The following is a 57,671-nucleotide window of genomic DNA, read 5'->3' on the forward strand; positions in this document are numbered from 1 at the left end:
CGATGTTTGACGCCGCGTCTATTGCTAAGCAATTCGGGGATATGAACATTAAGGCGGATCTTGTTGAGAGCAGAGGACAAATCTTTGTCGCATTCAATGGGACAGATCAGAACGGGAAAGTACTCAAACATGCGTTAGTGAATGGCTCTCGTATCAACATGAACGGAAAAAAATACCCGCTTAATTCATTTAAAGCAATGCAAACTGGTTTTAGCCCGAAATCTAGGGTTGCAAACTTTAAAGGTGCAGGAGTTTTAACGTTTGTTGTATCGGCGAGTATTGCTACTAGTGACCTAGTGTTCAAAGATGATTACCACCTAGTGGATTGGTTTGGGAATGTTGGCTCTGACATGTTCAAATTTATGCTCCAAAGCGCAGTTGGTGAAGCCGCATTGTTTGCTGCTGCTGTCTTAGGTCAACCGATAATTATCGGTGCAATTGCTGTAACAGCGACATATCTTCTAATTGAATGGGCTTGGGGCGAATACAAAATTTCTCAAACGATAGTTGAAAGGTTAGAAAGTGCGATATAAAACTAAAATCCGTTTGGCTGGCTTATTTTTTGTTTCACTAATGCTGTTGTGTTGGTTTTATCCTTCTTATGGCGTTTATTTGGATTACCTTGAGCTATTGAATCGAGCCGATACTGTGCAAGTTTCCGTTATTACCTTGTGGGTTCCTGTTGGTGTTTTTGGGGCTTTAGTGTGTGTGCTTTTTATGACACCTAAAGCATTGCTATATGGGAAGAAGATTAATGAACTTTATTCTCAAAGAGCTATGCAGTTAGCTAACAAAATTAGTATTTATTTTGCATTGGCAGGCGTGGCATTTGCTGCTGGCTGGACATATCACTCTATCGACTTGTTAGAAAAATATGGGTACGTATACAGCCGAGATTTAACAAAAGTCACTCCAACAGGAGTGCACTTGATGTACGTTAAAGCTCGATGATTGAACTTAACGGCACTAAATCCGAACCCAGCCAATACTTTTCTGGTGCGATGTTGCTCATCGCACTAGCCCTTCACAACAACTTTGCAATACCTGTGATTATTCGTAGCTTTCTAAATTAGAGAAGGCACTGACAAGGTTTTGTCCATCTTCGAGCCAGCTAGATCTGTGCTGGCTCATTTATGCCCCAAAGTTGTTTAGATTAAATACCCTACAAAATCTAGGGGCAGGCGTTTTCCCCTACCAAATCTAATCCGATTCATGAAGACTAGCATGTGTCTTTTTTGCGTGTGAATAGGCTAAAGTGTGTTCTTGGTGGAAAGTGAACCCTCCAGCTCCACCAACCGTTTGGAAGCAACATATTATCAATTAGTTAGTGCTTTTTTGAAAATGCTATATTTGTATAAGCGCTTCGTAAACGCCATGTGGGTTCATGGCGGCTCATAGTTGAAGTGCTCAGTTCTCTAATTTTAGTCAAACCATCCTCTCAATCTATCTTTACAGGGGACGGTCACTTGATGTACCCCATTAAGCATTCTCCCGCTTGCTGTTCTGAGAAATAGACTGCTAACGACTGTTTTTCATTTTTATTAGCCAAAATAGAATACTCAAAAGCTTTTTCAAGCACCACAAGCCCACGCATGTAATCAGAAATATTACTTGTTGTGGATTTCAATGTTTCTTTAGCTAAATCATAAGACATTCCCATTTGACGAAACGTCATAAAAGATTGAGCCACTTCTCCAACACCTCTACACTCTTCCAGAATATCACGGGATTCACTTACTTCTAGATTAACGCTAGACATAGCGTTCGCATTCAAAATCAAGGTACAGAATAAAAATATCGACTTTTGAGATTTCACAATATCACCACTTAATCGAAATTTATCACACCAACAACCGACCAACCTTCTTGACACCGCGGACACCTGAAATCACTCCTACCAGAAATCAAGCCATTAAGAGATTCGATTGGAATCAAATAATCACTAAATGGTAAAAATCTCACACTACTTTGTAATGTTACTAGCTCTAGGTTCTTATCTATTGTGATGTATTCAAACACTGTTTTCGGTAGCGCATCTGACTCTCGTAACCTCAAAAAAAGCTCAGCTTCCGAAAAACCAAGCGAGATGCTGCCATTGACACCACAAGCACAATTTATTCTGATAATTTCACCAGGCAAACTTATTTCCTTTATCATGAAGATAGATAGCTACATAGTAAATGCGACACTGTATTACTTTTAGTTAAATCATAATTGCCCCATTGTAAGGTAGGCCTTTTACTCATTCACATCCTGTTAATGTACATTTGCCCTACAAAAGGTTATCCGAACTTAGATGGAGAGAGCGTACGCCTCAAATCAAATTGACTTTAGTTATCTTGCATAGGTAAACCAACACAAACACGGTCACTATTTAGCTATCATTGACCGATATTTACCTGTACTGGTCGAGTTGATGAGATATCAAAGTAAACCCGTAGATTCAATGTCACTTATGGCACCTGAAGATACATATAAAAAGAAAACACAAACCAATACTAATCACAACCATACGTCAACGGATACACCTCAAGACGTTACCTTGGAATACAATGTGGCGTTAGCGTGTTCACTCGATGAGGTAAAAGCATTCAGTATTGATTCGTTTGTCGTAGCTGAAACTGACAAAGAAAAGACTCCCCTCAACTCTTGGGTTAAATCAAAAGATTCAGATAACATCAGTACTATTTTGAGTACTCCGATATTGGTTAATGAGCCTAAAACTCTGCTCTATCAGTTTGCTGGCTCTAAGAAAACAGCGTTGAGCTATGGAAATGTTCTTCCAGTCAAAAAAGGCAGTGCCATTTATCGTGATATTTTTATCCCAGTTAAGCCTTCTGTTCAGGTTGGGGAGCGCTTAGGTTGGCCTACAGAAGGTTACTTCTACCACTTTATTGATGATGAGTTTATCCACGAGTATAAAATCGCGGGCAATAACAAATGGGGCTTCAATGTCACTGAGTCCACTAAATGGCGGCTCAGCGAGGAGATCATCGTATCCAAACCACAATCTACGATTTTGCTGCCTTATAAAATCGACAATCAAGTGATTGCAAGGCAACACCTTTTGTATAGAAAAGAAAAACTCTCACAAGATTTACTTTTGGATGATATTACGGCTGAGTGGCTCGATGAACACGCTTGTCTTCTTGATATGGGTGCAGTGTTTTCCACTCGAACGGCATCGATTTTAGAAAAAGAGAAAGAGCAGGATGGCAAAATCGTTTACATCATTAAGAGTGGGGATAGTCTGTCTAAAATCGCGCATAGACAGGGAATAACACTCGAAGAATTACTGACTTTAAACCCTAAATACAAGGTCTCTCCAGACATGGTGAATGTCGGTGATGAAATCACCATTGAAGTGACTGAAACTTATGATGTTGAATCTGAGTTTCACACCTGTCAACTTGACTCTAAGACGAACCAACCTGAAACGTGGAGTAGTATCGCTGCATTATATAACCTTTCGGCTAAGTCCCTATTAGGAATGAATCCGAATTATGATGCGGATCCTTCGGTGTTATCACTTGGTGATAAGCTTCAAGTGACATTACCTAAAAAGACGAGTGGTCAATCTTCCGTTCGTTCTCCTTTGCCTGCTGAAGACGTAACAACATCAAAAACAGCCTTTGCTCATTCCAATATTCAGTGTGAAGTCAGCAGTAAATCCCACTGTCATGTGCATCCTATTGTTGGTAATGTGGGGGCAGATAAGAACACACCTGTAATTAAAGTTAAGCAACTCGTTCTGCGTTCAGAGCCGTTGTCAACATCTGATAAATTGGAGTTATTGGCTTCTGGTGGTGGGGAAGCCCTTAGTAAGGGAAGTAAAGGAGTTGAGGTCAAAGCCATTCTAGAGGCATTGATCTACTTAGGTTTCGATTTAGGGGCTGACGGTGATTTTGGCCGTGTGATAGAAGGTGCAGTTAAACAGTTTCAAACCCACTATAAGCCAACACATACCATACATAAAAGCTACCAATTTGGTGATGTGGATGGGATTGTCGGTAAAAATACCATTCTTGCTTTAGATGAGGCTGTTAAAGAAGGTTGGAAGTTTGTTGATGATGAGATGGACGAAAAGTGGCTAACAGTACCCAAGGGACAATTTACCTTTGACAGCGAAGGCGATGACAACCCATCATCTCCCTATTTTTCGAGACAAGCCCATGTTCCTAATAATAGTGGCGTGGTGGTCGGTCGATCTGGTGTTACAATTGGCCGAGGTTTAGATATGGGTAATCCACCAACGGGTGCAACAGGACAATCACCTTCTGCATTGAACTTAAGAGAGTTATTCCAAAAATCTGGATTGATGCCAGAGCTTTCAAACTGGTTACTAAGCGTCGAGGGTATACAAAAAGAAGCAGCCCTTGAATCGTTGAATAATTCAGGGTTGGACAACAAAACACTCACCCTAACCCGCAAACAACAACACCTAATGTTTAAACAAGTCTACGCGTATATGGAAGATAAGACCCGAATTTTGTTAACAAAACCTGATGTGAGAGAAAAATTTGGGGTAGTTGATTGGGATAACTTATCTCTCAATGTAAGGAATGTTTTAGTCGATTTAACTTATCGAGGAGACAATAGCCCTAGTACTAGAGAAGTGTTTGTTCCTGCATTAGTTAATTACAATGCCCAAACGTTTAAAGCAGTTATGTCGAATGTTAAAGCGTGGAGGAGATTTGATATTCCAAGTGGTAGGTTTATTGCAAGAAAGGAGCATTTAGAATGAAACTTAAACGTATTTTAACGGTATGCTTGGTGTTGGTATCAGCTTACACAAGTGCGTCTGAATATAGATTATATGCTTCGGATTATTCAGTTAGAACGAAGAAAGAAAATTTTGCTGCCTATGTTTTGAAAGATAATCCATGTATCACTGTGTATGAATTTAAAACAGGGAAGTCAGTCCAATATTGTGAATTGGGAAATAAAGAGAAAAAGGCAGGCTCTGTGCATGGTGATATATCATTAACCCACTTACAGCGAGACTATCCTACTGTTTATGTCATGGATTTAAGTATGTGGAGTGGTGACGTAACATTTACAGTAGCTACTCCTTGGTCTGATCTATCATGCACTATCGATGTTCAAACACAGGCAGTGAGTTGTGAGTAGCCAGAGTTAGCTATTTTACTCAAATTAGCTAACTCGCTTTTATCCTAGACCTTTTGGTAGATTTCACATCTAACCATAATCACGTTTTTTATGGTCCTAAAATAAAAGTGGTTTTTCATCTAAGCAGCCAGAAAAGGGCTGCTTTAGTCAATTCATTTAGATCTAGAAGTGAGCAAGGATAAACCCCTTGCATGCTGTTATCGGTTGCAATAAAGAAAGTCCTGTGCGAGTTAGTGAAAATGTTCGGGGTCAGGTCTTTCATTTTGCCCTAGCTAAATTTATCCGAACGTCCGATATTCATCAGAAATCGTAACGTGGAAATGAATGATATCTGAATAGAAGTTGACGAAAATCGTCGTGTTTTGGACAGAGGGGGTACATCATCGGTATGAGAAGAGGCACTTACCTGTTTATTTGCTAATAGTTTTTTGTTTACGGTGAGTACTTATAGCTAAGAAATGCCCCATTCTAAGCTAGAACTGAGCTGTACGTCATTTTTGTACGAGGTTATTTGACCTATTTCGTCTTATACTACAAAGTGTCTATCGATTGGATGGCTATTGTTACTGTGATAGATAGAAGGCTGTAGTAATCCAACCTTCTTATTGAAATAATACAACTAAGCCTCTGCTGTAGTCTTGGTTCCAGATGCAAAGATGAACTTTGACTTGTTTTGATCAAACACGTAAATAGCAACCAGTGGAACTGCTGTTACTACCAGCCCAGACAAAATCGCTGTAATTTGGCTATTGAATCGGTTCAACAATGGCACCGTCGCTAACCCTGTGCCGATCACACGACCAACGTACAAACCTACAACTGCTGAAGCCGTACTCGCCATTATGATACTAATAGATTGAAGCTTATTCTCATCATTACTCGACATAATTCGTACACATCGAACGCAGCTTAAAGTCCCTTCACGAATCAAGCCTAGTGTAAATGATGGAAGCTTAGTAACCATAGAAATTAAGATCTGAGGAATGACACTCAGCGCACCACTCACACCAGCTTCAATTCCAAGCGTTTTGGCTTTAGCCCAAATCTGACGTTCTTCAAATCGTTGATTCAAACGCTGAGTTAGCCGCTCCTTAAGTTCTTTCACATTTTGAATCATTCCCTTTTCATCAAAGAGCTTGAACTCTTTACTAAAGACTTTTATTTCATCCATGAAAATATCGATGGTTTCTACAACAATCATACCCACAACCTGCTGTACTGCCATTGTCGCGCCAGTCTTTACCGCAGTCATGCCTATTTCTAAAGCAGCACTAGACTTATGCTGTTTTAGAACCTTCTGAGCTTGTTCTAACGCAGCGTTGCAGTCTTCTTCGTTTAACTCATACTGTTCACCTTGTATGGTCATAACACGAACACCAGGTTTCTCTGGATGTGGAACAGATTTTTCTAAGAACTCACTAAGTGGCACATCCCTCTTTGAACGATTCACCGATGAATTTGTAAAGACTAAATTACCCGAGTCATTAATTGCATCTAGAAGTTGTTTATCAGTTGTCCCAGCCTTCAACAGCGTCGAACCATATATATCTTTAGCTGCAATTACGTGTTCGATATCAGAATCTTGCGCATAAAGAGTTGAATCTTTGTTATACCCGTCTTCTAAAGGTGAGAAAGAATCCTTAGCTGCATTTCTTGTGTCTTGCATAGCTGCAAAGTTTTCATGTGAATTTCTCAAGTTATGCTCACCAATGCGACCACCAAATTCTTTATAGTTCTCAGACAAATTCTCATACTTAGCTTGGGAATAATCATCGATGGAATTGGCTGTGTTGTTTAAAAAGAACGAAGCCATTGCTCTCTGGATTGCTACATTACGACATTGTTCAAAGATGTCCTCTGATGTTTTTGCTGGAACTGGTAAGTTACCCTGTAAATCAGAAACCATTTGGAAAGTATCTTTGTCTACTTCAAATGTACTTCTAGCCCATTGATTTATTTTTTCAGTTCCTGTTTCCCAATACCTGATAGTATTAGCTTTTTGAGCGTCCATATCTGTTAGCTCATCCCAATCGATATTATCGATCTTCTCTTTTGCTTGCTCATAAGCATCAGATGCTGCTGTCTGCCCGATTTGTGATATATCAGAGGCCTTAGTCTTAACACTTTCAGCAACCGCTGAAGAATCGAAATCAGATGCGGCTTGCTTTACACTTTGTACAGTTTGAGTGGACTTATCAGCGGCACTATCGTATGCATTTTTGCCATATTCTTTGGCTTTACTCGTAATATCGGAGACATCAATATTACTTACTTTATCTTTGGCTCCTACCGCTGCACTCTTAGCTTTATCTAGCCACCTCATTAGACGCACCTCTATCCTTAGTTTGAACTTATTTATTTTGAGTTTGCTCTTGTATTATTCAGGATTAACAATTGTCACTACTTTTTAGTAGAGCGAAAGAGTGACAAGTAATCCATATTACAGAAAAGTTATTGATAGTTAATATTTAAAACTTGCATCTGTGATATATGCGCGAGAATGCACTAACACTTTTTACATAGCGGTTATTTACGTAAAAAACCAATGAGATTTTCAAGGACATGAGCGAGCATGTTAGGTTTAGCTAGCCACTCTCTAGGGCTACTTGGTCTGCTAAAGATCTTCCCATCTCAGCTAACATATTCTTTGAGTTTGCCCACGGAGTTTAAAATAACTGAGTTCAATCCTCGTCGGGTGACAAAAGTTAGCAAACGACTAAGGCTAATTCCTAATGCTTAACATTTCATTTTGCTATGTCAGTAGTTATTCATTAGTTACTAAATTAGCAAATGTGCTAACACGAAAATGTCCAGAAACGTGTTTCATCGAGTGAGCAAGAAAAATTATAAATGCCTAGTGAGCAGTGCGAGCATAAGGAGTGGCTTTATTATTTTACTACCATTCCCCTTAAATACCCTTTTGGCAAGGTGATGGTTTCACGCAGTGAGGCCATCACCTTGCTAAGCCTTCAGGGATAAAAAAGCGTACACACCAATATACATAGTATGTACGCCTTTCATATTGAAAAGAAGCATTGCCAGCAAAGGGCTACCACTCACTCTTTCATAAATAGACATGGTTTTTACTGTATACTTAGCGCTGCACCCTTTTTTTGGTGTAGTTGAACCCAACTACACACGGTTTTGCGCGTAAGCGGCTAATTCATCCATTGACGTTTGTGCAGCAACTTCACCATCAATGTAGTAAGTGACAAACTCACCATCGCGTACACCCATGAGTGTCGCCTTTTCACCGTTACTGTAAGTAATATCCATTTGAACAGTGTTCTCATCGATTTGCTGCATTCGCCCCTGCTCAATGACACGGTTATCCGCTAATGGTGCGATTGGTGCCGTCGTTAACGACTTATCTAACTGGTGGTTGACATCAATGTAAGTATCTACCTTTGTATCGAAGATATGTGGCTTACCATTTAACGGGTTCTTACCCGTCCAAAATTCTAGAGAGTTAAACACGATATAATCCGCTGCGATCGCGACACCATAAACAGGCGCTAAAAGCATATTTAGGCCACCTCGAGCGTAACGGTTGTCAACAGCTTTCAAGTTAAATCCCATGACATAACCTGTCACGGCATTACTACCTACGCAACCTGAAAGTGAAACTGCTACCGCAGTCAATGCACCAATTTTAGCAATTACCTTTTTCATCAAAACCTCTAGTTAGAAAGTGTGAAACCTCAAATTCGGCGCGGATATTATCGGATAAAAAGTAGGGTTAAAAGTCCGTTTTTTTGTCCTCCATGAACAGTATTATTTTTAATACAGTCACATTTTTTAAGGCTATTATTGCGCTCTCATCTCTATGTCTTGTTATGTATTAAACTGATAGAAAAGATCATATTGAAAACAAAAACTTCACACACACCAAAATTTCACGCATGACGATTAAAGTAATTTGTCGTGTCCTTAATGAGAATGATTAGTGCGATTTTGCAGCAATTGTTACATTGCTGGTGACGCATTTGACAGAGATGGTTTATGGCCAGAAGTAAAAAAAGCAAAGTGTTTGAGCTCTTAGGACATCAAATACAACCAGGACAACGATTAGAGATCGAATTTGAAGCAGCGAAGCTATATACACATTCGCCTTTATCTATTCCTGTGGAAATCATCCATGGGAAACAAGAAGGACCAGTGTTAATGGTGAATGCTGCTATCCATGGTGATGAGCTTAATGGCGTAGAAATCGTTCGTCAGATCATTAACCAACTGGATCCACAAAAACTGAAAGGCACTGTCATTGCAGTACCTATCGTTAACGTTTTTGGTTTCATCCATAAATCTCGTTACTTGCCCGACCGACGAGATCTCAACCGTTGCTTTCCTGGCAGTGAAAAAGGCGCACTTGCATCTCGTATGGCACACGGGTTCTTTAACAACATTGCCAAGCGTTGTGACTACATTTTGGATCTACACACAGGGGCAATTCATCGCACGAACCTGCCACAGATTCGCGCAAACTTAAGCAACCCAGAAACTCTACGTATTGCTCAAGCATTTTCGACGCCAGTGATTGTTGATTCAGCATTGCGTGATGGCTCTTTACGCAGTGAAGCAGAAAAATGCGATATTCCAGTGCTCACCTACGAAGCTGGCGAAGCATTGCGTTTTGATCCACTTTCGATAAGCGCTGGTGTACTCGGGGTTCGGCGCGTAATGCAAGCCATTGGTATGTTGCGTGCGAGCAGGAAAAAGCTGCCTGAGCCTATCATAGCGAAGTCCACCAGCTGGGTTCGCGCGTCAGGTAACGGCATTTTGCGTACTGTCGTTAATCTGGGAGATAAAGTAGAACAGGGGGAAACGCTCGCTTATATTAGCTCTCCTCTTGGTCATGATGAGATAGAACTAAAAGCCCCGAAGCGTGGTTTGGTTATCGGTCAACAAACATTACCATTGGTGAACGAAGGCGATGCAATTTTCCACCTTGCCTATTTTAACCAAGGTGATAATGCTTTAGAGCAAGCAGTCGAAAGCTATATTGAAGGCCTCACTGAATTCGATGCCGAGCCGCTGACCACCGGACAGATACCGTTAGAAACTCAGTAATTCCTACCAAGTAGGCGCCTGATTAGCTCAAAAGGAGCAACAGTGCTCGCACTATCTTGTTTAAAGCCAATAAGCTCAGCGTCCATGATGCTGGGCTTTTTGTTTTATGTAAGCTAACGATACTCATCGCAGTTTCCACGAATGGATAAAAAACTTTACAAGCCATCGCAAAAACACATTTGATAATTAATCTCATTATCATTTATTAATCGTAATAATGTTCTTATAATCCGAGCTTCATAAAAACACTATAAATCATCAATATGAAACGATTAAAAAGTCATCCACTCAAAGTAAATCTCATTTCACTGGCTTTGCTCTTCCCTCTTTATTCATATGCCGAGACAGCGCCAAATGAAGAGCTTGAAGTCATAGGCGTTCGTTATGCCAAACCTATTACCATTGCTGAGCCTGCGCAAACCACCATTAATTGGTCAGAGATTGAAGAGCAACAGTACTCTAATTTTGCCTCAATGATCGATGCCGTTCCCGGTGCATCAATAGATGGTGGCGGTCGTTCTGGTGGCGAACGTATTAACATTCGTGGTTTTGATGATCCAAGCGATATCGCCGTGTTTGTCGATGGCGCTCCAATTGGCTTTCAACAATACCGCTACGGTACCTTCTTTTTTGATCCGTTCTTAATTGGCGAAGCAGAAATTATCAAGGGCGCGCACGACTATCGAGCACTCAACGGGAAGTTTGGTGGCTCCATTCGCATTAAAACCAAAAGTGTCGATGATCTCCTGTACGGCGAAAGAAACTTTGGTGCTCGCATCTCAAGTGCATACAACACCAACGGCGATGAGAACGCCTACACGCTAACACTCTATGGTAAAAACGATACTGGTTTTTATTTTCTAGCGAATGGCTCGGTAAAAGATTCTGATGACATTAAAGTCGGAGGTGGTGAAACGCTGGATTACTCAGGTTATGAGCAAGAAAACATGCTCGTAAAGGTCGGTTATGAAAACAACGATCACGAGTTTGAAATTAGCCACACTCGCTACAAAGATGAAGGTCGTAAACCTTGGGCTAACCGCCGCGGAAAAATGCCTAACATCACCGAATACAATATCAAGAAATACGGCTCATTAGAAAAAGCCCAATACGCTTACACCGTCGATAACAAATACACGGACAACACCACGACCATCTCTTACCACTACATGCCGACTAACCCGTATATTGATTTCAATATCAAAATGGCACGTTCCGAAAACGATCGTCATTGGGTTCGCCCTGACGTAGCATTCGAGAAAATGTTCGTTTCTGTTGGCAGTTACGGTCATGAGTCATGGCTGAGTTACGAGCGTGATTACGTTGATGTGTTTAACCAAGCGCAATTCGGAGATCACACTCTAGTCACTGGGCTTCAATATCAAAAAACCGATAGAGACTCGTTAGTATTCAACGCATCATACGACAGTAATGAAGCGAAAAACTACGGTTGGTACACCCCTTACTACGAACCATCTGGCACGCAGTCAATTTATGCCGCTTACATTGCTGATCACTATCAAGCAACAGACCGCCTAACAATCACACCTTCTCTGCGTTACGAATACATCAAGAGTGAAGGAAAAGGGAACGCTGCGCCGGATTATAATGATCCAGCTGCCGGACATAACTACGGTGAAACGACGCATAAAGGCTTTAGCCCACGTTTGGATATCGACTTTGATGCGAGCAATAATACGCGTTTAAACGCCTCCTACGCCTACGCTTTAAAAGCACCAACCGTTGATAACATCTACTCAGTGCAATATGCGCGAGCTACCGCTACGGCTACTGCTTTGAATCTGGACGTGTCTCGTATCCATGCTTATCAAGCAAGCGTTATCAACTTAACGGAAGGGCTGGTGAACTCTCGCGATAACCTCGCAACAGAGTTAACTATGTTCTATAACGATGTTAGCGACACAGTTGATATACGAACGGGCGATAACCTCGACAAAAATACTACTGAGTTACAAAGCTGGAATACAAACCTAGATGGCTTTAAAAACTATGGCTTTGAGCTAATTTCACAATACCGGATTGAAGATTTCTACAGTAATTTCTCAGCAAGTTACATTCGCGGCAAAAACAAAGGTAGCCTATCTGACTCTACAGGTTCAGATGATGATCATCCTGATGTACCGCCATTAAACATTAATCTGGGTTTAGGTTACGAATGGATTCCTGGTTTACGTACGGGCTGGGAAGTCCGTTGGTATGATGCGCAAACCAAAACCAAGGCAAGCGGTAATAATTTAAAAGTGAAATCGCCAAGTGAGCAATACACGCTACAAAACGCTTACGTGGTTTGGGAAATACAACAAGTCGAAGGCTTGAGCGTTGGCGCGGTTGTGAAAAACTTAACCGATCGTTACTACGAAGCATACCTATCTAATGGCGTGCCTTCGCCTGGTCGCGAAGTCAAACTGCACCTCACTTATCAATACTAACCATACCTAAAAGATGCAGGGCAGACATTAACTGCCCTGTTATATCGTATCCAATGGCCATAATTGCACGCCGTTTTATTTATCAGTATTATCATTTCCTTTTGCTTGCATGCACATTATGAACAATCTAAAAACACGGCTTCTTCTGATTTGCTTCTTCCCTGTAGGTAGCCTAGCGCAAGCTTCTGAGAACATTGCAGACTACTTACAAGAACAAAGCAAGCACCAAGTTTCAGAAGATTTTTACGCACAGCCAACAGCAAATAACCTGAATCTAGATGCAAAAACTAACTCTTTAACTTGGCACGAAGATGGTAAGCCGGATCACTGTCGTTACGCCAAGCAGCCCAAAGACGTCGCAACACATTTCGACTACGGTGAAGCAAACGATCTATCTGACGGCTTACAACACTTTGATTTACCGGAAAGACATTCTGCAAAGGTCAAATCGACACATCGCACTTATGCTAATAACCCTCACCTTCTTCCTGGCAATAAACAATTTGCAGCCCCTGAAGACGGCACGTTTAGCTTGTCCGTATCGTCGGATTGTTTTTAGCCGATATAAATAAAAAATGCCCTGAGACAAAACTCAGGGCATTTTCACTATTTGTTTGATGGGTAACGTCACCATCTCACCGATTTAAACTTATTCTTCGTCAGTGTCTACTTCGGTTTCACGTGCTTTGCGGGCTTCTTCTTTACGAACTTTTGCCGCTAGTTGTTCTGCTTCACGCTCTTGACGTTGCGCTGCTTTACGCTCGTTACGAACCACTTGGTTTTGGATAAATCCAGCCAGTTCTTGTTCAGCCCAAGCTTGTGCTTTCTCTTCGCTGTCAAAGCCTGTTTCACGCTTTGATACTACAGTCTTACGAGATGTCACTTGGCGAGTGATTTCTGCGCTCCAGCCGTTACGTTTTTCAGTGACGCGGATAGCAAATTTTGGATTCTTAGACATTTCTTTCATTTCCTAAGGGATTTAGGGATCAATCAGGGATTCGGTCAACTTGATAACTCCATCTAAGCTGAGCTGTTTAACACCATCCCTTGGTAAACGCGGTATTAGAGCATAAAAGTAATCTAAACGCTGCAAGTTTTTTACGCTAGATAATAGATGACAAAGAAGAGGCAGAACAAAGCAACGTTTCGCCAAGTCACTAGAAAGAGCGACGAAGAAAAAAGAGTGATAAGAAAAAAGAAAGCGCTGGTCTCTCAACCAGCGCTTTACTTAAGCTAGATTAACCTTTGGTTAATTAACCGATATTCTTACGGGCATTTTGGAACATACGCATCCAAGCGCCATTTTCACCCCAACCTTCCGGAGCCCAAGAATTTGCAACTGTGCGGAATACGCGCTCTGGGTGAGGCATCATGATAGTTACGCGACCGTCTGCTGTTGTTAAACCGGTAATCGCGTTTGGCGAACCATTCGGGTTGTTCGGGTATTGTTGTGTTGGGTTACCGAGGTTATCCACGTAACGAACCGCAACCGTACCTGATGCCTCGATCGCTGCTAGGTGCTCTGCATCACGTACTTCTACACGCCCTTCTCCGTGGGAAACCGCGATTGGCATACGCGAACCAGCCATGCCATCAAAGAATACAGAATCAGATTTCTGAACTTCAACTAGACTAAAGCGCGCTTCAAAACGCTCAGATTCGTTGCGCACAAAACGTGGCCACAAGTCTGCACCTGGGATCAGCTCTTTCAGGTTTGATAGCATCTGACAACCGTTACATACACCTAAAGAGAACGTCTCTTCACGGTTGAAGAAGGCTTGGAACTGTTCACGAGCTTGTGCGTTAAACAGGATAGACTTAGCCCAACCTTCACCCGCACCTAGTACGTCGCCGTAAGAGAAGCCACCACAAGCTACTAAGCCATGGTATTCATCCAGTACCGCTTGGCCCGTTAGGATATCGCTCATATGGATGTCGGTTGCTTCAAAACCTGCGCGGTCAAACGCTGCTGCTATTTCGACGTGGGAGTTAACGCCCTGCTCACGTAAGATTGCCATCTTAGGTTTAGCACCTTTCGCAATGTACGGTGCTGCAACGTCTTCATTTACGTCGAAGCTGAGCTTAACGTTTAGACCAGGGTCAGAGTTGTCTTTCTTAGCTTCGTGCTCTTGGTCTGCACACGCTGGGTTATCACGTAGACTTTGCATCTTATGCGTTGTTTCAGCCCAGATAACGCGTAGTTCGGTACGTGAACGTTCAAGCACAACTGCATCACCAGAAGTGATAACAAAGTCGTCTGAAGCTTCAACAGAACCAATCACATGTGAGCATGCCTCTAAGCCGTTTGCCGCCAGAGTAGATAGAACTGAATCTAGATCATCATTCTTAACTTGAACAACCGCACCTAGCTCTTCGTTAAATAGAACGGCTAGCGCATCATCACCCAGCTCTGCGATGTTCGCTTTTACGCCACAGTGACCCGCGAACGCCATCTCAGCCAGTGTAACAAAAAGACCGCCGTCGCCTTTATCGTGGTAAGCCACTAGCTTGTCATCACGTACTAACGCTTGCATTGCATCAAAGAAGCCTTTTAGCTGCTCTGCATTATCTACGTCAGCAGGTTTGTCACCCAGCTGTTTGTATACTTGTGCCAATGCTGTCGCACCTAAGCGGTTTTTTCCGTTACCCAAGTCAACAAGAACTAGAGAGGTATCTCCTTTGTCAGTGCGTAGTTGTGGAGTCACGGTCTTACGTACGTCTTCCACACGACCAAATGCCGTGATAACTAGCGACAGTGGAGAAGTGACTTCTTTGCTCTCGCCGTTTTCTTCCCACTTGGTTTTCATCGACATGGAGTCTTTACCAACTGGGATAGTCAAACCTAACGCAGGACACAATTCTTCACCAACCGCTTTCACTGCTTCGTAAAGACCCGCATCTTCACCTGGGTGACCCGCTGGAGACATCCAGTTCGCAGACAGTTTAATGTGTTTAATATCACCGATGTCTGTTGCCGCAATGTTCGTTAGTGACTCACCAACGGCTAGGCGAGCCGATGCTCCAAAGTCTAGTAATGCCACTGGCGTGCGCTCACCCATCGACATTGCTTCGCCATGGTAAGTGTCGTAGCTTGCCGCTGTTACTGCGCAGTTTGCTACTGGTACCTGCCAAGGACCAACCATTTGATCACGAGCAACCAGACCCGTTACTGTTCGGTCACCGATAGTAATTAGGAATGTTTTTTCTGCAACAGCAGGAAGACGAAGTACGCGATCCACCGCTTTATTAAGCTCAATACCATCACGAACAATGGCAGGGCTTTCCACTTTTAGTGTGGTTGCGTCGCGGTGCATCTTCGGTGGCTTACCAAGCAGGATATCCATTGGCATATCGATTGGCGTATTGTCGAAGTGAGAATCTTCTAGCGTTAGATGACGCTCTTCTGTCGCCACACCCACCACTGCATACGGTGCGCGTTCACGCTTACAGATGGCGTCGAATGCTTCCATGTTTTCTGGCGCTACCGCTAGAACGTAACGTTCCTGTGATTCGTTACACCAGATTTCCAGTGGGCTCATGCCCGGCTCATCGTTTGGTACATCGCGTAATTGGAACTTACCGCCACGCTCACCGTCGTCGACAAGTTCAGGCAATGCGTTAGAGATACCGCCTGCACCCACATCATGGATAAATGCGATTGGGTTGTCGTCGCCTAACTGCCAACAACGGTCGATCACTTCCTGACAGCGACGTTCCATCTCTGGGTTTTCACGCTGTACTGAAGCGAAGTCCAGATCTTCTGCTGACTGACCAGATGCCATGGAAGATGCCGCACCACCACCAAGACCGATGTTCATTGCCGGACCACCAAGTACGATTAGGCTCGCACCCACTGGAATCTCTTTCTTCTGTACGTGTTCATCGCGGATGTTACCCATACCACCAGCAATCATGATTGGTTTGTGGTAACCACGAATTTCTTCACCCGCATGAGAAGTGACTTTTTCTTCGTAAGTACGGAAGTAACCCAATAGATTTGGACGACCAAATTCGTTGTTGAATGCCGCGCCGCCAAGAGGGCCTTCAAGCATGATGTCTAACGCATTCACAATACGACCCGGCTTGCCGAAGTCGGTTTCCCATGGCTGTTCAAAACCAGGAATACGTAAGTTAGAGGTTGTAAAACCAACCAGACCCGCTTTTGGCTTACCGCCGATACCCGTCGCGCCTTCGTCACGGATTTCACCGCCTGAGCCAGTCGATGCGCCCGGCCATGGAGAGATTGCCGTTGGGTGGTTGTGCGTTTCTACCTTCATCAAGATGTGCGTATCTTCATGGTGGTACGTGTATTGACGAGATTTAGGGTCAGGGAAGAAACGCCCCGCTTTAGAACCTGTCATAACGGCTGCGTTGTCTTTGTATGCAGACAGCACATAGTCAGGTGTCGTTTCAAAAGTGTTTTTGATCATTTTGAACAAAGACTTAGGTTGATCTACCCCGTCGATAGTCCAATCTGCGTTAAAAATTTTGTGGCGACAATGCTCTGAGTTCGCCTGAGCAAACATCATCAATTCAATGTCGTTTGGGTTACGCCCAAGCTTAGTAAAGTTCTCTACCAAGTAATCAATTTCATCTTCTGCGAGTGCCAAGCCAAGGGAAACGTTTGCCTCTTCAAGCGCAAGACGACCGCCAGCTAAGATATCAACATGTGCGACAGGCTTAGGCTCTGCAACAGTAAATAATGCTGATGCGGCTTCAAATTCTGTGAATACTGTTTCCATCATGCGGTCGTGAATTAACGCTTTAACAGCGTCAGCTTGAGCTTCTGAGAGAACAACTGAAGATTCGACATAATAAGCCGTACCACGCTCTAGACGTTTCACTTTCTCCAGACCACAGTTAACAGCGATATCGGTAGATTTAGAAGACCAAGGCGAGATAGTGCCAGGACGAGGCGTGACAAGAAGTAGAAGACCTTCAGGCTCATGCTCTTCGATGGTTGGGCCGTAAGTTAGTAACTTTTCAAGTTTTTCTAACTCTTGGTCATCAAGGTCTGACTTTAGATCGGCAAAGTGCATAAACTCGGCATAAATGCCAGTTACAGGCAGATCTTGTTCACGACAAAGTTCCAGTAGTTTATTAACACGAAACTCAGAAAGAGCTGGGGAGCCACGCAAAATTCTCATGTGCTTAGGTCTCTTATGCAATTGATTAAGGTGATATTGGAATAAATTCAGACACTTAAAATAAGCCCTGTCGAACCTATGCCGATTCCACCTCGTCATTGCGAGCGCATTATATAGTAATTGTTTTTGTGATGTAACACCAAAAGCAACCGTTTGCGTCATTTTTTTTGTCAAATTTGAATTACAACTAAAATGTCGATAAAACACACAATGTCACGTTATAAGTGTGTGATTCACTTTGCCCCATGAGCTCGCTTTGATATAAAGGCAAATAGAAATTTTCCAAGATGTACCTATCAATGCAAATAAGTCACTTCAACCGGCTCAAGCGCAGTGCTCTAATTTTAGTTTCTGTTCTTTTACTCTCTGCTTGCCAGATTGAGTCGGAGCCCAAAAGTGAATTTGAAAAAATTCAAGAACGTGGTGTGCTTCGTGTTGGCACGCTAAACAATCAGCTTTCCTACTACATAGGTCCCGATGGTCCCGCAGGGTTGGATTACGAATTGGCGCGTCAGTTTGCGGAGCAGCTCGGCGTCAAACTCGAGATTAAACCAGCCTTTCGCCAAGCTGAGCTTTTTCCTGCTCTTAAGAAAGGAGATATCGATATCATCGCTACGGGTTTAAATCAAACGTCACAAGCAGTCAAACGATTTAGACCAGGCCCTGCCTATTATTATGTAAGCCAACAAGTGGTATATAAAAAAGGGCAACTTCGACCACGTGATATCGAACAACTCATTGAATACCAAGCCTCGAAAGACGACGAGTCAGACGAAGATACAAATGCAGGCGCTCAAACATTAAAGATCGTTGAACAATCGCAATATGTTCCGACCCTAACAGCGTTAAAGAAGCAGTATCCAGAACTTCAGTTTGAAATTGTTGGTGATGCTGACACGAGAGACTTACTCAAATACGTATCGAAGGGTGAGTTACGTTTTACTGTGACTGATTCGGTGGAACTTTCCCTAGCTCAACGCCTTTACCCCGATCTTGCGCTCGCGTTCGAACTTACAGAAGATCAACCTGTGTCTTGGTTTACTCGACGTTCTGAAGACGAAAGCTTGTATGCAATGCTGATAGAGTTTTTCGGTAACATCAAACAATCAGGAGAACTGTCCACCCTCGAAGAAAAGTACATTGGTCATATTGAAGCATTTGACTACGTTGATACTCGCGCATTCATTCGAGCTCTGGATGACAAATTGCCTAAATGGGCACCTTTATTCCAAAAATACAGCGAAGAGTTCGACTGGCGATTAATTGCAGCATTGGCTTATCAAGAGTCACATTGGAAACCAACAGCAAAATCGCCAACGGGTGTTAGGGGGATGATGATGCTTACTCTGCCAACAGCGAAAAGCGTCGGGGTAACAAACCGTTTAGACCCTGAGCAATCTGTTCGTGGTGGTGTCGAGTACTTACGTCGCATTGTAGGTCGCGTGCCTGATAGCATCAACGAGCATGAAAAAATATGGTTTGCGTTAGCTTCATACAATATTGGTTACGGCCACATGATGGACGCACGACGACTCACCAAAGCACAAGGTGGCGATCCGAACGCTTGGGCCGATGTAAAAGATAGGCTGCCTTTACTGCGTCAGAAGCGCTATTACAGCCAAACTCGCTATGGGTACGCCAGAGGCGATGAAGCGCGTAATTACGTAGAAAATATTCGACGTTACTACCAATCCATCATTGGTCATGTCAGCCAACAGCCAGCGATTGATGAGAATAGCGATGACTTGCAAGTGATTCCGCCGCTCAACCCCGACATTTTGATATCGGGCGCAGTAGAGACCGTCGTAGAACAAGTCTCTGGCGCTTCTGACGTCACGGTTGAAGAAGACACCGAACAAGAAAGCATTGAAGAATAAACCCGCGGTAAACTAGAAAATGACGAGCCTATGAAGCTCGTCATTTTTGTTGAGTCCTAACGAAAACTTATCTAGACTCCAATATTCTGAGTGACACCAACCACACTCAACCATTCCTTTGGTTGGTCGCCTTTTCTTCATCGTTAGTAAAACTGATTGCTTTGTAACAGATTACTTTACAACCACATGGTTTAGCTCACTTGATGAAGCGGCGCTTTCGGCTACACTCTGCCGAAATAACGTCACTCCTATTATTAAGCATCGTATTGAAATTGTTTGCTGGCTCTGTGCAATGCAGAAGTCAAATGAAGAACGTTTAAACCATACAATGTTTAGTGCGATTATCGAGCCTATTGCCAAGCATCGATGAGCCGCGCTTTACTGGTATAAGTCTTGTCTGCAGGAGGTTTTGAATATGAGAAGACGTAGAGTGCAGTCAAAGCGTTTAAATAACACAGTAGCTGCTATCCGACGTAAACGTAAACTGACATGTATGAAAAAGAAAGTAAGTTCACGTAATCGTGTTTTTGTACATTTAGTCAATCACTAGTGCGTCCAAACAAACATCTACCACGTTGTAGGTGTTTGCTAGCCCTCACTACTCCCACTACCTTGCTCGCTCTCTCGATTTTCTAATGCTTTTTGTGCTTGCTTCTTCGCTTTAATTTCCTTTCGGCGACGCTTAAAAAACGCTTGTAGCTGAGTGCGGCACTCATCTTCTAGCAGCCCCTTTTCAACTAAGGCGTAATGGTAAGCGGCTTGGCTTTCAAACAAATTAAGCACTGTTCCTGCAGCTCCAGCTTTTAAATCTGGCGCTCCAAAAACAACCCGCTTAACGCGGCTATGCAATAAGGCTCCGGCACACATTGGGCATGGCTCAAGTGTTACATATAACGTCGTATCCAGAAGGCGGTAATTTTCTAGCTTTTGGCCTGCTTTACGCAGCGTTTGGATCTCAGCATGTGCGGTAGCGTCATTAGTACCAATAGAGCGATTCCACCCCTCAGCGATAATTTCACCATCTTTGACAAGCACTGCGCCAACAGGTACTTCCCCCTCAGCTTCTGCTTGCTCAGCAAGCTCCATCGCTCTGCGCATAAACAATTCATCTTGAGGGGTAAACGGATGGTTAGACAAAGGAGGCTCCAAAGAAACAAAAATGATTGAAGTCGGGAATTTTATCACCAACTTCGGCTTCACTACAGCGACACATCACGGGACAAAGTCTGCAACTCCAAAAAACTAGTTACAAGACCTATCGATGTTCGTTTTACGAGAACAAAAAAGCGCAGATCGAAGACCTGCGCTTTTTGGCTGCCAATTAGCGGCTTTCACACCCTAAACGTTTTTACATTGTGTAAGTGTAAGGAGCTTGAATGCCTAGCGGGATACCTACCATCCAATAAGCAACTAGGAAGATAGACCAACCGATCAGCATTGCGATCGAGAATGGCATCATTAGTGACGCAAGCGTACCGATACCAGCCGACTTCACATAACGCTGACAGTAAACCACTACAAGAGGGAAAAATACCATTAGAGGCGAAATGATGTTCGATACAGAGTCACCCACACGGTAAGCCGCTTGAGACAGCTCAGGCGAGATACCAACCGCCATTAGCATTGGCACTAAGATTGGACCAATTAAAGCCCATTTTGCCGATGCCGAACCAATAAGTAGGTTTACAGACGCGGTTAGAAGGATCATACCGATGATGGTCACTTCACCTGGTAGGTTCATCGCTTTTAAGCCTTCTGCGCCATACAACGCTAGCATCGTACCGATGTTTGACTGAGCAAATGCAGATAGGAACTGAGCACAGAAGAACGACATAACAATGTATGCGCCCATGGTTGACATAGTATCAGCCATCGCTTTGATAATGTCGTTGCTGGTCTTGAACGTTCCAGACACTTTACCGTAAACGTAACCAGGAATGATAAACAGAATAAAGATCAACGGCACGATAGACTTCATTATCGGTGCTGAGAAGGCAGTAATTTCACCTTCAGGCGAGCGAAGTGCTGATGTTTCTGGAATTAACGCTGCAACAAGTAAAGCAATACCCGCCATCATTGCCCAACCTGCATAACGGAATGCTTTTGATTCCAGTTCAGTAAATGAACCTAGGTTTGGCGCGGTTTCCGCATCATCATCAATTGGCATTTTTGATAAACGAGGCTCGATGATTTTCTCTGTCACGTACCAACCAATCCCCACAATAATGATAGAGGATAGGCCAGTGAAGAAGATGTTCGCTAATGGGTTAACCACATATTCAGGATCAAGAACCTGCGCCGCAGTTTGCGTAAAGCCAGCCAATAGCGGATCGATACCTGAAGGGATAAAGTTTGCAGAGAAGCCACCAGATACACCTGCAAATGCTGCCGCAATACCTGCTAAAGGGTGACGACCTGCCGCATGGAAGATAATACCGCCAAGAGGAATAACCAGAACATAGCCTGCATCTGCCGCAGTATGCGACACAATAGCAACCAAAATCAGCATTGGAGTAAGAAGCTTAGCTGGCGTGAAGTTCAGCATCTTCTTAAGACCCGTCGTAATAAAACCCGAAGAATCTGCAACACCCACACCTAGCATTGCGACAAGTACGATACCCAGTGGCGCAAAGCCAGTAAACGTCGTCACCATGTTAGCAAGGAAACTTGCTAGCGCTTCGCCCGTAAGTAAGTTGGTGATAGTAAGAGCTTCGCCCGTTCGAGGGTTTGGAAGATCGAATGATACATTCGACAAAAGTGCTGACGCCGCCCAAGTAATGATCAATGCCCAGAAGAACAAAATCGCAGGATCAGGGATTTTGTTACCTGTCCTCTCGATAAAGTTTAAAAAGCGCTCCATCCCGCTCGGCTTCGATGATGGTGCTTTATTTACAGCTTGGTTACTCATGGTAACTCCATAGTGAATGATGTTGGTACCAAGGCCTATTTGAATAATTATAACGGCCTACTATCCAACGAGTATTCTAGTAAACACTAATGGAGAAAGCACAATGTTCTAGATTTTTTTTCATAATTGGAGACATATTTTGCAAAAAAACAAAACCAAAGATACAAGCCTGAAACATTATGGAAAAATCAACATATACATTTAGTAAACGAGCTGGCAAAAACAGAGGTTGCATAGAGCGATGAATAGATAGTTTTAAGAAAAGAAACTATACGTGATGAGAAGCAAGAAATAATTCTCTTCAATATAAAAAGGGCAACGCGGACAGTGAACACCTTATCCAGAACTCCAATCGGTTTTGATTGAATCGGCGTAAAACAGGAACCTAGACTATTTAATCAAATTCGCTATGTTTAGAGATCATGGTTTTCAGCTCTACCGATTGTATTTTACCGTGGCGATCTTGCCATAGAGCTTCCATATGTATCGTTTTAAGTGCGCCCGACAGAGTTGCCGTTGGCACAGACCAAGATAAAGTATACAAGGGGTGCGTAGTATCTTCCCCAGAGACAATATTTGTATCAAAATTAGCGGCGGGCATCGAGGGGACTGCAGAAATAGCCCCACGCGTACGAAACCACTCTAATTTCTGCTCAGCAAGATTTAGCGCTTCAATGCTATGCATCGCGTAATCTGCCCGCAGCTCAATGTAAGCTTGCAACTTAACCAATCCAAGAGCACCGACACCAATTAAAATAAAAGAAATCATTATTTCAATTAAACTAAAACCATGTTGTTTACTTGGCATTCCAACTTCCCTCTTGCCAACGAACATCATTTCTCCTTGTTGTAGGTCTTTTGCTGGAATCAAATAGTAACTCCATTGAGCCCGCAATTGAGGTTTTTAACCCATCAGTATCAAAACCATAACCACCCGTTGCGTGAAATGCCCCTGCATCAACATAAACAGTTTGTGTAAGATCAGTATATTGTTTACCAATGGTAAAATTAGTCGGTGAGCCATCAGCATTCGAGAACAAACTTTCCCAATAGCTTTTTAACTCATCAGGAGCAAACTGTGGTTTAGTTTTATCGACTAAATGAAAAAGCGAACCCTGAAATGTTGTTGAACCAGTATTGATAAAAATACCATCTTGAATAACTAACGTATATTTCTCATGGTTGCCTTGAAGTGCTAAATTCCCGTGAATGGCGCAGTCACCAGTAATCCAAACCTTATCTACTTCCTTAAAAGCATTTTCGATAGCTGATTTACACTGTGTCGCATTTGACAAATTGATTTTCCCAGCTTTCGGAAATGAAGCTTTGACTTTATCAATGTTTTCCGGTGTTTTTTTGTAATCAAAAAAGGTTTGGAATGGATCGACTTCAGAGTCATAAACAAAATCGCCTTTTAGCTGCGGATCAGAAGTTTCAGGTTTATTAGTTTTCGTAATTGCATTCCCAGCTTTTACTGTAACATTGGTTGTCGTTGCAGCGGTACACCCTCCAGCAGGAGAACCATCATATAAGCTATTCGCTCTTATTGATGCAGTGTTATATTTTGATCCTGTGCTTCCGCCTTCCATGGTATAACTATACCGATAAGTCAGTGATATGCATTCATACAGATTGTCAGAATTAAGATCACCTTTCGCATCTGGATGAACCTTTAAATCACCATAAGTAGTTAACTTGGATGTGGTTTGTATCGCTCCTTTTCCACGATTACTTAGTGTACTGAAAGTTTTATTGAGCTGGGCCCAACCATTGTGAGATATAGAATTAATACGATAGACTCCTGCCCCTATATCAGTAACGTTCAGCTGGCTAAGGTTTAATTCCCTCTTACATAAGGTATTTAAATTATTGTGATTAATTGGGATGAGCTCGTTCACTATGGATACATCATCTGTGACATAAGCAAATAGACACTCAAGCCCCCCTTCCGCTTCCCAGTGCTGTTGCCGAGAACTAACTTCATTCTGCGCACGCTTAATTTGATAAAATAGATTCTTATATGACCCTAACGTCACAACCAAAGCGACAGAGAGCAGTATGGAAGTAATAAGTAACGTGGCCACTCCTTGTTGATGCTTACGTATCATTGCCAATTCCTTTGCTGAACTTGTAATAAAATGGCGTGAGAAATTGCCGGATCATTTTTTAATTCAGCGGCCATTGAAATAGAAATAAACGCACTCTCTATTGACGAACCTGATAGTAATGTTCGACTAACACCAAATTGAGTTACTTTAATTTGCTTAGGATCAAAAAGATCAAAACATCCACTAGCAGCAGACACGACACTTAAAGGTGATGGTGAATCATCCTGGCAATATTCCAACATATTATCCTTTAACCGATATATCGTATTACTCACAGAGCTTGCTGTGTTTCGATAAACATAACCGATTTTTTCGGATTGTTGATATAGAACGCTAGGAGAACCGGAAAGCATCATTGATTTTGTCGTAATACCATCAAACCCTGCTCGCTGAATATCCTCTTTCACTTGTTGAATTACACTACTCATCTGCTGAAGTAGCATTATTTCCTTGCTTCGCTGCACAGCTGTTTTTTGGTTAGAAAGAAACACTGCGCCAACAATGCCCAAAGCGACAAGTCCTAACAACGCAGCAATCATAAACTCAACAAGTGTACTACCCTGCTGTTTAGCATTGTTCAAAGCCATATTTTGCCTTATTCATAGCGCACACTTTTACTCGCCCTGCTCCGTTATGAACAGTTACTTTTATCGGACTGGTATCCGCTTGAGATTTCTTCAGGTGAATACTTCCCGCATTTTTGGGATTCCCCATAACACGATCAAACTTGACGCTAGTTATATTACTCGACACCACCAGACCCCGATATAGATGACCTTGCAGCTCAGCAACAGTATTCATTGAAGTAATGTCAGTGACATTCGATACACTCGAGAGTGTGAGCTTCCAGCTTCCGGTGGATGAAGGCAAGCCTTGAATATGAACCCAAAAATCTTGATTTCTCATCACCGATTCCGATTTCGCTTGGATCAAAAAACCCTGTAATTCGTTGGCTAAATTCACTATTTTCATGTGTTGGCTAACTTTTGAAAAACTTGGGGCGACAAAAAGTAGTAGTACTGACAAGACAGCAACAGTAATAAGAAGCTCCAACAACGTAAACCCGCGAGGCATTTCCCAAATTCCTATGTAAACGGCAAAAGGGCCGTAATTCATCTTGCACAGATGCTATCACCTGCCAAAAATAGGCGGAAAAGTGAAAAGGAAACTACTCGTGATGATTCGAATTTCTCGTTGTAACGGCTACAAAAAAGGATTGAGAGGGATGACATTGATCGAATTACTGGTAGCTGTAGTGATTGTCGGGATCATTGCGGCTGTCGCCTACCCTTCTTACACCAATCATGTGCTCAAGTCTCATAGGACGGTTGCCTTGAGCGATCTTAGTCGAATTCAGCTAGAGCTAGAGACATCTTATGATGGTGGGTACGACTGGAGTCATATTATCTCTGGAGGCACATGCACTCTATGTGACTCAGACAAAAATAGATTTTCTTTCAATATTGCGAGCTCTGCAAGTACGGCCTATACCATTACAGCAACAGCAAAATCGGCTCTGGGACAAGACGACGACGAGTGTTTGACTGGCGCTAAAACGATTACTTTAACGTCAACAAATGTCGAAGAACCAAGTGATTGCTGGAATTAGAAGAACACCGAGATGCAAAAAGGCCTGCATTTTAGCAGGCCTTTGTATTTGTGCTTTTCACTAAAGTCTTAGCTGGTTAAATCATCAAAGAACTTTTTCACACCGTTGAAAAAGCCTTCTGATTTAGGCTTGTGCTTTGTCGCCGCTTCACCACCACAAGATTCTTCAAACTCTTTGAGCAGTTCTTTTTGGCGTGAGCTTAGATTTACTGGTGTTTCGACAACCAACTTAACAATCAAGTCACCGATACCGCCACCGCGAACGCCTTTCACACCTTTACCACGCATGCGGAACATACGACCTGTTTGCGTTTCTGAAGGTACTTTTAGGCTTACGCGACCATCTAGAGTTGGTACTTCAACTTCACCACCTAGAGCTGCCATCGCAAAGCTTACTGGCACTTCACAGTATAGGTTGTTGCCATCACGCTCGAAGATATGGTGCTCTTTCACGTGCACTTGTACATACAAGTCGCCAGCAGGCGCCCCCATTTCTCCCGCTTCACCTTCGCCAGATAGGCGAATACGATCGCCAGTATCAACACCTGCCGGGATCTTAACGTTAAGTGTTTTTGTTTTCTGCTTACGACCTTGACCATGACACTCATTACAAGGGTCTTTAATGATTTTACCTTTGCCGTGACAGGTAGGACAGGTTTGTTGCACTGCGAAGAAGCCCTGGCGCATCTGTACTTGACCATGACCATGACAGGTACCACATGTTTCAGCAGATGAACCTTTCTTCGCGCCACTACCATCACAGGTATCACAGTGTACTAGTGTCGGTACTTCGATCTCTTTCGTTACACCACGAACCGCTTCTTCTAGCGTCAATTCCATGTTGTAACGTAGGTCAGCACCTCGCTGGGCACGGTGGCCACCACCGCCACGACGACCACCACCAAAGATGTCACCGAATACATCGCCAAAGATGTCGCCGAAATCAGCACCGCCGCCGCCAAAGCCGCCGCCACCGAAACCACCGCCGCCTTGTTCAAAAGCTGCATGACCGTATTGGTCGTACGCCGCTTTCTTTTGAGGGTCGGTCAGAACTTCGTACGCTTCTTTTACTTCTTTAAACTTGTCCGCCGCAGAATCATCACCCTGGTTTCGGTCTGGGTGGAATTTCATCGCTAGACGCTTATACGCCTTTTTGATATCGCGCTCTGAGGCATCACGGCTTACGCCTAATACTTCGTAAAAATCACGTTTTGACATGTTCTTCGTCACCAGTTAATTACTACAAACGGCATCGATTCACCGCTTGGTGTTTGTATCGTTCTAGGTAAGTGCACTTGTCTGCAACATACTTAACTAGAAAGACAGCGTTTACAAACAGACGGGCGTAAGAGTTGCCCCAAACGCCCGCACACGAAGTCTTATCGACCCCAGATGGCTATGCAGCCATCTGGTTAAGAAATATTATTTCTTGTCGTCTTTAACTTCTTCGAACTCAGCATCTACAACGTCGTCTTCTTTAGACTGTGCACCTGCGTCAGCACCTTGTGCTTGCTGCGCTTGAGCTTGTTGTTGAGCGATTTCCATCAGCTTTTGAGAAGCGGTCATTAGTGCTTGAACTTTAGCATCGATAGCTTCTTTGTCTTCGCCTTTACGTGCTGTTTCTAGCTCAGAAATTGCTGCTTCAATCTTCTCTTTCTCTTCTGCAGGTAGCGCTTCACCAGCTTCTTCTACTTGCTTACGAGTACCGTGAATCATTTGGTCAGCTTGGTTACGTGCAGTCGCTAGCTCTTCGAACTTCTTGTCCGCTTCTTTGTTAGCTTCTGCTTCTTGAACCATTTTCTCGATGTCTTCATCGCTTAGACCGCCAGAAGCTTGGATAGTGATCTTCTGCTCTTTACCAGTCTGCTTGTCTTTCGCAGACACGTGTAGGATACCATCCGCATCAAGGTCAAACGTAACCTCGATTTGTGGCATACCACGTGGTGCAGGCTGGATGCCTTCTAGGTTAAATTGGCCTAGAGACTTGTTGTACATCGCTTGCTTACGCTCACCTTGTAGAACGTGAATAGTTACCGCGCTCTGGTTGTCTTCCGCTGTAGAGAAAACTTGGTTCGCTTTAGTTGGGATAGTTGTGTTCTTCTCAACTAACTTAGTCATCACGCCACCCATTGTCTCGATACCTAGAGACAGTGGAGTTACGTCTAGTAGTAGTACGTCTTTAACGTCACCAGCAAGTACACCACCTTGAACTGCAGCACCCATTGCTACTGCTTCGTCAGGGTTTACGTCACGGCGCGCTTCTTTACCAAAGAACTCAGCAACTTTCGCTTGAACCATTGGCATACGAGTCTGACCACCAACTAGGATTACGTCAGTGATGTCGTTTACTGATAGGTCAGCATCAGCTAAAGCTACTTTTAATGGCTCAAGAGAGCGTTGTACTAGGTCTTCAACTAGAGATTCTAGTTTTGCACGAGTCACTTTAATGTTCATGTGCTTAGGACCAGTTGCATCTGCAGTAACGTAAGGTAGGTTTACGTCTGTTTGAGAAGTAGAAGAAAGCTCGATTTTCGCTTTCTCTGCTGCTTCTTTAACACGCTGCATTGCTAGTGGGTCGTTCTTAAGGTTGATGCCTTGCTCTTTGTTGAACTCATCAACCAAGTAGTTGATTAGACGGTTATCAAAGTCTTCACCACCTAGGTGAGTATCACCGTTAGTTGCTAAAACTTCGAATGTTTTCTCGCCTTCAACTTCATCAATTTCGATGATTGAAATATCGAATGTACCACCACCAAGGTCGTATACCGCGATAGTGCGATCGCCGCCTTTCTTATCTAGACCGTAAGCTAGTGCAGCTGCCGTTGGTTCGTTGATGATACGTTTAACTTCTAGACCTGCGATACGGCCAGCATCTTTTGTCGCTTGACGCTGAGCATCGTTAAAGTAAGCAGGTACTGTGATAACTGCGCCAGTTACTTCCTCACCAAGGAAGTCTTCAGCAGTTTTCTTCATTTTCTTAAGAACTTCAGCAGAAACCTGAGGAGCTGCCATTTTTTGGCCTTTCGCTTCTACCCAAGCATCACCGTTGTCAGCCTTAACGATTTTGTAAGGCATGATTTCGATGTCACGCTGAACTTCTTCGTCTTCAAAACGACGACCGATTAGACGCTTAATTGCAAATAGCGTGTTTTCTGGGTTAGTTACTGCTTGACGTTTCGCTGGTTGACCTACTAGCGTCTCACCGTCAGTGTAAGCAATAACCGATGCAGTAGTACGTTCGCCCTCTGCGTTTTCAATTACACGTGGTTTGTCGCCGTCTAATACAGCAACACATGAGTTAGTAGTACCTAAGTCAATACCAATGATTTTACCCATCTGGCTATCTCCGAATAAATTCTATTTTCGTTTGGTTATAACCCCAATGTGGGGGGAGGAGAATCGGGTTTCAACCCTTGCTCACAAACAAAAATAATCAATGTTTGCTTCTCTATGCCACATAGATAAGGGCGGCAAAATGCTTTTCAAGGGCAGAATTAAAAAAAAGCGTCTTTTTTCGAAATTTATGTGTTTCTTTCTGATTAGTTGGGAACTCGTCACACTGCTGTAGCGCAACAAAACGTCATTTCCCCAGATAAATTTATTTATGTCCGACTCTTCCTAAATAAAAAACGAGCTCATAAGAGCTCGCTTCAATATTAGGGTTAAAATAAATTATTCAAGGTATTAGGCGTTCGCTTGAGCAGGCTCAGCATCAACACCTTCTTCTTTACCTATCTCACCTTCTGTTTTTGCAACAATGGTGTTCACTGCCGTGTCGCCGACAACGTTAGATGATGTACAGAACATATCATTTATACGGTCGACCGCTGCAATGATTGCTAAACCTTCAGGTGGTAAACCTAGTTGGTGAAGCAAAACGCCTACCATTACCACGCCGCCCCCAGGAACGCCGCCAGCACCAATAGATAACAGAAGAATAGTTAAGCCAAGTGTGAAGATGTCTGCGGTGTTAATTGGCTGGCCAAAAGCGTTCGCAACAAACATCGTTGCTAGAGCAATATAGATAGACACACCAGACATATTCATCGTTGCGCCCAGTGGTACACCGAAGCCAGCAACCGATTTAGAGACCTGAAGCTTTTCTGTCAGTGTGCGCATCGTTACCGGGATAGTCGCGTTTGAGCTCGCGGTAGATAGAGAGAAAAGAATCTGCTCACGAGTTGCACGTAGGAAAGTCTTTGGAGAAGTTCCTGTCGCAATACTCACTGCCATTGGGTAGAAGAAGAAGATCCAGAACACCAACATCGCAACCACCAAAGCCACGTAACCGGCAACGGACATTAATGTATTGGCGTTTAGCGTTGCACCTAGTTGAATCATTAGTGCGAACACACCATATGGTGCAAGACTCATCACTAATCCAACCAATTTCATCATGATTTCATTTGCCATTTTGAATGTGCGAATAGCTGGGCCACCACGAGAATCCAAAGCTTGAATTGCAAGCCCCGTCAAAATTGCCATAAAGATGATTTGCAGCATGTCGCCGCTAGCAAACGCTTGTACAGGATTGCTAGGAACAATGTTAACAACTAAAGAGAAAATGTCCGGCGTCTCTGTCGTTGTCAGCTGTACAGCCTCAGATACCGTTCCTGCTAGATTAGCGCCCGCTCCTGGCTGGAAGATCAAGCCAACAGTCAAAGCCGCCGTAATCGCAATGATGGTGTTAAGAATGTAAAGGGTAAAAGTTTTTCCACCAAGACGACCAAATGCACTGATGTCTTTCAAGTCAACAATGCCGCATACGATTGAAACGTAAACTAAAGGAACAACAAGCAATTTGATCAGTGAGACGAACATGCCGCCAACACCTTCTGCTGCTCCAAGTAGGTATGTATCAAAAATCGCAATACCGCTAAATAAGTACTGAATTGCTGTCCCCAGCACAAGGCCGGCAAACAAGCCTATAAAAATCTTACTAGAAAGCGATTTATCCATTATAAATCTCCGATATGTTGTGTTTACTATTTACATTTTTGTAGTTATATATACTTACTTTTAAAGCATTAGTCGCAAATCATACACACCGAAGTTACAAAATAAAGTGATAATTTACATTTTTGTTAACGACATTGTTTTAGAAAAAATGACTATATTTACATTCCTATGCAGAACAAATATTCACACAACGAATGATTACAATCACTTATAGCCCTTTCCGTTAATAAACACGCAGCGAGATGAGAGAAAATCTCCTATAGGAAAATAATTAACCAATAGGAAAAAATATGAAGGGGATCAAATTTTCATTTATCGATATACAACGAAGTTCGATGCAGTCATTTATGTTTAAAACAAAAAAGCGCCCATCAAAAATGATGGGCGCTTTTATATTTAAAAAACAGGTAGTTAAAGTTACTTAGCAACCATTACCATTGCCGGACGAATCACACGGCCGTTTAGTTCGTAACCTTTTTGCATAACAAACATAACAGTGTTTGATTCATGATCAGGGCTCTCCTGAATCGACATCGCTTGATGGAACTCTGGATTGAATGCTTCACCTTCAGGGTTGATTGCTTTCAAGCCAAATTTCGCTACAACGTCTACAAACGTTTTATGTGTTAGTTCAACGCCTTCTAGGAACGGCTTCACAGTTTCATTCTCTGTATCTGCCGCTTGAATTGCACGCTCTAGGTTATCAATAACAGGAAGCAGCTCTTCTGCAAACTTGTTCAACGCAAACTTACGTGCTTTATCGATCTCTTGCTCAGTGCGACGACGCATGTTTTCTACTTCAGCTTTAGAACGCAACACCGCATCTTGTTGCTCTTTTACTTTTGCCTCGCTAGACAATAGTGCCGCTTCTAGTTGAGCAATCTTAGCGTCTGTCTCATCACCAAGCTCTTCAAGCTCAGCTTCAACTTCTTGTGCTTCAGCTTCTACTTTTTCAGCCTCTTCGATGATTTGATCAAGCTCTTCTTCTGTAACTTTGTTTTCTTCGTTGCTCATGATATCTCCAGAATTCAACATAATGCCCTTAAAGCCATGCGCGTTTTTGCGGGCTTTAACCACATAAAAATTCGCATATTTAGGTGACTTGCCATTATTATGGGGATGAAGATTCCTGATTCAAGCCTCTTTAATGCGGAAATGCTATGAAAAATCCATGTAACGTGATCGCGATTATCGGAAAACCAAGAGATCAACAAGCAATTCAAACTCATAAAGAGTTGTACCAATGGTTGACCTCTGAGGGCTATAAAGTATTCATTGACGATCGCCTTGCCGCAATACTGGATGATATCCCACAGAGTCAGTTTGCTAGCTTAGTTGAACTAGGAAAAAATGCCGATCTAGCCATTGTGGTTGGTGGCGATGGCAACATGCTAGGTGCAGCAAGAATTTTATCCCGATTTGATGTACCAGTTATAGGCGTGAACCGTGGAAATCTGGGCTTCTTAACTGACTTGAACCCAGACGACTTCCAAGCGTCTCTGCAAGCGGTACTCGACGGTGAGTATATTGAAGAGGAGCGTTTTCTTTTAGAGGCGGAAGTACACCGCCACGGACAAATAAAGAGTCATAACGCTGCGCTAAACGAAGCCGTACTTCACCCAGGGCAAATTGCCCATATGATTGAATTTGAAGTGTACATAGATGAAAGCTTCGCCTTCTCTTTACGGGCCGACGGTTTGATTGTCTCCACTCCGACTGGCTCGACGGCATATTCACTTTCTGGCGGCGGCCCAATTCTTTCTCCTAGCTTGAATGCCATTTCACTCGTGCCAATGTTCCCGCATACATTGTCGAGTCGACCTTTGGTGGTTGATGGAAAACGTCGAATTAAATTGGTGGTATCACCAGAAAACCGTGGAACACAAGAAGTTAGCTGTGATGGACAAGTCTCACTTCCAGTTACCCCTGGCGACGAAATTCACATCTATCAAAGTCCAAATGTACTAAAGCTCATCCATCCAAAAGACTACAGCTACTATCACGTCTTACGGAATAAGCTTGGCTGGTCTAGTAAATTGTTCTAACACTTGTTACTCAGGGTAATAACTTCAATAAAAAAGCCAGCAGCTCAATTGCTACTGGCTTTTGGCTTTCTTAGACAAGAAATAGACACAAAGTAGTGAGGCGACACGATATTTGTCATCATTAAAGAGAAGCTTATAAATTTTGATCCTGTGGGCAAACTTTACACAAAAGATAGAAAAGCAAATTCAATGATCTATGTCCGGTGATATTCTCACCATGAATAGAGTATTAACTCTATTTCATACAATCAATAAAGGACATATTATGAAGAAAACCATCATTCTGTCTGTTCTCAGTACATTAGCACTTATTGGCTGCCAATCAGAGGAAACGCAAGTCAACAGTGTGTCCAATGCAAAAGCGGAAGATATCACTAAGACGAAACGGGCCCTAGCTCAACAATTGAGTGAGAATTATGCTGCCATTGAACCCATGCTGAGAAGAGATATTACTCCGCAACAGACTAACGTGTCTGTATCAGCATTTGTTAAGCAAAACCCTAACTCAGAGTTCAGCCGCCAGCTTGTACAAGCTGACACTCAAATTCGTAGCTGGAAAGGTATTTCTGAATACTCTGATCAGTTGTTAGAAGTTCGCTTGGCAAATGAAGCCATGATAACAGCATGGCAAAGTGGCGAGGTCGAGCCATTATTTGCATTTGAACCAAGTGGTGATGATGAGAATTGGCAATACATCGAAGCATTTGATGTTTATGGCAACATCCATCAACTCGATGTTTACCAGCTCCCTGAGGTACCTGTACTTGTCGTTGATAACAATAGCTCTGCAGAGCTAAAAGCAGGCTTGCAAGCTATGCAAGCTGAGATGAAAAAACTCGGTCAACCAGCTTTAGTTCAACCATATATTGCTGATGAACAACGCCAAAATACACCGCTATTGTCAAGTAGCACAGTGGGCGAAGCGGCTCCAATTCAAACCACGCAGTTGAAAAAGATCCGTCTAGCCGATGACAAAGAACCTTGGATCTCTGGCAAGGCAGAAATCTACGCTATCGTAACGGGCGTCAATCCAAGTCGTGATGAACCTACTCTCGATTTGGTGGAGCTTCCATACTTAGACTACGATAACCAAGATTACTATCCAAATCAGATCATTATTCACTGGTCTCGTTACCGCTGGGGTGCGGCAGACATTGTGCTCATGGAGCAAGATGACGGCACAGACTATAAACAATTGGCAAAACTCCTTGTTCAAGTTGCCGAAGAAGTATTGAAAGCGATTCCAGATCCAGAAGTTCAGGCTTACGCGATTATTCCGCAAATCACGAACAAGATCATCGACACTATCCCCGATGGTGTACTCACGAATGATGATGACTTCGTCGACGTTTACTACACTCTAATGCAAGATACTTCATACGTAGATCACCCAGGTGCAGGTGTGAATGCAGTCGTCACACTAGAACCACTAACGATTAACCCAACTCGTCCGTAACCTGTTCAATTTTAATGAGTCGTTGTAATCACATCGGCTCATTTTTCCCACTTCATCACAAAAAAACAGCCTACAAAGAAAATTTTCCCTACCTGACTTTACTGTATAAAGAAACAGTATATACTGTTCCCTTATACAGTATTGTTCAGTTATACAGGTAAATAAAATGCTGGCTCATCTAAGTGTTAATAATTTTGCGATTGTTAAGTCTTTACAACTCGAGCTTTCTAAGGGCATGACCACCATTACAGGTGAAACAGGCGCGGGTAAATCCATTGCTATCGATGCTTTAGGGCTCTGCTTAGGCGGACGAGCCGATGCCGGCATGGTGCGACAAGGTGAAGAGAAAACCGAAGTTAGCGCCGCTTTTTTATTGGACAACAACTTACATGCAACACGTTGGTTAGAAGATAACGATCTGCTAGATGGCAGTGAGTGTATTTTGCGTCGTATTATCACAAAAGAAGGCCGCTCAAGAGCCTTCATTAATGGCAGCCCTGTTCCACTATCACAACTCAAATCTCTAGGGCAGCTACTTATCAATATCCATGGGCAGCACGCTCATCATCAATTGATGAAAAGTGAGCACCAAATGGCCATGCTCGACCAATATGCTGGGCATTTAAACCTACTAAAAAGCACACGAAGTGCTTACCAGCATTGGCGTCAGGCGGATAATAACCTCAAGCAGCTAAAAGAAAATAGCCAGCAAAACCAGGCGCAAAAACAGTTGCTTGAATACCAAATCAAAGAACTGAATGAGTTATCGCTAGGTGAAGAAGAATTTGCAGAGCTCGAGCAAGAGCATAAACGACTATCCAACAGTGGTGAACTCGCCACTACCTGTCAGCAAGCCATCGAACTTATTTACGAAGGTGAAGAAGTCAATGCGCTTGGTATTTTGCAATCGGCCAATCACTCCCTAATTCAATTAGCCGAATTAGATGAAAAGCTATCTGAGCTACCTAACATGCTGTCAGAAGCGATGATTCAACTTGAAGAAACGAAGAATGAATTACGCAGCTACTTAGATGGCATCGATGTTGATCCAGCTCGTATGGCTTATGTAGAAGAACGTTTTTCTAAAGTGATGTCTGTAGCTCGTAAACACCACGTAATGCCAGAAGAACTCTACCAGCATCATCAAGATCTTCTGGCCCAAGTAGAAGCGTTAGATTGCTCCGATGAACGTTTAGATGAACTTGCTCAAGAAGTAGAACACAAGTACCAAAGCTTTCTAACACAAGCAGAAAAACTGCACAAATCACGCAGCCGTTACGCAAAAGAACTGAACAAACTGATCACACAAAGCATGCACGAATTGAGCATGGAGAAAGCAGTATTCAGTATCGAAGTTAGCAATGACAACACGCACCCATCGCCGCTTGGCATGGACAGCGTGTGCTTCTTAGTATCGACCAACCCGGGACAACCATTGCAACCTATAGCAAAAGTTGCGTCAGGCGGTGAGCTATCACGTATCTCTCTAGCTATCCAAGTGATCACCGCTCAGAAAGTAGATACACCAAGTTTAATCTTCGATGAAGTGGACGTAGGTATTAGTGGCCCAACAGCTGCCGTAGTGGGCAAAATGCTACGCAAGCTTGGCGAATCTACTCAAGTATTGTGTGTCACTCACCTCCCTCAAGTTGCCGGATGCGGCCATCAACAAATGTTTGTTGCTAAGCAAACCAAAGCAGGCCAAACCGAAACCCAAATGCACGCATTAGATGAACAACAACGTGTGGCAGAATTAGCTCGCTTACTTGGTGGTAGTCAAATAACCGACTCAACGTTGGCAAACGCAAAAGAACTGCTTATCGCCGCTTAATAAATCGACAAGGGATGAGATATGGATATCAGAGCAATACACAAAACCAACTGCTTAGATCTCATCCCTATTTTTATTGAGTTAGAACATTACTACTTCAAAGAAAAAGCTTCATCAAAACACGATCTGGTCCATTATCTAAAGAGCCAAGTCTTCTCTGAACATTCTGGTGTTAATATCATTGCGGTTTACGATAATGATGACGTCGTAGGCTTTGCATCTTATACCGTCATGTTCCCTGCCCCAAAACTCTCAGGGCAGATGTACTTAAAAGATCTGTTCGTATCTTCGAAGGTTCGAGGAAAAGGGGTTGGTCTCAAGTTAATGAAGTATCTGGCATCTTTGGCGATCAAGTGTGGATGCCAAAGGTTGGACTGGACAGCTGAAAGTAGTAACCCTAACGCAGGTCAGTTTTACCGCTCAATTGGTGCAACACTAATTCATGAAAAAGAGTATTATCGTTTTTCAGGTGATGCATTACGCGAATTCGCCAAAACCGACTAACGAGTCACTAGGCTTGGCTCACCGCTGAAAGCGTCCATCACCCTACTTCCGATTGAAATTTGCTCTTCGTCACCTAACTAATACGTCATGTGGTGACATTTACCGTCTAATATCGGTGAATAAATGCAACTCAACTCAAAATTCGTTGTCAGATTGTCTACCATACGACGCATAGCTTTTTACATCTGCGTCGAGCTTGTTTATTATCAGCGCAGTATTTTAAAGGTTACTAAGAAATTATTATGCAATTAAAGAAGTGGTTAGTTGCCGTACCATTAGCAATGACATTGCTGACAGGATGTTCGGTATTGGAAAGACTGGTTTATCGTATTGATATCAACCAAGGCAACTATGTAGAACAAAGTGCGGTTGATAAATTAAAGTTTGGGATGACTAAAGCACAGGTTCGCTTCGTATTAGGGTCGCCAATGCTTATTGAAAACGGCTATCCAAACACTTGGTATTACATCTATCATCATACTCCTGGCCATGGCGAACCAGTACAGAAAGATCTGATTGTAAACTTTAATGACCAAGGCACGCTCGCAGACATCAGTGGTGACTTTCCAAAAAGTGACGCATTTTACGAGCAAATTCAGTAAACTGACTTTTGCAAAAAAACCTCCCGTTTGGGAGGTTTTTTATTATATAGAAATCATGTTAGTCAAACTTTGAGTAACTCACATGAGCTATTGGGTTAATATTAATCCTGCTTATTTTTACGTACAGAACTAGGCTTGCCACCGGTGACTGGGTCTGCACTCCCCTCGGTTTTAGCCTGCTCCGCCCGCTTACGGCGAATCTCTTTCGGATCGGCAAGTAACGGACGATAAATCTCTATTCGATCTCGATCTCGAACGGTCGCATCCAACTTCACGTTACGACTAAACACACCCACTTTGTTCTTGGACAAATCAATTTCAGGGTACAACTCCAATACACCGGATTGTCGAATGATATCTTCTACCGTTGCGTGATTATTTACCACTAAGTTAAATACACGCTGTTCATGAGGAAGAGCGTAGACAACCTCAACGTGAATCATATCTGACTCAATACTCATAACACTCGTAGACCTGTTTTGCGCGTTTAGTAAATGCATTTACCATATTACTAGTAAGCTCGTTAAAAATCTTACCGAAGGCCATCTCAATCATTTTACTTGAGAATTCAAACTCAAGCTTTAGTTCCACCTTGCAAGCTTGCTCATCTAACGCGGTAAAAATCCAACCACCACGCAACGTCTTAAACGGGCCATCCACCAAGTTCATCATAATTGCCTGACCGGGGATCAACTCATTTGAAGTCGTAAACGTTTTGCTGATTCCAGCCTTCGCCACATCGACAGAAGCCACCATACCATTCCCCGAAGACTCAATGATTCTAGAGCCCGAGCAACCAGGCAGAAATTCAGGGTATTTAGCAACATCATTAACCAGATTGAACATCTGTTCGGCGCTAAAAGACACAAGCGCAGAACGGCTGACTTGCTTCATACATACTCCTATCGATACATGTACAGATTTAAAGCTACTCGCCAATTTTACTTTTATTCCACGATTGCGCAAATAAAAGGATTTCCTATCCGATATCCAACCCGTATAATGACGCTATTATGGCAAAGAAAAAAACGAAACAAAAAGCGGGTAGCAATACTATCGCGCTGAATAAAAAAGCTCGCCACGAGTATTTCATCGATGATGAAATCGAAGCTGGCTTGGAGCTCCAAGGTTGGGAAGTGAAAGCCCTTCGCCAAGGTAAAGCCAATATTTCTGAAAGTTACGTATTTATGCGTGACGGTGAAGCCTTTGTGAGTGGCATGACAATCACTCCTTTAAATCAGGCATCGACACACGTTGTGGCGAACCCTACACGTGTGCGTAAACTACTAATGAGTCGTCGTGAGCTGGATAACCTATTCGGACGTGTAAACCGTGAAGGTATGACATTAACGGCCCTCTCACTGTACTGGTCTCGCTCTTGGGTGAAACTAAAAATTGGCGTAGCAAAAGGTAAAAAGCTGCACGATAAACGTACGGATCTAAAAGAAAAAGACTGGGCAAGAGAAAAAGCACGCGTAATGAAGAGCGCGCTGCGTTAATCTTGACCACTTAAACGCATAGTACTGGACAGCCAATGCTTTTCTGTTACTATGCGAATATTACCTGGGGCTGATTTAGGATTCGACGGGAATTCAGAAGTCTGAGGTGCATGCCGAGGTGCGGTAGGCCTCGTTAACAAACCGCAAAAAAATAGTCGCAAACGACGAAAACTACGCACTAGCAGCTTAATAACCTGCTAAGAGCTCTCTCGCCCTAGCTTCCGCACGTAAGACGGGGAATAACGAGGGATCAAACCCAAACGCGCTAGCCCGGATTCTCCCGCCTGAGAGATGAACGGCGAATTTTAATTCAGGCTAGTCATTCATTAGCGTGTCGGTTCGCAGGTGGATGGCGAAATTAAAGATCGACTAAGCATGTAGTACCAATGATGAACGGTTTTCGGACGCGGGTTCAACTCCCGCCAGCTCCACCAAACGTTTGGAAAGGGCGGTAAATCACTGATTTACCGCCCTTTTTGTTTTTATAACATTAAAATATTAGCTGTTGGTACTAAAAACAGGTACTGAACATGCGTTATCTAAAAGTTACCAAAAGTGGTATTTGGCATTTCCGATTCCAGATCCCCCCACGCCACCGCCATCTGTTTTCAGGCCTTTCTGAATTAAAAAAATCTTTTGGTTTATGCGAAAAAGAACAAGCGATCATAGATTCACTAAAGCTCGAGCTTAAAATTCGACATGCTATCAAAACTAACACCTCCTATTCTGATAGAATTAAACCAGTACCACTAAATCCTCAGAATCCTCAGAGTCCTCGGGATGGAACTAAAGTAAACCACCCCCTTAGCCCATTTACATGTCTCAATAGATACATAGACTCGAAACGAGGCATCATTAGTGATAAAGCGGTCGAACTAGCTCATGCTAAAATTTCTATCATTTTGTCTCTGTTGAATAAAAAAGAAATTTCGGATATCAGACGATTAGAAGCAGAAGAAGTAAGAAAACTACTTCTTCACTATCCCGTTAACGCAAAGAAAAAGTCTCACTTTAAAGGAAAAAATTGTCTCCAAATTATCGAAGACAACAAACTGCTAAAACTACCTACGCTTAGTATTGAGTCTGTTCGTGATTATATACAGAAAGCGTCATCATTCTTCGAGTGGTGCGTACAGATGGAACTCACTGACCTCAACCCTTTTAAAGGTATGAAATTCAAGAAAACACGTAGTGATAGAGAAGCTAAAAAAGCTTATACCACAGAAGACTTGACCAAGATTTTTAGCACCGAGGTATACACTCTCAAACAATACAAGTATTCCTATTACTATTGGCTACCAATCTTAGGGTGCCTCACGGGAGCACGGCTTAACGAGCTATGTCAGCTTTATAAAGCGGATGTATACAAAATTAAAAATATATGGGTTATACAAATCGACGACAGATATGAAGGACAAAAACTCAAAAATACATCTAGTCGACGAATTGTTCCCATCCACGATACATTGATCGAGTTAGGCTTTATAAATTACATACAGTCTCTTCAGGGCGAGCGTATTTTCCCAGATCTAAAAAACACAAGAGATGGATTTAGTAGTGCTGCTTCTAAGTGGTTTGCTCGAGTGAAGAAGAAATTAGGCTTTGGCAGAGGTCACGATTTCCATTCATTAAGGCATACAGTAGCAACAGAGTTTAAAAAACAGGGGGTATCCTCTGTTGTGGCAGGCGAAATACTAGGCCATGCTCATAACAACATTACGTATGACAGGTACGGAAAACAAATAGATACAGAACAGTTAGCCAAAGCCATAAGTCTGCTCAGCATCCCATTTCAGGAAGTTAAAGAAAAAACATAAAAAAAATAAAATACATTCAATAGCTTACACCAAACCAAGAGCCACGAAACATCTTTTAAATAACTAATTTATGTTATATTTTAGTATATTACGGTAAGAGCCTAAAGAGAGTTAGTTCATTACTATGGATCAAGACACTATTACACTTCAGTTGCACAACTGGCTACAGCGACCGAGTCCTCGTCGTTCCACACATATTCTTGATGACTTACCCATTTCTATCGCTTCTGATATCGGTACTCGTAGAGAAGAGAATCAAGATAGAGCTGTGCTTTTACGTGCCCAAGTCAGCAAGGCGAAGGCATTCGTAGTCGGAGTACTTTGCGATGGTATGGGTGGAATGTCCGACGGTTCTAAATGTGCTTCATTGGCTATCTCCGTTTTTTTGTCTAGCTGCATAAGAAATAGATCGATGAATATAGAAGATCGGATCAAAAAAGCTGTCTTAGAGGCTGATAAGGCAGTTTATGCACAATACCAAGGAAACGGTGGCTCTACTCTTTCAGCTTTTATATTTGACAGCGATGGAAACTCTATCAGTATTAATGTTGGCGATAGCCGAATTTATTGCCAACTAAAAAATGGAAAGTTTGAACAATTATCTGTTGACGATACGATTGCGGGACAATTAAAGCAGCAAGAAGTAGCATCTAGTTTCAATAATAACTTAATTCAGTACATTGGTATGGGTAGTGATATCGAGCCTCATATTATCAAACTGCCAAATACATCTAATATACAAAAGCTATTGCTCACAAGCGATGGAGTACATTATATACCATCTCAGACTCTATCCTCTCTCGTATCACAGAACATTAGCCCAATAGAGTTATCAAAGAGACTTATAGACGTGTCTAATTGGTGTGGAGGGCATGACAACGCTACGGCTCTCGTGACTATAGAGCCATCAACATTATTCCATTTCGGAAAGAACACCCCTACAGGCACATTACACCTTTGTGACTACAATAGTGATGTTTTTTTGATTGGGATTGAGAAAGCTCAACCGACTGAAGTGCCAGATATAAATGCAAAACATAACCTCCAAAACCTTTCACCTTCAGAAGTAGAGGGAGAGCATCTTAACAAAGAGGTTGTTCCTGAAAAAGCTAATTCAGAGCCGCAGCCTGATGGTTTGGAGAATAAAAGTGAGAAGAAAAAAGCCCCTCGAAAAAGAGCAAACTCGAAAGCGAAAAAAACTGATGATGATAATGCAGATGCTTCAGATGATGAGCAAAAGCCACAGCTAAGGATGGATTTTGATGACTAGCCATATGTCAAGGTACATACCATTAGAAGACTCAGCGAGCGGAGGCTTCAGTGATGTCCATTTTTATAACGATTCTATCTTAAAAAGAAAGGTAGCAATAAAGTATATAAAAGATGAATCGGACTCTCACCGTTTAAAAGATGAAATAGATGCTTTAATGAAGCTTCGTTCCAAGCACGTAGTTCAGATTTACGATATTGTACCCACAGATTCAAGCAGTTTTGGAATTGTAATGGAGTACATCGAGGGAAATGACTTACTTAGTGTTCCTTCAGAGTCACATAGTCCGGATGATATCCTCAAAATTTTATGGCAAATAGCTTCGGGTATAGCTGATATCCACAAAGCAGATGTAATCCATCGAGACATAAAGCCCAACAACATGAAGATTGATGCAGAATCTATTGTTAAGATTTTTGACTTTGGCCTTGCTCGATCAGAAGGTGAGAAAGCAAAAACTGCTGGTTTTAAAGGTACTTTTGGATTCGCAGCTCCGGAGCAATTCTGTTGGCCTGAAGCAACATTTACCTCAGCAGTCGATACATATGCCTTTGGGGCTATTGCACTGTACTTTGCTACTGGTAACTTGCCTAAAGTATTGACTATGTGCCCTCCTCAACCTCTTCCTGATGGTGTATTCAGCAGCACCATGTTCAATAATTATCCTTTGCTTATTCCACTTCTAGAAGCATGCTTTGATCATGATGCTGAGCGTCGTCCAAGCATGGTAAAAATGAGAGACGAAATTGGGAAATACCTGCTAGTAGATAAGCATCAAGCGATAACAGTTTTTAATGGAAAACCTCATATATTGAACTCAGATTCAAGGAAAGCGAGCATAAAATACGAACCTATCGCATCATGCTCGTTACAATACGATGGCTTAGAGTTCAAGATTACGGACGTACAAGGTGAGATCTTCATCAACAACATGTTTATCAGTGAGACGACAGTCTTACAAGGTGCATGTGTTATAGCATTAGGAGACCAAAGTAGAAAAGGTAGCAGAAAATTTGTTACCTTTGACGTATCTAATCCAGAGGTAACACTATGAAAGGCCCACATAAGTCTGGCGACTGTATAGCATCTAGATATCTAATAAAAGAATATGTTGGTGAAGGTGGTATGCAATATGTTTATCTAGCACAAGATCAACTACTGGGTAGAAGTGTTGCCTTAAAAACCCCAAAAAATGATTCTGCGGAAAAACGATTCCAAAGAAGTGCCATTGTATCTGCAAGAGTCAATCACCCAAACGTCGCAAAAACTCTAGATTACATATCGGAGGATGGGCGTAACTATCTAATCGAAGAATTTATCGATGGAGCTGACCTATCTCTAGCCTTAATATCTAGAGTAGATTATTTAGACCCTTTCTTAGTTGCGAGGATTCTTCACCATTTAGCTAAGGGATTAGCTGCATCTCATCATGCAGGCGTTATTCACCGAGATCTTAAACCAACTAACGTAATGATTATTAACGACTTTCAATTAGATAGCATCAAGATTACGGATTTTGGTATTGCAAAAATGGCAGAAGAGGAAATTGTTGAGGCAGTTGAGGGTGGTGAGGATGCTACAAATGCCTCAGCAACAGCAGTAGGTGCTCTACCTTACATGGCACCAGAAGCCATTGATACACCAAGAGAGATGAGTTTAAAGGCAGATATCTGGTCTTTAGGAGCGATGACTTATGAACTTCTAACAGGTGTAAAACCCTTTGGCTCTGGCCTAAAAGCCGTACAGCACATTGTTACTGGAAAATATGCGGATTTCCCTAGCTTCCTTACAGCAAATCCACAATTTAGTTACTTAACGAGTCAATTAAAAGACATCATTAAAAAGTGTCTTGTTGTAGATCCTGACAAAAGACCTACGGCCGATGAGTTAGTATCACTATGTAGCTCGTTATGCTATCAAGTAAGTCCACGTCATATAGGCAGAATAAAAAACCTTGAATATAATGCTTGGGGATTTATTACTGTTCCTCATAAGAATGATGTTTTTTACCATGTTGAATCTATTTATGGTTCTAAACCAGAAGTAGGTGAAAAGGTATTGTTCTCTAAATACAATGGCGGAGGGGCAGATAGAGCATTGCCTGTACTCCGGTTAAAACAATAAACAAATGCGATACTTCCCTTTAGATATTGTGTAGGGGAAGTATCGAATCAACCAGATTCTTAGAGATAACCCCAATAATCTCACCAGCTCTTCTTTCCACTTCCTGATTAAATTTTTCATCATCTTCTAACGTGATAATGTTATTAACGTGGATATCGTGTAACGTAATGGAACAATTAATAATAAATATTATACGTTCCAATTTTTTTACTAGAATAGTTTTATCTCTAATGTTTGTGTTAGTAACCAACCTAGATTTAACACAATGCTCTAGTACTTTAATATTAGCTTCACTGTATAGTTTTTCCCAATTTTGGTCATGATAAACTGTCTCTGAAAAATTCATTTTATTACTAATAATAATAAAAAATATTTAAAAAAAAAGGGGTGCAGGGGAATCCCCTGCCAAGAATGTAAAATTAAAGCGAAGCGATTTGACCTATCTTGAACTCACCTCAGTAATAATTATTTGCTTTTTCATAAAACAAAAATTTAAACTTAAATAAAATGATTAGAAATTGGACAGTCATAACACAGCCAGTAAAGTGGCAATCAAAAGGATTATTTTTAAGAGAAAGGTATCTAACCTCACAATCTCACCCAAATCATAAAAATACAACCAAAATAATTTCTCTTATTGGGAGTGCAGACACAGTAAGAAAAATATCATTACTTGGAGAAAATTTTAACCTAAACCGAATTATAAAAAAATCGAGAGGAAGACGATTAGAATCATATGCAATGGAATTTTGTTTAACTCTACCAAAAGGATACAGACCTAATGAGGATGAGTGGAAAAAGGTTATTTATGATATATGTCTCCAAGTCAGAAAGCACTGTAAATTAACCAAAGTTGAATTTAATAATTTTTTAAAATGTGTAAGATGTGTAGTTCATCAACAAAATGAAAACATTAAACATGGAACAGGAGATCATGTCCACTTAATTATTCCTAAAGTTGTTTTTGATGGACAAATACGAGTAGTTACTGAACTACAAAAAAAACAGTTCACAAAATTAATAAAACATTCTTACACAACCTCAGTATTAAAACATTTAAATTATAATATTAATGACTATACTCCTCTAGAATTATCTAGAGGAAAAAAATTAGAGGTTTGGAAAGCAAACAAAAACTCTTTATCTAAAGAGTCTCAAGAAAGCAAGAAGTTCATAAAAATATCCAATCAAATTAAAAAGTGGATGATGGCATTTGAAAAAAATGACAGTAAACAAATTAACCGTCAAATGAATCGTCTAAAAAAATCATACAGAGAGTTTTTAAACGAAGAACAAAACAATGTTAATAGAGATATAGTATATAACTCCATACAAAAGATAGAACAACTATCAGGAAAAAGAATAAAATAGGCGATATAATTTAAACGCCGAAACCTCAGAATACTGAGAGTAAATTCTGAGGTTTCGGAGCTTTAACTAAACTCTAATCATGAATGGATATCTCCATTGCATTACGCTTTTTATTAACGATTTTAATTTTTGAATTTTTATCTAACTGCAATTCTTTCAACGTTTCAGTAATTTCTTTAGATGAGTATTTACCACTAAATGCTTTTGTAATTGGAGTTTTTCCAATCGAGTTCAATTTCTTACTTTTTATCTCTCGGTTAATAAATTCTATTATTTTTTTCTTTCTTTCTAATTTATTCTCATTTAATATTGATTGACTATATGATTGATAAATGTATTTTACAGATTTCTCCCAAACATTTACCCAAGCTAATGCTGATTCTAAATGCCCTTTATCTATTACTGTACTTTTATCTAAAGCTGCAAATATCATGGCATACATTGCAGTATATTTAGCACTTCTCGTTAATAGTGCTTTTTCAATTTTGTTTTCTCCTAAGTTTCTCAACTCTTCATACTTTTTGCTATATAAATCTATGTAGCACTCCGAATACTTCATTTCTCTTTCTTCCTCCTTTGTCCAATTTATAATATCTGAAAGCTTCTCCACTAAATAATCAATACTTTTATCTTCAATTTTTGGTGGGAAAGGAATACTCTTAGTTCGCTGATCGTATATAAGAACAAATCTATTAAGAAATCCGTTGTATATATCAATATCATTAACTACATCTCCAAGCTCTTCTTTACTAATATGACCAAACATCCCAACATGAGGCTTTTTGCATTTAATTGGGTTGTATTTAGTATTCGAAGCAACTTCTACCCCATCAAAAAAACCTCTTAAAGTCTGACTTATGTCAGGCTTTTTCTTTGCACTAATAAACATTCTAGATATTTCTTCATCATGTATTAATAACTGATTACCTACTGAATCAACTATTTCATGGTTGTTATTTTTGTCCTCATCTACATCTCTTATTTTGGAAATAACACCTTCAATTGTTGTTATACCTCCCATCAAGTAAGGAGTAACTAATCCCGGATACTTTTCATTTATCCTTTCTCTTATAATGTTAAACTGGCTAGTAGAAAGACCTTTCCCTGCACCTGTATCAGCTACGATAATAGTATTTAACCTAGGAGTCGTTTTAGTCATTGCATATGGTGTCCATAAATATCCACTAGGTATAGATATAGATATTGCAGTTATAATCTCTGAGGCTAATGCCATTTCCAACGCTTCAGATTCACCACATATAATATTTACAAAGTCGGATAGAACCCCATAAAACAATTTACTCCTCAGTTCTTCTGAATGAATATCTTCAACATTAACACCCATTACATCAGCCTCATCTTCAACAACATCATTTTCAATTTCATCAACATAACTGACATGATCGTTTCCTTTTTCGACACTATAATCTATGTCTTCTTTATTTGTATCTTCAATATCACTTTTAGCTGAGTTTGAGAAACTAAGAAATTTTTTTATATTAATCATTGATAACCTTCTTTAAATATCAACACTGTAAGTTTCATTACAACCGTAACAATAATACGAACTTGAAGCATGATAAAACTCCATATCTTCATCGTCCAAATCATCAATATCAAAACTCGGTAATAATTTATATAGAACATCAAAGTTGAATTTAATATCCAAACATAGGTAGTTTTCTTCTTTGCATTTATGACACACATCATATTCAATTTCTTTCTTTATCATAAGAATCCTCAACTTAATATATTTATATTTCTATTTTTATTTAAAAGTTAAATGCTTTGAATTTATCAAGATCAACCAAACAAATTAGACAAGATAAAAATCCATCACGTAATCTATATTTATTCTTTCTAGCTTTTGGATATGTCCTAGGAAGACTTTTTATTGTTTCACTAGAATATTTATCTATAATTTTTTTCTTTTCCTTTAAAGAGTAATCTTTTCCATAATTCTCAAATGCTACACTATTATATGTATGCCCTGTTATTTCAGAGACTATAGCCAGATCAACTCCTTTTTGTTTAAGGTTATTAATAAAATAATGCCTGAAAGAGTGAAACGTATATTTATTACAAAATCCTAATTTATCTTTAGTTTTACTAAACCACCTAGAAACATCTCGTCCATAACCATCTTTATCACATCTATTAATATCTTTAAAGATTGGCCCGTCTTCACATGAACTAACAAAGTCTAAGAATCCTAGTCTTATTAATTCATTTGGTATTGGAATTAGTCTTATAGACTTTCTATTCTTTATCCTCTGGTCTTTAAATTTTGCTTCTACTGCTATACACCAAAAACCATTAATAACTTTTATATTTGATTTGTATAACTGTGATATTTCACTCTGCCTCATACCTAGTAGAGCAGCAATAATAACTATCCAGTACCTAAAAGAACCCGAGTGCTTACTATCATGAAATATCTCATCATTAAAAATTAGTTTTAAATCCTTTTCTGAATATGCCTTTCTTCTCTCATTATCTTTAACCTTACTTTTTGCCACGTTAATGTTTTCAAATATATCTACTTTTGCATATCCAAACCCAATCACCCATTTATAAAATGACTTTATTGTATTTAAATATTTTTTTACCGTCTCACTTGAGATTCTTCTATAGTTAGTCCCTCTTACAACCTCAAGTATCTCTTTTGTCGCCATTCCTTTATATTTTTTATTGTGCATTAAGTAAGCTGGAAGTTCGTGTATACCATAGTAAATTTCTAGAGCATCTTTCTTTGTCCACTTATTTATATCTTTATCTACTATTGACATTATTCTACCTAACTTATTTCTTATGTCATAAATAGTCTTTTCAAGTATATCTTTGTGCTTCAAATAACCACAGTACGAATCAATAAGACTATCAATTTCTTTTTTCCTCATAAAATCTCCAATCAATTTCAGCTCATTTCTTGTCTTAGCGAGAATTTATTACGAATCTACTAACTCTGCAAATAAGCACATTTTTTAGTCTTCAAATTGTTAAAGCTAGTAATATCAGCTTTGAAACAAATTTCTGTTTGGTAGTACAATGACAAATGAACACTGTTCAAAAATGAAATATTCGACATTTGGAACAAAGATCACATGTTAGTTTTGTGACTTACACTGCAAATAAAAATATTATTTTTTATTTTGATTGTCGTGATTCACGTTGTGGTATGCGGTAATCAACTGACATATATGAACTAGTATGTGGTTTGAGGAGTTGAACTGGCGTCCATACATATGAAAAACGTCAGAACTATCAGAAAGAGGCACTATAGAAGCATTGACAGAGGTTTGGAGCCACCCTATATTTCAGTACTAAACACAAACAAACCAATAGTTAAGTTATTGTTTTAAAAAAACTATACAGGCAGTGGTCAGCCTCCCGCCAGCTCCACCAAACGTTTGGAAAAGGCCACCTTCGGGTGGCCTTTTTTGTATCAACTAAAATAGTCTCTTTTTCAAACATTCATGCTTTCTGAAATCTTACTACATGGATTACCGCATACCTTTGGCCCATGTAGGTTTACAAACTCGTTGAGTATTAATCAGTAAACAAGAAGTTCATAAGTACTAATCAAAAAGGCAGAAAGCATGGTACTAAAAGCCCTGCAACTTAAAAGTTTTCTGCTTACCTATCCTTTCTAAGAGATAACTAGATCTAAGTCTAAAGTCTATACTCATCTCCCTCGATGAATTGATTGATGTATTCATTGTTAGTCCCTACTCGCTTGTTTCATTACAACTCTATAGATGTAATGACTACAAACAGTAGTTACAAAAAATAATGTAACTCGAATCACAAAGTTAACCTTAGATATTGAACAGAAACACAACATATATAGATTTTTAAATTTCAAAATGAAAATATTGTTGTGAAAAATTAAGTTGCTGGAATTATTACAGTCATATTAGTGAGCATTGTAATGAATTTTGAAGAAAGTAAATTGAATGACGAACACGTTAATCAATACACACCGCAAATCAATGGTGTGTTAACAAAGAAAGGAAAACCACTTAGTAGCCTAAAGGTTAGCCTTAGTATTGGTTTAAGCATGTCAGGGAAATCAATAGACTTATCAACATTCACAGACAGTACTGGTCGCTTTGAGTTTTCTCCAGTCTATGAAAATAAAGACGTCATAAGCACTCCTCTCATTGATCGCTATGTAACTATTGTTTTAGTCGCAGAACTCAGCAATGATGAAAGTACTATTATTTGGGAAGGAAGCTTTGATGGTTATAAAATAGAGGATTACGTAAAAAATAACATGGCTAACCTTGCTTGTGACACTGAGAACCCTCTTAAGTACTTTGCTTTTTCAATTGATGATGAAGAAAACGATGACTACTACGTGAACAGCCAATGTAACTTATTTGGTTATATAGACTCTGACTTGTATGGAAATTAAATAATGCACTCATGATGCAACTCCAGTTCCTATGTCTCCTCTTTGGCCATTTACTCACGGTGGTATTGAGTATCGGCTAGATGGAAGTTCTGGCATCTACTTCTGCGCTCATGGACTAGGAAAAAAATCTGTTCCGGGTTATGTCAATACCGCTACAAGTAATGAGTGGTCGGCACTACAACCCAAATCTCAAACTTACCTAGAACGCAACGTATTTCTTGACTTCAACAATAGATATAATGCTCGAATGACTGATGGTTGGGTAAGTAAAATAGTCTCTTCAATTTTGACCTTACTAAGAATTTCAGGTCTGGGTCATATAATACAACAAATAGCAACCGTAGGCCTTACTGCTTGGGATCAACTAGCTAAAGCTATGGCGTACATTTCAAAACTAAAAAACGAGTATACAGAACACGTCCGCGGTATTTTAGGTCACATGAATGTAATGTCAGGTAGCGCAGCGATCGACCTATCGAGTATTACTTATAGAGTGATAAAACTTTGTTTTTCGAGACTAGTAAGAAGGTTAGACAGTCATGTTAGAAATGCTCTAAATATAGTAGCGTAACAGTAAAAGACACTAACAATTATTCTAAAAACCGCTCAATTATCCTCAACTAGATTGAGTTCAGAAAAAGCGAAGCTATTTAGGCTTCGCTTTTTATTAGGGCTTAGAGTTGTTAACAATATTAAAATCTATATTCCACACCTAGTGATGCTTGGTTAAAGTCTGTTTCCGTGTTTGCACCGTTTGCGACATTCTCCGCATTGAGTTCTACGTCGTACCACATATATTCTGCGTTAACTAAGAAGTTATCAGTAACTTTAAAACCAACACCGGCACCAGCGAATACACCTTCATCATCTTTGTTGCCTTGGAAGCCCGCAACGTTGTAATCCGTCGAGTACCACATTTGACCGCCTTTTGCGTAAAGGTCGACACGATCAGCAATGGGAGCGGTAACTTTTAGAGCCGCTGTATAGCCGTCCGTTTCGGCATTTGCTAGGTTATTACCATAGCTACCGAAATCAATGTAACCACCTTCCAACGCTAAGTAAGGATTAAAACGGTAACCAACTAAACCTTGAATAACATCGCTGTCATCATCAAAGTCATCTTGTCCATCAACTTTTAAGTAACCGTAGTTGGCGCCAACATATACACCATGATCGTTGGAGTCCGCAGCATGTGATAAAGTACTAAACGTTGCTAAATAAAAAAGGCTAATCAAAGTAACAACATTGCTTTTCATTTCGTTCTCCTAATATAAGTTCCATTGAAGGTTCGAATAGTAAAGAGCAAATGCAATGCCAACTTTAAATTAATGAAAAATATATTTAATTTTATAGAATACTGACAATCCTCTAAAGAACGCCGAACAAAAACAGAAAAAAAGAGCTGTCTGTTTACTTTATATAAACAATACTAAATTGAGGTTAATCGCTGATGTGAAAAAGATTCTTGTTAATTTGTAGATTTTTCAAAGAAATTAAATAAACATCTAAAATACTCTTGTAGATTAATCAGTCAAAAAACGCTTAGCTAGTTTTTATAAGAAAGGAAGCTAATCACACATACGTTGCATCTTACTTTGCTTCAAGCCGTGAATACTCTACTCTTTGCCTAAGCAGAGTTTAATGGAACTGAAGTATGTTAAAAGGCAGTGAATACCCTTCTATTCGAGCATTAAGGACGTTTGTCGCGGTCTCTAATTACCTCAGTTTCTCTAAAGCAGCGGATGCCCTATGTATTACGCAAAGCGCAGTAAGCAAACAAATCGCATCGCTGGAGCAATTGGTGGGTTTACCTTTAATACAAAGAAGGGCGAGTGGTATTGAGTTAACCGAAGAAGGCAAGCGTTATCTGCCGCAAGTCACAGAAGCTTTGGAGCTTATTCAGCATGCAACTGCCAACTTAATCCAGTCAGATTCAAAGCAAGAATTACTCACCGTGGACGTAACCCCTTCTTTTGCCAGTCTTTGGTTGATACCTAATATTGATGACTTCCACCAGCAACATCCTAACATCCGAGTAAGAGTCTGTACTGGGGATGGGAACGTCAAAGATTCGAGCAACGAAAGTGACTTACATATTCGCTGCCTTCCATTATCCACGCATTATGAATACAGCCACTTACTATGCGAAGAAATACTACTATTGGTCGGTTGTACTAACGCTCCTGCACTCAAGAATGTGCACGCTGTTAGCGACTATCCGCTGATACCTCAAATCACTCGTCCTCAGTTGTGGGAGCAATTTAAGGCGGCACATGCAGTAGAATCAACCGTTACCTATCACTCTGTAGGCTTTGAACATTTTTACCTAGCTTACGAAGCCGTCAAAATGGGAAAAGGACTCGCCTTACTTCCTGATTTTATGGCGCAGAATTCTATTTTGAGAGGGGATATCCAACATATTCTCAACCTAACTTTACAGAGTGGTTATGGTTATTACGTGATGATCCCGAATTATCGCCTATCGGCTAAGAAAGTGGCGGCGTTTTACGAATGGTTGAAGAGCAAACTAAGCTAATATTGTTTTCTTGAAATGCTTTTGGTAAACCAAAACAACTCAAAGACTTCAGTATCTGTCTGCTCCAAATTGTGGCATTCTCATTAACACTGTTTCAAAAGGATAAATGGATTGAAAGATATGGACAGCAATTCGCCCAAACTCTCATTACGTACCATTGAGCCAACGGATTACCCTGAGCTTGCAGAACTAATGGACTTAGTGTTTCCTGATGTTGGCGGCTCATGGCCACGGCTGACTATTATGGATCTCATTCATCAGTTTCCTGATGGCCAAATCTGTATTGAAGATAACGGCAAAATAGTCGGTGCAGCATTAACCATTAAAGTGGACTACAACCGCTTTTCTCTTCCTCATCTATATACCGACATCATTACCGAAAACAACGTCATACAGAATCAAGTAACCGGTGATGCAATGTATGGTCTCGATGTATTTGTCCACCCGGACTATCGAGGGCTACGTTTAGGTCGACGTTTGTATGATGCGCGTAAAGAGCTTTGCCGGAGTAAGAACTTCAAAGCAATTTTAGCCGGTGGCCGCATCCCGAATTACCACAAATATGCTGACGAATTGAGCGTGGCTGAATACATCGACAAGATAAAACGCCGTGAGCTTCACGATCCTATTTTGTCTTTTCAGCTTGCAAATGACTTCGATGTAAAGCGTATTATGCGTGGTTACTTGCCAGAGGATAGTGCTTCTAAAGGCTACGCAACTCTACTGGAGTGGGATAACTTTTTCTACGAAGAGGATATTCAATCCGTCCATGATGTAGAAAAAACGCTGATTCGTATTGGTGTTGTGCAGTGGCAAATGCGTGCTATGAATGACTTAGAGGACTTGCTCGATCAGGCTGAGTTCTTCATTTCTTCTCTTGCGAACTACAAAGCCGATTTCGCCCTATTCCCTGAATTCTTTAACGCGCCGCTGATGGGATTGCAAAACGACCAAAATTCCGTCGAAGCAATTCGCTTTTTGGCTAGCTTTACAGAAGAGATCAAAAACCGCTTCTCGCAGATGGCTGTCACCTACAACATCAACATTATTGCAGGCAGTATGCCCGTTATCGAAGATGGCAAACTGTATAATGTGGCCTACTTGCTGCAACGAGATGGTGAAATAAACGCTCAATATAAGATCCACATCACGCCCCATGAGCAAAAAGACTGGGTGATCGACGGTGGTGACAATGTTCAAGTGTTCGAAACCGATGCGGGCAAAGTCGGCATACTGATTTGTTATGACAGCGAATTCCCTGAATTGGGAAGAATGTTAGCAGAACAAGGCGCACAAATTGTATTCGTTCCTTTCTGGACGGACACAAAAAATGGCTACCAACGAGTACGAATCTGTTCCCAATCACGAGCCATCGAAAACGAATGCTACGTTGCAATTGGGGGCAGTGTCGGCAACTTACCTCGTGTTGATAATGTCGATATCCAGTACGCACAATCTGCCGTATTCTCACCGTCGGATATCTATTTCCCACACGATGCGACCTTGACAGAAGCAAGCGCCAACACCGAAATGATAATCTTCGCTGATGTTGATTTGACTAAGTTGAAACAGCTTAATACCGAAGGCTCTGTCACCAACTTACGTCATCGCCGCCTTGATTTGTATGGTGCATTCACCAAAGCCAAAGAGTCATAAGGATCTCCCTAATTCGCCGCTACCAAAGAGCGTGGCGGCGAGTAAAGCAAGCTGCAGGTTGATTCAGCGCAATTATCAGAGGCATGTCAGTTTTTCTCAACGGTGAGAAACAAGAATTGACCCAATAGGACATTCGGAGTATCACTCCAACTTCGTTCCGCTTTTATTAGGGGAAAGCTTTTGGAACATATTAACGAACTTCTCATGTCAATGAAGCCTTTGCTTGAGCAATATGGCTACGTTGCGCTGATTGTCAGTATATTTCTAGAAGGGATAGGTATCCCGATGCCTGGTCAATCACTGATGATCGCGGCATCTTTGCTCTCGTCAGAACAAGTCATGAACCTAAGTATGGTAATGATGGTATCGTGGCTGAGTTGCTTTTTTGGTAATACCTGTGGCTACTTAATCGGTTATTACTTTGAGGGGTGGTTAGATAAAAAAGGCTACATTTCCGGCCCGAAGATGCAAACGCTTCAATTAACTATCCAGAAATACGGCCCTACGTGCTTGGTCGTCAGCCGCTTTATTGAAGGAATGAAGCAATTTATGCCTCTTGCATGCGGTATCGCGAAAATGCCACGTAGAGAGTTTTTGCTCGGTAACGCCCTCGCGGCGACGGTTTGGGTATTGGTATTCAGCTTGTTAACTCACTTTGCATTTGAGCATTTAAGCGTGTTGAGCAACCTGTACACCGAATACAAATATCTGGTATGGGCATTTGCTGCTGTCTTATTTACGTGGATGGTTTTAGGTATTGTTAAACGCAAAAAAGCCAAATCAATGCAATAACAACAGTCTCTTCATTAGCGCATAACTAAAGCTCGTGGTATCAGTGAGATACGCAACACGAGCTTTTATCTTTTTCTTTACGTGTAAAATTTAAACAGCCATTTAGACGTCTAGACGTTGACAATGTAGAAATGTGATATTAGTCTGCTCTTCTCTCTTATCATTAACATTGTCGTTTACATGTCCGGTTCCCAACAAACTACTAAAACAGTTGCACCGTCTGCGGTCGCACTGATCCCATTAATTGTATTCCTTGCGCTATTTATTGGCGTAGGCACTTACTTATCTTTGCAAGGCGTGGAATTTGCCTTCTACCAGCTGCCTGCACCCATCGCGGTATTACCAGCCATCATCATTGCGTTTCTTTTAAGTAAAGAGAAACTTAACCGCTCAATCGAACACTTCATGCGTGGTGTTGGCCACCCAGACATAATCGCAATGTGTATGATCTATCTGCTTGCAGGTGCCTTTGCTGCGGTAGCAAAAGCCTCTGGCGGTGTTGATGCAACAGTAAACCTTGGTTTATCCGCTATTCCAACCAGCATGATTTTACCAGGCATTTTTCTGATTTCTGCTTTTATCGCAACAGCAATGGGGACTTCGATGGGTACCATCGCAGCCGTTGCCCCCGTAGCGTTGGGTATTGCTGAATCAGCAGGAATGAGCTTACCGTTAACCGCAGGCGTTGTACTGAGCGGCGCTATGTTTGGTGATAACCTTTCTATCATCTCTGACACCACCATCGCGGCGACACGCTCTCAAGGTTGTGAGATGAAAGACAAGTTTAAAGAGAACATTCGTATTGCTTTACCTGCGGCGTTGATCGCGATTGTAGTGTTCGCTTTCAACAGTACCGCGACTCAAGTGCCTGCAACTGGCGATATTGAGTGGCTAAAAGTCTTGCCGTACATCACTATTTTGATCCTAGCGGTATCTGGTGTGAATGTGTTTGTGGTTCTGTCGATTGGCATTCTTTTGGCTGGCGGCGTGAGCTTGGCATCGATTGACAATTACGGACTGACTAATCTAGCCCAAGACGTTTACAAAGGCTTTGGTAACATGCAAGAGATCTTCTTGTTATCCATGCTGATTGGTGGTTTGAGTGAACTGATGCGTCGCCAAGGTGGTCTTGCTTTTCTAACAAATTTCGTTAGTAGCCTTATCCACGCGTTTGGCTCTAGTCACTCTAAGCATGCGAACAGTCGTGCAAGCGAGCTAGGTATTGCAGGTTTGGTATCAATGGTCAATGGCTGTACGGCAAACAACACCGTAGCCATCATTGTATCGGGCAGCGTTGCTCGCCAACTGGCGGAAGAGAATAATGTCTCTCCTCGCCGCTCAGCAAGCTTGTTAGACATTTTCTCATGCGTGGTGCAAGGCGTGTTGCCTTACGGTGCTCAAGTACTGCTGCTAGGTTCCGTGTTCAACCTCTCGCCACTTGAAGTAGTTGCCAATTCTTACTACTGTTTTGCATTAGCGATAGCGGCTGTTGTCGCGGTGTTTATCAAACACCCCGCTCGTCAACCTGTAGCGCAAACTGAGAACTAACGACAAATACCGAAAAGGCTCCGATGGGGCCTTTTTACTTTCCTTTCTTCTTTTTTTTCTTTTCCGCGAGCAGATTTACTTCAAAGCTGAACGCAAACTTTGCGCACTGTGTAAAGGAATAGTAAAGCGATGCGCCACATCGCGTAGAGCTTCCACCTGAGCCGCGTTACTGATTGCTAATTCGCCTGCCACATCGACGTGGTTATTCTCAAACCCCACTCTCACATCGAATCCAAGTAACATCGCACTCGCTAAACAGTCTTGCTCTCGCGCGCCAAAAGCACAAATGGCACATCGAATTTCTTCCTCGACAAAACGCGCCAAATTCAAACCTCGTAAATCCCATGGCGAAGACTGTTGAGCTTGGTGATAACGCCCGAACACCACTAATGCATGCTGATGCGTTTTAGGTAACACGCCCGCATCACGCAGTTGGAAATAACGTTCAATGTCGGTTGCATCGTAGAGAATAATTTGGCTCACGATGTTGTGTTCTGCCACCCAATGGAAAAAGGCATGCCCTTCTTTCTCACTTGCGCGATCAGGGATTAACTCCCTCAATGCAAAAGAAGCCGCTTCTGGTTTCACAGCTTTAACTAACGCCATCTGTTGTGGCGGAGAATACAAGCCCACCGCCTCTGTGGTGAGCTGTACCATCATGTTTTGTCCCACCGCTTCTTTCACGGCATGGTAAATTGCCATGTTGTCGTCGATGTCTAATGAATGACGTCCGTTGGCGTCTCTAGCATGCAAATGGATCATGGCAGCCCCTGCCGTTTGACAAGCGATAGCCTCTGCAACCAGTTCGTCTGTTGTCATGGGTAAGCTGGCGTGATCGTGCTTAGTTTTTCTTGCACCGTTTGGGGCCACGATAATAGCGATAGGCTCTCGTATACATCGATTTTCTAATTCCATTCCTTCGCTACCTCTTTTAGCGTTAATGAGA

General features: G+C 41.5%; 47 protein-coding genes, 1 other RNA gene and 1 pseudogene (1 of these 49 running past the window's edge). 26 read left to right on the plus strand and 23 right to left on the minus strand.

Going from position 1 to position 57,671, the window contains the following annotated elements; genetic code table 11:
- Positions 1-533: pseudogene (locus R7M72_RS20705) on the plus strand (hypothetical protein); the annotation flags it as partial.
- Complete coding sequence (locus tag R7M72_RS20710) at positions 523-951, plus strand: hypothetical protein (protein WP_115385742.1); 429 nt, start codon at positions 523-525, stop codon at positions 949-951. The pseudogene R7M72_RS20705 and the gene R7M72_RS20710, both read left to right, overlap by 11 nt.
- A gap of 511 nt (positions 952-1,462) precedes the next feature.
- On the opposite strand, the gene R7M72_RS20715 is transcribed toward R7M72_RS20710, so the two are convergent.
- Positions 1,463-1,816 carry a hypothetical protein gene (locus R7M72_RS20715; RefSeq protein ID WP_213899791.1) on the minus strand — a complete coding sequence of 118 codons (354 nt, stop codon included), beginning with the start codon at positions 1,814-1,816 and terminating at the stop codon, positions 1,463-1,465.
- A gap of 600 nt (positions 1,817-2,416) precedes the next feature.
- Between R7M72_RS20715 and R7M72_RS20720 the strand changes: the two genes are divergently transcribed.
- Complete coding sequence (locus tag R7M72_RS20720) at positions 2,417-4,744, plus strand: LysM peptidoglycan-binding domain-containing protein (protein ID WP_170960346.1); 2,328 nt, start codon at positions 2,417-2,419, stop codon at positions 4,742-4,744.
- The gene (locus R7M72_RS20725; protein ID WP_025541419.1) at positions 4,741-5,130 is read left to right on the plus strand and encodes a hypothetical protein; all 390 of its coding nucleotides are present in this window, start codon (positions 4,741-4,743) and stop codon (positions 5,128-5,130) included. The genes R7M72_RS20720 and R7M72_RS20725 overlap by 4 nt, the downstream gene beginning before the upstream one ends.
- 619 nt (positions 5,131-5,749) lie before the next feature.
- Here the strand turns inward: R7M72_RS20725 and R7M72_RS20730 are convergent.
- Both R7M72_RS20730 and R7M72_RS20735 read right to left on the minus strand, forming a co-directional pair.
- The gene (locus tag R7M72_RS20730) at positions 5,750-7,453 is read right to left on the minus strand and encodes a hypothetical protein (protein ID WP_136976150.1); all 1,704 of its coding nucleotides are present in this window, start codon (positions 7,451-7,453) and stop codon (positions 5,750-5,752) included.
- A gap of 809 nt (positions 7,454-8,262) precedes the next feature.
- Positions 8,263-8,802 (minus strand): DUF3332 domain-containing protein, encoded by a 540-nt coding sequence (locus R7M72_RS20735; protein ID WP_104975925.1) that lies wholly within the window; start codon positions 8,800-8,802, stop codon positions 8,263-8,265.
- Between the two features lie 330 nt (positions 8,803-9,132).
- Here R7M72_RS20735 and R7M72_RS20740 point away from each other — a divergent pair, with 330 nt between their 5' ends.
- The 3 genes from R7M72_RS20740 to R7M72_RS20750 all read left to right on the plus strand — a co-directional run bounded on the left by R7M72_RS20740 (position 9,133) and on the right by R7M72_RS20750 (position 13,209).
- On the plus strand, positions 9,133-10,200 hold the full coding sequence (locus R7M72_RS20740; protein WP_042521202.1) for a succinylglutamate desuccinylase/aspartoacylase family protein: 1,068 nt from the start codon (positions 9,133-9,135) through the stop codon (positions 10,198-10,200).
- Between the two features lie 263 nt (positions 10,201-10,463).
- On the plus strand, positions 10,464-12,650 hold the full coding sequence (locus R7M72_RS20745; protein ID WP_213896193.1) for a TonB-dependent receptor domain-containing protein: 2,187 nt from the start codon (positions 10,464-10,466) through the stop codon (positions 12,648-12,650).
- 118 nt (positions 12,651-12,768) lie between these two features.
- Positions 12,769-13,209: a hypothetical protein gene (locus R7M72_RS20750; RefSeq protein WP_005381599.1), complete on the plus strand. Its 441-nt coding sequence runs from the start codon at positions 12,769-12,771 to the stop codon at positions 13,207-13,209.
- 90 nt (positions 13,210-13,299) lie between these two features.
- Here the strand turns inward: R7M72_RS20750 and R7M72_RS20755 are convergent, their stop codons facing one another.
- Positions 13,300-13,608: a DUF3622 domain-containing protein gene (locus R7M72_RS20755; protein ID WP_025998700.1), complete on the minus strand. Its 309-nt coding sequence runs from the start codon at positions 13,606-13,608 to the stop codon at positions 13,300-13,302.
- Positions 13,609-13,903: 295 nt separating this feature from the next.
- Positions 13,904-17,797, minus strand: a complete 3,894-nt coding sequence (purL, locus tag R7M72_RS20760) for a phosphoribosylformylglycinamidine synthase (protein ID WP_318056305.1) — start codon at positions 17,795-17,797, stop codon at positions 13,904-13,906.
- Between the two features lie 299 nt (positions 17,798-18,096).
- On the opposite strand from purL, the gene mltF reads away from it, so the two are divergent.
- The gene (mltF, locus tag R7M72_RS20765) at positions 18,097-19,674 is read left to right on the plus strand and encodes a membrane-bound lytic murein transglycosylase MltF (protein ID WP_025998701.1); all 1,578 of its coding nucleotides are present in this window, start codon (positions 18,097-18,099) and stop codon (positions 19,672-19,674) included.
- A gap of 588 nt (positions 19,675-20,262) precedes the next feature.
- On the opposite strand, the gene tadA is transcribed toward mltF, so the two are convergent.
- From tadA to R7M72_RS20795, 6 genes are all read right to left on the minus strand, one after another.
- Positions 20,263-20,811: a tRNA adenosine(34) deaminase TadA gene (gene tadA / locus R7M72_RS20770; RefSeq protein WP_025998702.1), complete on the minus strand. Its 549-nt coding sequence runs from the start codon at positions 20,809-20,811 to the stop codon at positions 20,263-20,265.
- Between the two features lie 211 nt (positions 20,812-21,022).
- Entirely contained in the window at positions 21,023-22,582 is a 1,560-nt protein-coding gene (locus R7M72_RS20775; RefSeq protein ID WP_017635695.1) for an AbgT family transporter, read from the minus strand.
- 394 nt (positions 22,583-22,976) lie between these two features.
- The gene (locus R7M72_RS20780) at positions 22,977-23,390 is read right to left on the minus strand and encodes a prepilin-type N-terminal cleavage/methylation domain-containing protein (protein WP_017635696.1); all 414 of its coding nucleotides are present in this window, start codon (positions 23,388-23,390) and stop codon (positions 22,977-22,979) included.
- Complete coding sequence (locus R7M72_RS20785) at positions 23,380-24,690, minus strand: hypothetical protein (RefSeq protein WP_006741845.1); 1,311 nt, start codon at positions 24,688-24,690, stop codon at positions 23,380-23,382. Before R7M72_RS20785 ends, R7M72_RS20780 begins: the two co-directional genes overlap by 11 nt.
- Entirely contained in the window at positions 24,687-25,277 is a 591-nt protein-coding gene (locus R7M72_RS20790; RefSeq protein ID WP_017635697.1) for a PilW family protein, read from the minus strand. The genes R7M72_RS20785 and R7M72_RS20790 overlap by 4 nt, the downstream gene beginning before the upstream one ends.
- Positions 25,258-25,764, minus strand: a complete 507-nt coding sequence (locus tag R7M72_RS20795) for a GspH/FimT family pseudopilin (protein WP_017635698.1) — start codon at positions 25,762-25,764, stop codon at positions 25,258-25,260. The genes R7M72_RS20790 and R7M72_RS20795 overlap by 20 nt, the downstream gene beginning before the upstream one ends.
- Before the next feature lie 103 nt (positions 25,765-25,867).
- Here R7M72_RS20795 and R7M72_RS20800 point away from each other — a divergent pair, with 103 nt between their 5' ends.
- Complete coding sequence (locus R7M72_RS20800) at positions 25,868-26,299, plus strand: type IV pilin protein (RefSeq protein ID WP_017635699.1); 432 nt, start codon at positions 25,868-25,870, stop codon at positions 26,297-26,299.
- A 68-nt stretch (positions 26,300-26,367) separates the two neighbouring features.
- On the opposite strand, the gene dnaJ is transcribed toward R7M72_RS20800, so the two are convergent.
- From dnaJ to grpE, 4 genes are all read right to left on the minus strand, one after another.
- A complete protein-coding gene (dnaJ, locus tag R7M72_RS20805; protein WP_017635700.1) occupies positions 26,368-27,516 on the minus strand; it encodes a molecular chaperone DnaJ in 1,149 nt (382 codons plus the stop codon).
- Positions 27,517-27,720: 204 nt separating this feature from the next.
- Complete coding sequence (gene dnaK / locus R7M72_RS20810; protein ID WP_005381623.1) at positions 27,721-29,634, minus strand: molecular chaperone DnaK; 1,914 nt, start codon at positions 29,632-29,634, stop codon at positions 27,721-27,723.
- Between the two features lie 348 nt (positions 29,635-29,982).
- Entirely contained in the window at positions 29,983-31,257 is a 1,275-nt protein-coding gene (locus tag R7M72_RS20815; protein ID WP_005381625.1) for a dicarboxylate/amino acid:cation symporter, read from the minus strand.
- A gap of 417 nt (positions 31,258-31,674) precedes the next feature.
- Positions 31,675-32,271, minus strand: a complete 597-nt coding sequence (gene grpE, locus R7M72_RS20820) for a nucleotide exchange factor GrpE (RefSeq protein ID WP_021034134.1) — start codon at positions 32,269-32,271, stop codon at positions 31,675-31,677.
- A gap of 146 nt (positions 32,272-32,417) precedes the next feature.
- Between grpE and nadK the strand changes: the two genes are divergently transcribed.
- The 5 genes from nadK to bamE all read left to right on the plus strand — a co-directional run bounded on the left by nadK (position 32,418) and on the right by bamE (position 37,695).
- Complete coding sequence (nadK, locus tag R7M72_RS20825) at positions 32,418-33,302, plus strand: NAD(+) kinase (RefSeq protein WP_005381631.1); 885 nt, start codon at positions 32,418-32,420, stop codon at positions 33,300-33,302.
- Between the two features lie 265 nt (positions 33,303-33,567).
- Entirely contained in the window at positions 33,568-34,758 is a 1,191-nt protein-coding gene (locus tag R7M72_RS20830; protein WP_315956875.1) for a DUF3103 domain-containing protein, read from the plus strand.
- 166 nt (positions 34,759-34,924) lie between these two features.
- Positions 34,925-36,589: a DNA repair protein RecN gene (recN, locus tag R7M72_RS20835; protein ID WP_005383750.1), complete on the plus strand. Its 1,665-nt coding sequence runs from the start codon at positions 34,925-34,927 to the stop codon at positions 36,587-36,589.
- A 21-nt stretch (positions 36,590-36,610) separates the two neighbouring features.
- Positions 36,611-37,093: a GNAT family N-acetyltransferase gene (locus R7M72_RS20840; protein ID WP_315956874.1), complete on the plus strand. Its 483-nt coding sequence runs from the start codon at positions 36,611-36,613 to the stop codon at positions 37,091-37,093.
- 242 nt (positions 37,094-37,335) lie between these two features.
- Entirely contained in the window at positions 37,336-37,695 is a 360-nt protein-coding gene (bamE, locus tag R7M72_RS20845) for an outer membrane protein assembly factor BamE (protein WP_017820585.1), read from the plus strand.
- A gap of 101 nt (positions 37,696-37,796) precedes the next feature.
- Here the strand turns inward: bamE and R7M72_RS20850 are convergent, their stop codons facing one another.
- Positions 37,797-38,156, minus strand: coding sequence for an RnfH family protein (locus R7M72_RS20850; protein WP_256900439.1), 360 nt, complete (start codon positions 38,154-38,156; stop codon positions 37,797-37,799).
- Positions 38,146-38,589, minus strand: coding sequence for an SRPBCC family protein (locus R7M72_RS20855; RefSeq protein ID WP_005381641.1), 444 nt, complete (start codon positions 38,587-38,589; stop codon positions 38,146-38,148). The genes R7M72_RS20850 and R7M72_RS20855 overlap by 11 nt, the downstream gene beginning before the upstream one ends.
- Before the next feature lie 119 nt (positions 38,590-38,708).
- On the opposite strand from R7M72_RS20855, the gene smpB reads away from it, so the two are divergent.
- The 7 genes from smpB (at position 38,709) to R7M72_RS20890 (ending at position 45,776) form a co-directional block, all read left to right on the plus strand.
- Positions 38,709-39,194: an SsrA-binding protein SmpB gene (gene smpB / locus R7M72_RS20860; RefSeq protein ID WP_005381642.1), complete on the plus strand. Its 486-nt coding sequence runs from the start codon at positions 38,709-38,711 to the stop codon at positions 39,192-39,194.
- Positions 39,195-39,260: 66 nt separating this feature from the next.
- Positions 39,261-39,628: a transfer-messenger RNA gene (ssrA, locus tag R7M72_RS20865) on the plus strand.
- 96 nt (positions 39,629-39,724) lie between these two features.
- Positions 39,725-41,011, plus strand: coding sequence for a site-specific integrase (locus R7M72_RS20870; RefSeq protein WP_318056306.1), 1,287 nt, complete (start codon positions 39,725-39,727; stop codon positions 41,009-41,011).
- A 124-nt stretch (positions 41,012-41,135) separates the two neighbouring features.
- Positions 41,136-42,281 (plus strand): PP2C family protein-serine/threonine phosphatase, encoded by a 1,146-nt coding sequence (locus tag R7M72_RS20875; RefSeq protein WP_318056307.1) that lies wholly within the window; start codon positions 41,136-41,138, stop codon positions 42,279-42,281.
- Complete coding sequence (locus R7M72_RS20880; RefSeq protein WP_095430117.1) at positions 42,274-43,335, plus strand: serine/threonine-protein kinase; 1,062 nt, start codon at positions 42,274-42,276, stop codon at positions 43,333-43,335. The genes R7M72_RS20875 and R7M72_RS20880 overlap by 8 nt, the downstream gene beginning before the upstream one ends.
- Positions 43,332-44,405, plus strand: a complete 1,074-nt coding sequence (locus R7M72_RS20885; RefSeq protein WP_031814206.1) for a serine/threonine-protein kinase — start codon at positions 43,332-43,334, stop codon at positions 44,403-44,405. The genes R7M72_RS20880 and R7M72_RS20885 overlap by 4 nt, the downstream gene beginning before the upstream one ends.
- 507 nt (positions 44,406-44,912) lie before the next feature.
- Positions 44,913-45,776 (plus strand): hypothetical protein, encoded by an 864-nt coding sequence (locus R7M72_RS20890; RefSeq protein WP_318056308.1) that lies wholly within the window; start codon positions 44,913-44,915, stop codon positions 45,774-45,776.
- 73 nt (positions 45,777-45,849) lie between these two features.
- Here R7M72_RS20890 and R7M72_RS20895 read toward each other — a convergent pair whose 3' ends face one another.
- From R7M72_RS20895 to R7M72_RS20905, 3 genes are read right to left on the minus strand one after another with little or no spacing between them, the layout of a single operon-like run.
- Positions 45,850-47,283, minus strand: coding sequence for a hypothetical protein (locus tag R7M72_RS20895; RefSeq protein WP_318056309.1), 1,434 nt, complete (start codon positions 47,281-47,283; stop codon positions 45,850-45,852).
- A gap of 12 nt (positions 47,284-47,295) precedes the next feature.
- Positions 47,296-47,508 carry a hypothetical protein gene (locus R7M72_RS20900; protein ID WP_318056310.1) on the minus strand — a complete coding sequence of 71 codons (213 nt, stop codon included), beginning with the start codon at positions 47,506-47,508 and terminating at the stop codon, positions 47,296-47,298.
- Between the two features lie 40 nt (positions 47,509-47,548).
- Positions 47,549-48,676 carry a site-specific integrase gene (locus R7M72_RS20905; RefSeq protein WP_318056311.1) on the minus strand — a complete coding sequence of 376 codons (1,128 nt, stop codon included), beginning with the start codon at positions 48,674-48,676 and terminating at the stop codon, positions 47,549-47,551.
- A 1,031-nt stretch (positions 48,677-49,707) separates the two neighbouring features.
- Here R7M72_RS20905 and R7M72_RS20910 point away from each other — a divergent pair.
- Positions 49,708-50,193 (plus strand): DUF6795 domain-containing protein, encoded by a 486-nt coding sequence (locus R7M72_RS20910; protein ID WP_053302978.1) that lies wholly within the window; start codon positions 49,708-49,710, stop codon positions 50,191-50,193.
- Positions 50,194-50,885: 692 nt separating this feature from the next.
- Here the strand turns inward: R7M72_RS20910 and R7M72_RS20915 are convergent.
- Positions 50,886-51,449, minus strand: a complete 564-nt coding sequence (locus R7M72_RS20915) for a porin family protein (RefSeq protein WP_213870975.1) — start codon at positions 51,447-51,449, stop codon at positions 50,886-50,888.
- Positions 51,450-51,847: 398 nt separating this feature from the next.
- On the opposite strand from R7M72_RS20915, the gene R7M72_RS20920 reads away from it, so the two are divergent.
- From R7M72_RS20920 to R7M72_RS20935, 4 genes are all read left to right on the plus strand, one after another.
- Positions 51,848-52,729 (plus strand): LysR family transcriptional regulator, encoded by an 882-nt coding sequence (locus R7M72_RS20920; RefSeq protein ID WP_213870974.1) that lies wholly within the window; start codon positions 51,848-51,850, stop codon positions 52,727-52,729.
- A gap of 120 nt (positions 52,730-52,849) precedes the next feature.
- Positions 52,850-54,385, plus strand: a complete 1,536-nt coding sequence (locus R7M72_RS20925; RefSeq protein ID WP_047102129.1) for a bifunctional GNAT family N-acetyltransferase/carbon-nitrogen hydrolase family protein — start codon at positions 52,850-52,852, stop codon at positions 54,383-54,385.
- A 204-nt stretch (positions 54,386-54,589) separates the two neighbouring features.
- Positions 54,590-55,177 carry a DedA family protein gene (locus tag R7M72_RS20930; RefSeq protein ID WP_005383738.1) on the plus strand — a complete coding sequence of 196 codons (588 nt, stop codon included), beginning with the start codon at positions 54,590-54,592 and terminating at the stop codon, positions 55,175-55,177.
- Positions 55,178-55,357: 180 nt separating this feature from the next.
- Positions 55,358-56,725: a Na+/H+ antiporter NhaC family protein gene (locus tag R7M72_RS20935; RefSeq protein WP_115385756.1), complete on the plus strand. Its 1,368-nt coding sequence runs from the start codon at positions 55,358-55,360 to the stop codon at positions 56,723-56,725.
- A 75-nt stretch (positions 56,726-56,800) separates the two neighbouring features.
- Here R7M72_RS20935 and R7M72_RS20940 read toward each other — a convergent pair whose 3' ends face one another.
- Positions 56,801-57,640: a 3-keto-5-aminohexanoate cleavage protein gene (locus tag R7M72_RS20940; protein WP_318056312.1), complete on the minus strand. Its 840-nt coding sequence runs from the start codon at positions 57,638-57,640 to the stop codon at positions 56,801-56,803.
- On the minus strand, positions 57,631-57,671 hold the end of the coding sequence (locus R7M72_RS20945; protein ID WP_137281745.1) for an aspartate aminotransferase family protein. 1,291 nt of this gene lie beyond the right edge of the window; the window shows 41 of its 1,332 coding nt (coding positions 1,292-1,332); the start codon falls outside the window, past its right edge — the gene reads right to left on this strand; the stop codon is at positions 57,631-57,633. The genes R7M72_RS20940 and R7M72_RS20945 overlap by 10 nt, the downstream gene beginning before the upstream one ends.

Source organism: Vibrio sp. YT-18 (genome assembly GCF_033337345.1).
Lineage (GTDB): Bacteria > Pseudomonadota > Gammaproteobacteria > Enterobacterales > Vibrionaceae > Vibrio > Vibrio alginolyticus.

Excerpts from the sequence above, each read along its gene's own strand:
- R7M72_RS20725 (WP_025541419.1), top strand. The coding sequence starts at position 4,741 with ATGAAACTTAAACGTATTTTAACGGTATGCTTGGTGTTGGTATCAGCT.
- recN (WP_005383750.1), top strand. The coding sequence starts at position 34,925 with ATGCTGGCTCATCTAAGTGTTAATAATTTTGCGATTGTTAAGTCTTTA.
- purL (WP_318056305.1), bottom strand. The coding sequence starts at position 17,797 with ATGAGAATTTTGCGTGGCTCCCCAGCTCTTTCTGAGTTTCGTGTTAAT.
- R7M72_RS20870 (WP_318056306.1), top strand. The coding sequence starts at position 39,725 with ATGCGTTATCTAAAAGTTACCAAAAGTGGTATTTGGCATTTCCGATTC.
- R7M72_RS20890 (WP_318056308.1), top strand. The coding sequence starts at position 44,913 with ATGATTAGAAATTGGACAGTCATAACACAGCCAGTAAAGTGGCAATCA.
- R7M72_RS20895 (WP_318056309.1), bottom strand. The coding sequence starts at position 47,283 with ATGATTAATATAAAAAAATTTCTTAGTTTCTCAAACTCAGCTAAAAGT.
- R7M72_RS20720 (WP_170960346.1), top strand. The coding sequence starts at position 2,417 with ATGAGATATCAAAGTAAACCCGTAGATTCAATGTCACTTATGGCACCT.
- R7M72_RS20855 (WP_005381641.1), bottom strand. The coding sequence starts at position 38,589 with ATGAAGCAAGTCAGCCGTTCTGCGCTTGTGTCTTTTAGCGCCGAACAG.
- R7M72_RS20745 (WP_213896193.1), top strand. The coding sequence starts at position 10,464 with ATGAAACGATTAAAAAGTCATCCACTCAAAGTAAATCTCATTTCACTG.
- R7M72_RS20800 (WP_017635699.1), top strand. The coding sequence starts at position 25,868 with ATGATTCGAATTTCTCGTTGTAACGGCTACAAAAAAGGATTGAGAGGG.
- mltF (WP_025998701.1), top strand. The coding sequence starts at position 18,097 with ATGCAAATAAGTCACTTCAACCGGCTCAAGCGCAGTGCTCTAATTTTA.
- R7M72_RS20905 (WP_318056311.1), bottom strand. The coding sequence starts at position 48,676 with ATGAGGAAAAAAGAAATTGATAGTCTTATTGATTCGTACTGTGGTTAT.
- R7M72_RS20935 (WP_115385756.1), top strand. The coding sequence starts at position 55,358 with ATGTCCGGTTCCCAACAAACTACTAAAACAGTTGCACCGTCTGCGGTC.
- R7M72_RS20885 (WP_031814206.1), top strand. The coding sequence starts at position 43,332 with ATGAAAGGCCCACATAAGTCTGGCGACTGTATAGCATCTAGATATCTA.
- R7M72_RS20780 (WP_017635696.1), bottom strand. The coding sequence starts at position 23,390 with ATGCCAAGTAAACAACATGGTTTTAGTTTAATTGAAATAATGATTTCT.
- R7M72_RS20910 (WP_053302978.1), top strand. The coding sequence starts at position 49,708 with ATGAATTTTGAAGAAAGTAAATTGAATGACGAACACGTTAATCAATAC.
- dnaK (WP_005381623.1), bottom strand. The coding sequence starts at position 29,634 with ATGGGTAAAATCATTGGTATTGACTTAGGTACTACTAACTCATGTGTT.
- grpE (WP_021034134.1), bottom strand. The coding sequence starts at position 32,271 with ATGAGCAACGAAGAAAACAAAGTTACAGAAGAAGAGCTTGATCAAATC.
- R7M72_RS20790 (WP_017635697.1), bottom strand. The coding sequence starts at position 25,277 with ATGGCTTTGAACAATGCTAAACAGCAGGGTAGTACACTTGTTGAGTTT.
- R7M72_RS20815 (WP_005381625.1), bottom strand. The coding sequence starts at position 31,257 with ATGGATAAATCGCTTTCTAGTAAGATTTTTATAGGCTTGTTTGCCGGC.
- R7M72_RS20915 (WP_213870975.1), bottom strand. The coding sequence starts at position 51,449 with ATGAAAAGCAATGTTGTTACTTTGATTAGCCTTTTTTATTTAGCAACG.
- nadK (WP_005381631.1), top strand. The coding sequence starts at position 32,418 with ATGAAAAATCCATGTAACGTGATCGCGATTATCGGAAAACCAAGAGAT.
- R7M72_RS20750 (WP_005381599.1), top strand. The coding sequence starts at position 12,769 with ATGAACAATCTAAAAACACGGCTTCTTCTGATTTGCTTCTTCCCTGTA.
- R7M72_RS20775 (WP_017635695.1), bottom strand. The coding sequence starts at position 22,582 with ATGAGTAACCAAGCTGTAAATAAAGCACCATCATCGAAGCCGAGCGGG.
- R7M72_RS20730 (WP_136976150.1), bottom strand. The coding sequence starts at position 7,453 with ATGAGGTGGCTAGATAAAGCTAAGAGTGCAGCGGTAGGAGCCAAAGAT.
- bamE (WP_017820585.1), top strand. The coding sequence starts at position 37,336 with ATGCAATTAAAGAAGTGGTTAGTTGCCGTACCATTAGCAATGACATTG.
- dnaJ (WP_017635700.1), bottom strand. The coding sequence starts at position 27,516 with ATGTCAAAACGTGATTTTTACGAAGTATTAGGCGTAAGCCGTGATGCC.
- R7M72_RS20880 (WP_095430117.1), top strand. The coding sequence starts at position 42,274 with ATGACTAGCCATATGTCAAGGTACATACCATTAGAAGACTCAGCGAGC.
- R7M72_RS20740 (WP_042521202.1), top strand. The coding sequence starts at position 9,133 with ATGGCCAGAAGTAAAAAAAGCAAAGTGTTTGAGCTCTTAGGACATCAA.
- R7M72_RS20920 (WP_213870974.1), top strand. The coding sequence starts at position 51,848 with ATGTTAAAAGGCAGTGAATACCCTTCTATTCGAGCATTAAGGACGTTT.
- R7M72_RS20735 (WP_104975925.1), bottom strand. The coding sequence starts at position 8,802 with ATGAAAAAGGTAATTGCTAAAATTGGTGCATTGACTGCGGTAGCAGTT.
- R7M72_RS20875 (WP_318056307.1), top strand. The coding sequence starts at position 41,136 with ATGGATCAAGACACTATTACACTTCAGTTGCACAACTGGCTACAGCGA.
- smpB (WP_005381642.1), top strand. The coding sequence starts at position 38,709 with ATGGCAAAGAAAAAAACGAAACAAAAAGCGGGTAGCAATACTATCGCG.
- R7M72_RS20850 (WP_256900439.1), bottom strand. The coding sequence starts at position 38,156 with ATGAGTATTGAGTCAGATATGATTCACGTTGAGGTTGTCTACGCTCTT.
- R7M72_RS20830 (WP_315956875.1), top strand. The coding sequence starts at position 33,568 with ATGAAGAAAACCATCATTCTGTCTGTTCTCAGTACATTAGCACTTATT.
- R7M72_RS20930 (WP_005383738.1), top strand. The coding sequence starts at position 54,590 with ATGTCAATGAAGCCTTTGCTTGAGCAATATGGCTACGTTGCGCTGATT.
- R7M72_RS20755 (WP_025998700.1), bottom strand. The coding sequence starts at position 13,608 with ATGTCTAAGAATCCAAAATTTGCTATCCGCGTCACTGAAAAACGTAAC.
- R7M72_RS20940 (WP_318056312.1), bottom strand. The coding sequence starts at position 57,640 with ATGGAATTAGAAAATCGATGTATACGAGAGCCTATCGCTATTATCGTG.
- R7M72_RS20795 (WP_017635698.1), bottom strand. The coding sequence starts at position 25,764 with ATGCCTCGCGGGTTTACGTTGTTGGAGCTTCTTATTACTGTTGCTGTC.
- R7M72_RS20900 (WP_318056310.1), bottom strand. The coding sequence starts at position 47,508 with ATGATAAAGAAAGAAATTGAATATGATGTGTGTCATAAATGCAAAGAA.
- R7M72_RS20840 (WP_315956874.1), top strand. The coding sequence starts at position 36,611 with ATGGATATCAGAGCAATACACAAAACCAACTGCTTAGATCTCATCCCT.
- R7M72_RS20785 (WP_006741845.1), bottom strand. The coding sequence starts at position 24,690 with ATGATACGTAAGCATCAACAAGGAGTGGCCACGTTACTTATTACTTCC.
- R7M72_RS20925 (WP_047102129.1), top strand. The coding sequence starts at position 52,850 with ATGGACAGCAATTCGCCCAAACTCTCATTACGTACCATTGAGCCAACG.